Origin of the sequence: Grimontia sp. AD028 (genome assembly GCF_000973155.1) — a bacterium.
Classification (GTDB): domain Bacteria; phylum Pseudomonadota; class Gammaproteobacteria; order Enterobacterales; family Vibrionaceae; genus Enterovibrio; species Enterovibrio indicus.
This window is the reverse complement of the sequence record NZ_LASY01000008.1, coordinates 1-56,751: the sequence shown is the minus strand read 5'-3', so window position 1 is coordinate 56,751 and position 56,751 is coordinate 1. Positions and strand designations below refer to the sequence as shown.

Below are 56,751 nucleotides of genomic sequence, written 5' to 3'. Positions count from 1 at the left end.
CGGCGAATACAGCGTAAGCGCCAAACTTATATGCGTCCTGAGATGCTTTTGTCTGCGCGTTGTCTTCCGGATCAACTTCACCAGTTACGTATGCAGTGTGGAAACCAAAACCATCAAAGTCAAAGTTTGCACCTAAAACATATGCTGTTGCGTCACCGCGGCCTTTAGTTGCGCTGATTTCTCGGTCATCAACTTGTTCTAGACCAGCTTTACCGGTAAAGAAACCTGCTGTGTACTGAAGGCTACCACCATAAACGTTTGAGCCTTTTACACTCTCCTCACCACGGCCAGCTGCCAGAGAGAAAGAGAAGCCAGACAGGTTTGCAGAGTCGTATCGAGCCATATTTGGCTGGCGATCGTAGTTGATTGAACCTGGGTTAGAAATGCTAAAACCAGCACCTGAAGATTGACCAGTGTAACCATCAACAACTTCGAAGAAAGGCGTCAAGAGTCGACCAAAACGAACTTTACCTGCTTCTTCAAGATCCAGTCCTAGGTATGTATCGCGAACACCCAAACCGCTACCTGAACCATCATCACCTACGTTACCACCTTCCATTTGCCAGAAGATTTTTGGTCCACGCTCGAAATCTTTTGTACCACGAACACCGATTCGAGAATCGTTATCAAATTCGATCTTACCAGCGTTTTCGTCAGTTGTGTCTGTAACAGCGTTTTGAGCGACAGACACAGCAACTTGACCGTATATATCAAATGCTGCTTCAGCCAGTACTGAAGTTGAACCAAATGCAGCAGCAGTTACTGCAGCAGCTACGATAGAACGCTTAAACATCTTTTCCATGGAAAATAACTCCTAAAGGGATTTTTCAGAATTCCAAGTCATCGCCGTTATGGTTGGCCGCCGTAGCAATGACTCGTTTATTCAATTTTCTAAAACGACTCAATTTCATTGCTTTAGATTTTTTGTCACCGATTGAACTCTCCCTCAACCGATGAGTCTCAGACTACTTTCACCTGAAAAAACATCAACGAGAACTTTATTTGTTATTAAAAAAATATGACTCGGTGCAAAGTTCCATCCATGTTCGTGATCGAGATCCCTTATTTAGATAAACACATAAAAATAAAAACATAAAACATTAAGAAACAATCACTTGTGATCATTTCACAGTCTGTAAAAACACTAAAAACACTGTATTGAGATCGTTATCACATATTCATTTTCGAGACATAAAAACGAATTTCCAGTCGTTTTAATGGTCAAATTTCACCTCGTAAAATATCTGAATTGGATCGCAAAAGCGCTAGGGGCGGGGCATAAAAAAACGCCAGCATGATGCTGGCGTTTGTGGAGGATTGGTATTTAATGAAATTAACGTGACAGCAATCTCACCATTCCGTCTTCATCCAGAATTTCAATGCCAAGTTGCTGGGCTTTAGCCAACTTAGAGCCGGCGGCTTCACCAGCAATCAAGAGATCGGTTTTTGCAGACACGCTGCCCGTCACTTTCGCACCTAACGCTTGAAGGGCTGCCTTTGCATCATTGCGGGACATTTGTGAGAGGGTTCCTGTCAGAACAACAATTTTACCCGCCAATGGTTGAGGTTCATTTTCGTCTCGCTGTTCAATGGCAGGCCAGGTAATGCCACTTTCCAGCAAGGCATCAATCACTTCTTTGTTGTGCTCTTCATTAAAGAAATTCACCACATGTTTAGCGACAATGACGCCCACATCCTGCACTTCGACTAACTGTTCTTCTGTCGCGTCTCGAATCGCGTCGAAGGTGAAGAAGTGATTAGCCAGGTTTGCTGCTGTTGCCTCTCCCACTTCCCTGATGCCTAGAGAGTAAATAAAGCGCGGCAGTGTGGTTTCTTTAGCTTTTGCCAGTGCATCCACAAGGTTTTGTGCAGATTTTGGTCCCATACGGTCGAGCATGGTCACTTGACCCGCTGTGAGCTTGAACAAATCCGCGGGTGTGGTGATCAGTTCTTTTTCAATTAACTGCTCAACAATTTTGTCGCCAAGCCCATCGATATCCAAGGCTTTACGCGAAGAGAAATGCTTAATGGCCTCCTTGCGTTGTGCACGGCAAATCAAACCACCTGTACATCGAGCAACTGCCTCTCCTTCGACGCGTTCAACGTGAGATTGGCAAACCGGACAAGCATCTGGGAAAACCACATCTTTTGCATCATCAGGGCGACGGCTATCCACGACGCTAACGATTTGTGGGATCACATCGCCTGCACGGCGAATAATGACGGTATCGCCAATTTTTACGCCAAGACGCGCAATCTCATCCGCATTATGCAATGTAGCGTTCGAAACCGTTACGCCGCCGACAAACACAGGTTCCAGTTTAGCAACCGGCGTAATAGCACCGGTACGGCCAACCTGAAACTCAACATCTTGTAATACAGTGATTTCTTCCTGAGCAGGGAACTTATAGGCAATGGCCCAGCGTGGTGCCCGGGCGACGAAACCTAAACGCTCTTGAGTATCAATGGCGTCAACTTTTATCACCACACCGTCAATTTCATACGGCAAGTCATTGCGACGCGCGCCAATATCCTGATAGTAGGCTTTGACGTTTTCGATGCCTTCAACTTTTTTGACTTCCGGACTGAGTGGGATGCCCCAGGTTTTCAGTTGTTCTAAACGACCAATATGGGAATCACCAAACGCTTCGGACATCACACCCACTGAGTAGGCATAGAAACGAAGAGGACGGGTTGCGGTAATTTTGGGGTCTAGCTGACGAAGGCTTCCAGCCGCGGCATTGCGCGGGTTCGCAAATGCTTTTTCACCTTTTTTGATGTTTTTTTCGTTAAGTTTTTCAAAGCCTTCCTTAGGCATGAAGACTTCGCCACGCACTTCCAATCGCTGAGGCCAGCCTTCCCCTTGAAGCTGCAAGGGAACATTGCGGATGGTACGGACATTGTGAGTGATGTTCTCACCTGTCGCACCGTCACCACGGGTAGCGGCTTGTACCAGAACACCATTCTCATACATCAAGCTCACTGCCAGACCATCCAGCTTAGGCTCACAGCTAAAGATGAAGTCACCTGAGATGTTCAGTCTGTCCTTCATGCGCTTTTCAAATGCTTCAAGCTCTTCATCACCGAAGGCATTGTCGAGAGACAGCATTGGAATTTCGTGACGAACCTGTTCAAAGGCACCTAACGGGGCACCGCCAACACGCTGGCTTGGCGAATCTGCCGTCATCAACTCTGGATACTCGGCTTCTATCGCCAGCAGTTCTTGCATCATGCGGTCATATTCCGCATCCGGAAGTTCGGGTTTGTCTTCGACGTAGTAAAGGTGGCCGTGATAGTTAAGCTGCGTTTTCAGCGACTGCAGTTTTTGTTGAATTTCCGTGGTCATCAATGCTGCCTAGTTTGCTTCACCACTTTTTGTGGCTTGGATATTGAGAATGTGGGCCAGTATACCCGAACTCCCATAGGGCGCGAAAATACCGCTTGTTGATAATGCATCCAAGCGATTATGATGCTGGCAGATTTATCATTGAGTGACACCATGAAGGGTAACGCATTAAGACACAACGGCTGTTGGGGCACTTTGCTCGCGTTGCTGCTTGTCTTTTTTTCGCTGCCATCATTCGCGGCAGACTCTGTCGACACTAACAGCGATCACTCAAACTGTCTGGTGGTCACTCAGCATGAAGCCCAGACATCAGCACAAGATGCGCTCACTTCGTTAAATGCTGAGCACAGGGCTCCTGCTAAATCGCTCACACCAAACCTATCCACCTTACTCAGAAACGGTTCCTGGCTGCCAGAAAGGCTCGCCAACACTGAACCTGAATATGAACTGGTTATCGAGCTGGCAAACGTTGCCACTTTGCTTGATTACTATCATTACGATGACACTTTCAGCCACTGGCACGACTGGACTCGCTCTCCCCCTGCGACCAGGCACCGTATCGCGGGCTGGAAAGATTCCAATCTGCAATACCGGTTCATTTCTCAAGCTCAAGCCTGAACTTCAAATCCCAGCTGATTTCCATCGGCGAACTAAACACGTCCACGCAGTGGACTAAAGATTTGACGTATTTGCCGTAAATGTTTAGCGGTGACGAGCGAGAGCTATGCAAAAAAACACTCAAAATACTAAGCCAAAAAGAACAGGTCGAACGACTCTGTTAAATCACTATCCTGCATGGAAATACGTGGTGCTTATCACCACCATCATCATTATGTTGTTCAGCGCTCTGCCGTCTTGGTTTGGCGAAAGCCCAGCCATCATGATTTCCCACAAAGGGAATACACCATCGGCTGTCGCGATCAAAAGCATTCTGGATAACAAAGATGTCGACGTGACGCGTATTGACCAACAAGGCAACAAAACCACCGTGGTGCTGGGCAATGCATCCCAACAAAATGCGGCTAAGCAGATTTTGGCAAAACGTATGCCGGGAGATGACACCGTGACACTGGCCATGGTGCCAGCAGCACCAGCTTGGCTACTGGAGATGGGTTTCAAGCCAATCAAGCTTGGTCTTGACCTTCGCGGCGGCGTGCAATTCCTGCTGGATGTCGACATGCAGCAAGTTTTCCATACTCATGCAACACAAGCCGCTGATGCGGTCCGCGAGCACGCGCGCGAGCTTCGAGTCCGTGGTGTGCGCGTTCAGGTTAATGCCGATGGTGATTTAAAAATCGTTGCACCATCCAGTACTTCTGAAGGCGAGCTGCGTCAATTCCTCCGCGAGCAATATCCTCAATGGGAAGTAAAAGGTAACGGTGACAACACCCTGACAATGAGTTTGAAAGAAGCGGAAAAGCAAACACTCACTAACCTGACTGTGCAACAGAACCTGCAAACCATGCGTTCTCGTATTGAGGAGCTAGGCATTACAGAAGCAGCGGTTCAGCGCCAGGGCGAACACCGTATCCGTATCGAACTGCCAGGCGTTCAAGACCCTGCCGCCGCCAAAAACGTGATTGGCGCAACTGCAAGTCTTGCATTCTATGAAGTGGTGAGTGATTACAAACCTGGCTCCATGGTGATCCCAGAGCAAAACGGTCGCCCGGTGCATGTTAACCGCAAGCCGGTTCTGTCAGGTGAGCACATTGTCGACGCGCGCGCCAGCATGGGTGAAATGGGCATGCCAGAAGTGAACATTTCGCTGGATTCAACCGGCGGTAAGAAAATGTCTGACTTCTCAGCGCAGCATATCGGCAAACCTATGGCGACGGCTTACAGCGAATACAGCCGCAATGCAGAAGGTAAAACTGAGCAAGAAACGTCTATCATCAGCGTGGCGACCATTCAGTCCCAACTGGGTAACCGTTTCCGCATTACCGGCGTCGGTACCCTGCCTGAAGCGCAGGATTTAGCGCTATTGCTGCGTGCTGGCTCTCTCACTGCACCAGTAACCATCGTTGAAGAGCGCACCATTGGCCCTTCGTTAGGTGCAGAGAATATTCAAAACGGCTTTGCAGCGCTCGCAATGGGGATGGGGTTAACCCTGCTGTTTATGGCGGTGTGGTACCGCAAGCTTGGCTGGGTGGCGAACCTCGCCCTTGTCGTCAATATGGTGATGCTACTGGGTCTGATTGCCCTGCTTCCTGGCGCAGTACTCACGCTGCCAGGTATCGCAGGCCTGGTGCTTACCGTCGGTATGGCGGTAGATACCAATGTGCTGATCTTCGAACGAATAAAAGAAAAAGTCCGTGAAGGAAGAATCCTGGCTCAATCGATTGATTTGGGTTTCAGCAGTGCGTTTGCCACTATCCTCGACTCCAACATCACCACACTTATCTCAGCTGCAACCTTGTATGCCATTGGTAATGGCCCTATCCAAGGTTTTGCTCTGACATTGGGCTTAGGTTTGTTGACCAGTATGTTTACCGGAATCTTTGCGTCACGCGCAGTGATCAATCTGGTTTGGGGTAGAGATTCACGTCGCGGTGTGAGGGTATAACGATGATTACGATGAAAAACGCAACAAAACTTCGCCGTATTGGCAGCCTGATTTCCTGTGTACTCATGGTGCTTTCTATCTTTACCTTGAGCACCAAGGGCCTCAATTTCGGTCTCGATTTTACCGGCGGTATGATCAGTGAAGTTCAACTGGACTCAACGCTAACTGCCAACCAAATTCAGGACAAACTGGAAGCTGCGCTCAAACAGCCTGTGACCGTGGTGTCAGCCGGAGAAGCTGGTGATTGGGTACTTCGTTACGCCGCGCCGGAGAAATTGAGTGAGCAGCCTGAGCTCAAGCCTATACTCGAATCTTTCTCACAAACTGTTGAGATGATTAACGTCAGTCTGGTCGGCCCACAAGTTGGTCAAGAACTGGCAGAGCAAGGTGGGTTGGCCGTGCTTATTACTCTGTTGGTGATTCTGGGTTACCTGAGTTTCCGCTTCGAGTGGCGACTGGCATCCGGCGCACTGCTGGCGCTGGTACATGATGTCGTTCTCCTGCTGGGCTTTTTCTCTATCACAGGAATGGAGTTCAACCTGACAGTGTTGGCAGCACTCTTGGCCGTGCTGGGTTACTCGCTGAATGATTCCATCATCATCTCTGACCGGATAAGGGAACTGCTGAAAGCAAACGTAACCTTGCCAATTGCAGAGCTCAACAACCGCGCAATTGCTTCTACTATGTCCCGCACGCTCATCACCTCAGGAACCACACTGATTTCTGTCGGATCTCTTTGGCTGTTGGGAGGAGAGCCGCTATATGGTTTCTCCATCACCATGTTTATCGGTATTGTCGCCGGTACCTGGTCAACCATGACGGTCGCGACCATTATTCCGGAAATGACAAACTTGCGTCCCGAACATTACATGCCAACGCCTGTATCCGACGCGCCTTAATACTGTTCTTCCCAAGCCCGCTTCTGCGGGCTTTTTTATACCCACTCCGACATCCTGTAAGCAATGTCTAACAAACACGGTCACTTACATATTAGGTATGACTGCCGCTTGCAATCAGTCAGCGCGCTCAACAGAATGCTGTGCAAAATTGGATCAAATTTTTAGGCCATGTATCACCACACTTCAATAAAAAGCACTCGAGTAATCATCGCTTTACTTGCTTTGATGTTTTTTGCGACGCTACCAGTGAAAGCCCAGGCACCGGATACCGGATGGCTGACAAACCCTGCTCACCCACCGGTCAAAGCCCGCGTTGTGCTGACTGGCAATGCCAATGAATCAACCAACGCCGTTGAAGGCTTTCTGGAAATCAACCTCTCCGGTGACTGGAAAACCTACTGGCGCTCCCCCGGAGAAGGCGGCGTAGCGCCGAGTCTAAATTGGCAAGCATCAGACAACATCAAAGATGTGGACTGGCAATGGCCTGCTCCACAACGCTTCGATTTGTTGGGTATTGATACGCTGGGCTACACAGGCGATATCATTTTTCCCATCACGCTATACGTTGAGGACATCAACAAACCAGCAAACTTTGCAGGTACCTTAACGGTCTCTTCCTGTACCACAGTGTGTGTGCTCACGGACTACGAGTTTGAACTGGCATTTACACCAAACAATCTAAAACCCAATGCAGAGTTGCTGCACACGCATGCGCAGGCCGCTAGCCAAGTCCCTAAAGCATCACCTCAACTGAAAAATATCAGCGCCGTATGGGATGATACAAAACAGCAACTGCAAGTTTCCGCAAGTAAGATCATCGATTGGCAATCACCCGATATCATTGTTGATGGCAGTTCGGACGCACTAACCGATGTGGCTTTTTCTGTGCCGACAATCTCAGTGAATGGCGAGACCGTCACCGCTACCTACTCCGCCAGCAGTTGGATGAAACAGCCTGCGTTAGCCGATGAAATGGTGACCATCACATTTATTGACAAAGATTTTCTGGCTGAACAGAAAATCACGGCAAAGGCGGGAACCATTGTTGAGGTAGTACCGGATTTTTCCTTTACATCTGCCATTGCCTTCGCGCTGTTAGGTGGGCTTATTCTTAATATCATGCCTTGTGTGTTGCCGGTGCTTGGCCTAAAACTAAGCAGCGTGATCACCGCTCAGGGTCTGGCGAAAGTACAAATACGTAAACAATTTCTTGCCTCAGCGGCGGGGATCTTGTTTTCATTTTGGCTACTCGCTGCCTTCCTGCTCACCCTAAAACTCACTGGTAACGCGATCGGTTGGGGCATTCAATTCCAAAGCCCACTGTTTATCGGTGTGATGGTGGCGATTACGACACTGTTTGCTGCCAACATGTTGGGATTACTCGAGATCAGACTGCCCTCTTCAGCAAATACCTGGCTGGCAACCCGGGGGGATAACTCCTATGTCGGGCACTTTACCCAAGGCATGTTTGCCACATTACTTGCTACCCCGTGCTCTGCGCCGTTTCTTGGTACCGCGGTTGCATTTGCTCTAACCGCATCAACGCCAACCCTGTTTGCGATTTTCTCCGCGCTAGCTGTCGGTATGGCGCTGCCTTGGTTACTCGTAGCCGCCATGCCTTCCCTAGCAATGAAATTGCCAAAACCAGGCGCTTGGATGAACCGAGTGAAGTGGTTATTTGGCTTTATGATGCTCACAACCAGCGTCTGGCTGCTGACATTGCTGGCCAATCATTTATCGCTGCTTTGGCTTATCATCCTGAGCTTCATCGTCATTGCCTTTTTCATCACCAGAACCCACAAAGTTCACGGTAAAAAAACAGCAGTAATCATCAGTGGCGTGTGCATTTTTCTGACGGCTGTGACGCTTGTAATTGCAAGCCTTACAGCCTCTAAATGGGTGACGCCTCTCCCACCTGATTTGGCGTGGCAAAAGCTCGATGAATCGCGGATAGCGCAAGAAGTGAATGCAGGAAACACCGTGTTTGTGGATGTTACTGCAGATTGGTGTATCACCTGTAAAGCAAACAAAATCGGTGTTTTACTGCAAGAGCCCGTCTACTCCAGACTTCAAGCCGAAGATATGGCGATATTTCAGGGTGATTGGACTTCTCCCAACGGTTATGTGACCGACTATCTGCGTAAATACGGCCGCTATGGTGTGCCTTTCAATATTGTTTATGGCCCAGCCGCGCCAGAAGGCATCCCGCTTCCTGTCGTGCTGTCGAGTGAAGATGTCATTCGTGCCATCAATCATGCTAAAGGAGGTTGAAACCATGGACACTCCAAGAGACAAGAGTAAATGGAAAAAGCCCGGATTCTGGATAAAGGAAATCCTTACACTAGTGATCTTGTTTTCCGTTGTTTCATTCGCTGTGGATCTTTGGCGCAGTCAGGACATGCCGAACGAGCAGTTGCCAAATGTTGCCTTACAGGATCTGTCAGGTGAAACCATAGATATAGTCGCCCTAAGTGAAGAAAAGCCCGTGGTTTTGTACTTTTGGGCTACATGGTGTGGCGCATGCAAATTTGTGACGCCAACCGTGGATTGGTTAGCGAAAGATCATGAGGTCGTCTCTGTTGCGATCACTTCAGGCTCAAATGATCGTGTTGCGGCCTACCTTCAACATCGCGACCTAAAATTCGCCACCATCAATGATGAGCGAGGATCATTGTCAGGTATGTGGGGCGTGCGCGCGACGCCGACCATAGTGATTGTTAAAGGCGGCAAAATCGCATCTATCACCACCGGTATCACCACACCACCCGGTTTATTGGCTCGCCTTTGGTTGGCTTGACCCATCGCTTTCACAGGCACTTTTCAAACAAAATACCCGGCCATTGATTAGTGACATGAATTCCTAATCATGCCGGGCATTTTTCATATCTATGAAAATTTGGAAAACCTTTTTCGAGCCACCTTTAATTTGTAGAAACCGACAAAATCCCGCCGCCTAATTTTCAACCAAATCAGTGTGTAATAACAAAAAAGCAACAAAAACAACCAACACTGAGAGGAAACAACATGTTACGCACTCGACTACTCCCTTTGGTGGCAGTGGTATCGGCGACAATACCTCAACTCGCCTTTGCACACGGCTATATGGACTATCCACCCGCACGTCAGGAAATTTGTGACAGCGACGGTGGCTACTGGGAATCAACTGACGGCTCAACCATTCCTAACGCGGCTTGTCGCGCTGCTTTTAAAGAGTCCGGCTGGTATCCGTTTGTGCAAAAGCCGGAGTTTGCAAAACTCGTTTCTAATTTCACTAATCAAGCTGCTGTTGAAGCCGGAGTACCAGATGGCGCACTGTGTTCGGCAGGTGACCCGAAAAAAGCCGGTATCGACATTCCTTCTTCTGAATGGCAAGCCACACCGATTGACCCAAGCTTGAACGGGAAGCTAACCCTTCTATACCGTGCATCAACGCCTCACAACCCGAGCTTCTGGAAATTCTACCTCTCAAACGCCGCCTACAATTCGGCAACTGATGCATTGAAATGGTCAGATCTGGATTTGATTGCGGAATTTGGCAATGTACCCGTTGTGATAATCAACGAGAAAAAGTACTACCAAATGACTATCACCCTGCCAACAGACCGCACCGGCAACGCAGTGCTTTATTCACGCTGGCAGCGCGATGACCCAGCAGGCGAAGGCTTCTACAACTGTTCAGACATCAGCTTTGGTGGCGACATCGTTGTTCCGACATGGCAAAGCCTTGGTGCAGCAGTCAAAGCAACTGACGACGCCAATAATGGAGATACCGTCTGGTTCCGCGTTTTCGATGGAAGTGGGACAGAAACCGTGTTCGAAAAGGTCGCTATTGACGTGACAAACCAAGACGAATCGGTTTGGGCTTCTCAGCTAGCAGATATCATCAACAATGGTTCGACCGGTGTTCGCCTCGGTAAACTCTCACAAGACGGTTTGGTATCTTGGGACAGCGCCGACCTATACGGCAATCTGGTTTACGTGAAAGACCAAAGCGCTACCTTCCAGCTCGATATCAAACGGGAAGTCGTGAACAACGTACCGGCTCTCAACGCCCCGCTGGCAGTGAGTGTAGAAAGCGGTCAATCTACTCAAATTGCTGTTTCAGCAACAGATGCTGACAACGATGTACTGACATTCAGTGCTAGCCAAGGCACTGTGACCGTCACTGGCAATGATGCAACCATCAGTTACACTGCGCCAGCAACCACCACTGACCTTAACGACACGATTACTGTGACAGTCACTGACGGCACGGCCAGTGCTGAGGCTGTGATCAGCGTAAACGTGAAAGGTAGCGGCAGCACAGGCGGTGAAACAAACTGGGATGCGAATGCGACCTACCTGGCTGGCGATAAAGTGACACACTTTGGCGTAACTTATACGGCGCAGTGGTGGAACAAAGGTGAGGAGCCGGGAACGTCTTCCGTATGGGTAGCGGACAAAGGTGCTGGCGACCAAGCCTGGAGTAAAGATATTGCCTACAGCGGCGGCGATACTGTGGTTTATGAGACGAAGACCTACAAAGCGAAGTGGTGGACCAAAGGCGATCTACCAACGAATGGCGGGCCTTGGGCGGAAGTTAAATAACACACTCTTCCTTAATGCTGCTGATACAAAAAACGCCCCTGAAGGGGCGTTTTTCTTTGTTCTGTCAGATTCAATCAGGCGTGGGCGTGAAACTGCTTAATTTTATCGCGATAACCATCAAGACGCTGTGGTGTCATCATATTGCGGTTATCGTCTGTCACTAAACCACCAAGCTGATCAGCAACTTGTTGGGCAGTTTGAAGCATGAGCTTAAAGTTCTGCTCGGCTTCACCGTAACAAGGCAGCGTCATAAACAGAGTAATGCCCGGTGTGGTGAACTGATGAATCGTTGCCAGCGGGAAGCTACCAGGGTTAAACATGTTTGCCGCGCTAAACAAAACTTTACCTGTACCAGCTAAATCTGCATGACGGTGGAAAATTTCCATCTCACCAAAAATCATACCGTGTTGCTCAAGGCAGTTAATCAGCTCTTCGCCATCAAACTCACTGTTATTTGCAGCCTGAACGTTCATGATCAGTACCTGCTGCTCTGGCTCTTTTGGTGTTTCTTCTTCAACTTGTGGTACATCATCAACAACAGTTTCTGAAGCGTCTTTATCTTCCGCAAAAGAAACGTTTTCTGGTGCTTCAATCACTGGCTCTGCGACTGCGTCAACAACAGGGGCTTCTTCCTGAGGCGTTTGAATCGACTGCACAGGCACATCAGTCGCTTTATCTGCATCGCTGTCGTCAGCAGAAAATGTCGGCAAAGGAACATCGTCATCCTTCTCTTTTGCTGACATGTCTTCACTCTGTCCAGCAAAAAGAGGATCGATATCAGGTTTATCACCAAAATTCAGACCTGGCTCTTTGCGCTCAGTTTTAGGCTTGTCGCTACTACCGGACTTGATCACTCGAACTGAACCAATACCGTCCTGATCAAATCCTGTCTCATCTTTTTCTCTTAATTTACCAATTGGCTTTTCGCCAAACTTCGCGGGCTTTTCCTTACGGCTTGTCCACAAGCCATGAAGCAACAACGCGGCGATAGCCACCGCACCCAAAATGATTAAAACAAGGCGCAATTCCTGCATCATTTAATCTCAGCATTTATCCAATTAACGACGAGAGTCCGCAAGCGGTTGTGACCTATCTAAACACCTTGGTACAACCTTTGGCAATGTCGCACATACAAATTGCTGACTACTGTACCAAAAAGCGTATGAAAGTTAACGTCCATACCGCGAGAACACTGAAAAAGTCACTGTTCTGACAGTGAAAACGCGCCCAATGCGCATTTTCACTCACTTCACTATGCTGTTTGACAATGGCGCGGTTCAATAATTCACCAGTGGCGTAAATTGCCATTATCTGGTCTTAGACGTTAACATTCTCTCATCACGAGGCTTCGATAGCGTTGCTGCATCGCTAGCTGGAACATCAAGATTGCGTTTTAAATCCCCGAAAATCCAAGGTTTCACAGCAATACGCCATCGCCTGTAAAATGAAGTCAAAGTTGGCTTAGTTCCTGCTTTAGCAATAAAAACATTCAATTTTTGCCTTTGGGATAGGCACAGAAAGGAGATTCTATGAACCCAACTCAAATGGCTAAGCAGCCGGTATCTGGTGCGAGCTATTTTCTCCGCGGATTTTCGCTCATGTTTACGCCCGGGATCCGTCGCTTTGTGATTATTCCGTTGGTCGTAAACCTGCTTTTGATGGGTACCCTAATTGGTGTCGTGCTTTCTCAGCTCAGTGATTGGATTAATGGTTGGTTATCCTATTTACCTGAAATGCTGAATTGGCTCTCGTATGTCTTGTGGCCTCTGCTGGCAATAGCAAAATTGGTTATCTGTTCTTACTTTTTCAGTACCGTTGCCAACTGGATTGCGGCCCCTTTTAACGGCCTACTGGCTGAACATCTGGAAGCTAAGTTGACAGGCAAGCGTCCACCCGACGATGGCATTACCGGCATCATCAAAGATTTACCCCGTGTGTTTAAACGCGAATGGCAGAAACTTGCTTACTACTTGCCGAAAGCTTTGGGTTTGTTGTTACTAATGTGGATTCCAGCGATTGGCCAAACACTCGGCCCGGTGCTGTGGTTCTTGTTCAGTGCCTGGATGATGGGTATCCAGTATTGTGACTACCCGTTTGATAACCACCGTGTCTCTTTCCCGAACATGAAAGCCACGCTGCGTGACAATAAAGGCTCCACCATGAGTTTTGGCGCTTTGGTGATGTTGTTCACCATGACACCGATTCTCAACCTTTTTGTTATGCCGGCCGCTGTCTGCGGAGCAACGGCGATGTGGGTTGAAAAGTATCGCGGCGATCTCGCCCGCTATTAAACTCACTTCAATATTTCGGAAAAACACCTTTGCTCAACAGAACAAAGGTGTTTTCTGCTTCCAAATACACTATTTAGTGTTACCCGCATCTGAAACCATGCTGATAACAATAAGATATAACTAACGATTACTTTGCTTTCAGCCAAATCAGGATATTCTGAAACTCGTATATCCCCTGCAAACCGAAGGAACGAAGAAGATGGGTAAAATTTACGAAGATAATTCAACCACTATCGGCAACACGCCGCTTGTACGTCTTAACCGTGTATCAAACGGCAAAGTGCTGGTAAAAATTGAAGCTCGCAACCCTAGCTTTAGCGTTAAATGCCGTATCGGTGCAAACATGATTTGGGATGCAGAGAAAAGCGGCAAGCTGAAGCCTGGTGTTGAACTGGTTGAGCCAACCAGTGGTAACACAGGTATCGCGCTGGCTTATGTTGCTGCAGCCCGTGGTTACAAACTGACTCTGACCATGCCTGAGTCAATGAGCCTTGAGCGTCGTAAACTGCTGAAAGCACTCGGTGCAAACTTGGTACTGACCGAAGCAGCGAAAGGCATGAAAGGTGCGATTGCTAAAGCAGAAGAAATTGTTGCTGCTGACCCAGCGAAATTCCTGATGCTGCAACAGTTTAACAACCCTGCTAACCCGGAGATCCACGAGAAGACCACAGGTCCTGAGATTTGGGAAGATACTGAAGGCGAAATCGACGTATTCGTATCTGGTGTAGGTACGGGTGGTACGTTGACTGGTGTTAGCCGTTACATCAAAAACACCAAAGGCAAAGCAATCACCACTGTTGCAGTAGAGCCTGCGGAGTCTCCAGTTATCACCCAAACTGTGAATGGTGACGACGTACAACCAGCACCTCACAAAATCCAAGGTATCGGTGCAGGCTTCGTACCTGGCAACCTGGATTTGTCTCTGGTCGACAAAACTGTACTGGTTACCTCTGACGAAGCGATTGCGATGGCACGCCGTCTGATGGAAGAAGAAGGTATCCTGGCAGGTATTTCTTCAGGTGCTGCTGTTGTTGCTGCCAACAAAATTGCAGAATTGCCTGAGTTCGCAGGCAAAAACATCGTAACGATTCTGCCAAGTTCTGGTGAGCGTTACCTGAGTTCTGCACTGTTCGCTGGCATCTTCACAGAGCTTGAAAACCAGCAATAACAGGCCTCGAGCTTCCAAATCCAATCGCATGATTGGCAACAAAAAAGCCCCGTTGGGGCTTTTTTGTTTGATTTTTTAATCCTGCTCTAGTAAAAATTCCCCGCCTTTTATTTTCGGCCTCGAAATTAATCATCGCCTCGAGTGTGAGTCAGGTGTTGTTTTGAGCGAAAATGTCACAAAAGTTTGACTTGGATTAAGCTAGGGCACTCAAATCTTGGTTAGTTTACCGTCCATCGATAGCCAAAACTGGTCAATCAGTTTAAGCTAACCGAAGATTTAATACATAAACCTAAATAAATAATGTATCGGGGTAAAACATGTATCAAAAGCAAGTAGAAATCACTGCTGAAAACGGTCTGCACACTCGTCCTGCGGCTCAGTTCGTAAAAGAAGCGAAAGGCTTCGATGCAAAAATCACCGTAGAGTCTGGCGGTAAAGAAGCAAGCGCAACTAGCCTGTTCAAGCTACAAACTCTGGGTCTGACCAAGGGTACTGTTGTAACTATCAAAGCTGACGGTGCACAAGCTCAAGAAGCAGTTGATCACCTGGTTAAGCTGATGGACGAGCTGGAATAATCCAGCTCTTTTTCTATCCATTAGTATTTCAATTTGATCAATGTAGGGTAAAGCTATGATTTCAGGTATCCTGGCATCTCCTGGTATTGCTTTTGGTAAAGCGCTGCTACTCCAAGAAGACGACATCGTCATCAACAAAAATCCAGTTCCAGCTGACCAGCTAGACGCAGAAATCGCTCGTCTTTACGACGCACGCGAAAAATCTAAACAGCAACTTGAAGTGATTAAAGACAAGGCGCGCGAAACTTTCGGTGAAGAGAAAGAAGCGATCTTTGAAGGTCACATCATGCTGCTTGAAGATGAAGAGCTAGAAGAAGAAATCATAGCTTTCATTAAAGACAACAATGCTTCTACCGAGTACGCGATCTACAGCGTTATCGAAGAGCAAGCAGTCACCCTAGAATCTCTGGACGACGAATACCTGAAAGAGCGTGCAACTGACATTCGTGACATCGGCTCACGTTTTGTTAAGAACGCACTGGGTATCAACATCGTGTCCCTGAGCGCAATCAACGAAGAAGTGATTCTGGTGGCGAACGACCTGACTCCTTCTGAAACTGCGCAAATCAACCTGGACTACGTGCTGGGTTTCATCACCGACATCGGTGGTCGCACGTCTCACACTTCTATCATGGCGCGTTCTCTGGAACTGCCTGCGATCGTTGGCACCAACGACATCACCAAGCGTGTGAACAACGGCGACATGCTGGTTCTTGATGCAATCAACAACACGATTGTTATCAACCCAAGCGAAGAAGAACTGACTAAATTCAAAGCGATCCGTGATGAGTTCATCGCAGAGAAAGAAGAGCTGGCAAAACTGAAAGACCTGCCAGCTGTGACTCTGGATGGCCACCAAGTAGAAGTTTGCGGCAACATCGGTACAGTGAAAGACTGTGATGGCGTTAACCGCAACGGTGGCGAAGGTGTAGGCCTGTACCGCACCGAATTCCTGTTCATGGACCGCGATGCGCTGCCAACTGAAGAAATTCAGTACAAAGCGTACAAAGAAGTTGCAGAAGCAATGCATGGCCACCCAGTGATCATCCGTACTATGGATATCGGTGGTGACAAAGATCTGCCATACATGGATCTGCCAAAAGAAATGAACCCGTTCCTGGGTTGGCGTGCAGTTCGCATCAGCCTGGACCGTCGTGAAATCCTTCGCGACCAGCTGCGTGCTATCCTGCGTGCTTCTGCACACGGTAAACTTCGCGTGATGTTCCCAATGATCATCTCTGTTGAAGAAATCCGTGAGCTGAAAAAAGCGATTGAAGAGTACAAAGCAGAATTGCGAGCTGGAGGTCTGGCATTTGACGAGAACATCGAAATTGGTGTCATGGTTGAAACGCCTGCTGCAGCTGCAATTGCTCACCACCTTGCAAAAGAAGTTGAGTTCTTTAGCATTGGTACAAACGACTTAACCCAGTATACTCTTGCGGTTGACCGTGGTAACGAGCTGATCTCTCACCTATACAACCCACTGTCTCCAGCAGTACTGACCGTAATCAAGCAAGTCATCGACGCTTCTCACAAAGAAGGTAAGTGGACTGGCATGTGTGGTGAGTTGGCAGGCGATGAGCGTGCAACACTGCTTCTGATGGGTATGGGTCTTGATGAGTTCAGCATGAGTGGTATCTCTATTCCACGAATCAAGAAGATCATCCGTAATGCTAACTTTGCTGATGTTAAGGCAATGGCGGAAGAAGCACTGGCAATGCCTACTGCTGCAGAAATTACTGCGCACGTAGATAAATTCATTGCAGAGAAAACTGTCTGCTAAGATACAGCAGCAAAGAATTGATAACGCTTAGGAGCAAACACTATGGGTCTGTTTGACAAACTGAAGAAGCTGGTTTCTGACGACAGCAACGACGCAGGCGCGATCGAAATCATCGCACCACTGTCTGGTGAAATCGTAAATATCGAAGACGTGCCAGACGTTGTTTTCGCTGAGAAAATCGTGGGCGACGGCATCGCGATCAAACCAGCTGGCGACAAAATGGTTGCACCAGTAAACGGTACCATTGGTAAGATTTTCGAAACTAACCACGCGTTCTCTATCGAATCTGAAGACGGCATCGAGCTGTTCGTTCACTTCGGTATTGATACCGTTGAACTGAAAGGTGAAGGCTTCAAGCGCATCGCTGAAGAAGGTCAGACTGTTAAAGTTGGCGACCCAATCATCGAATTCGATCTGGCTATGCTGGAAGAGAAAGCGAAGTCTACCCTGACTCCTGTTGTTATCTCTAACATGGACGAAATCAAAGAGCTGAACAAGCTGTCTGGTGCCGTTTCTGTTGGTGAAACGCCAGTACTGCGCATCAAGAAGTAATTCTTGAATCGCAAGAAAAAGCGCAGCTTCGGCTGCGCTTTTTTGTGTCTGTTAAAAAGTGAAAGGGAGGCAATCGCCTCCCTTGTTGTTTAAAACGTCTCTGACAGTTGGTAAACACGAAGCCCTGCTTTCATTGCCTCTACATCAGCACAGCCTTCGAAGTTTACTGTGACCGGAGAGCAAGGCATCAGCGTGAAACTGCTGTCACTGAAGCGTCCCTCGCCTTCAAACTCAAGATGAACAAAGAATGCTGGCAGATCTGACTTCAATACCAGCTGCAAGCCATCCCTCCCTTCCATGATTTCAACATCCACTGAAGCCTTAGGTAGTGGTAGGCGTTTATAAACATCATCAAACCAGGTATTGGTGATCTCCTTGCCATCGCATTCCATGACTACATGGAAGAAGCCTTGATGCTTACGCTCATCAATCACTTGTCTGTCGCATTGCCAAACTGTTTGGTTGTCATCTTCACCCAACTTAGTTTCAAACGGCCAGGTGTCGATCACTTCGCCTTGCCAGTCATACCAAGTCACCTGCCCTTTAGCATCCACATTCCGGTGTTCATCATTGATCAGACGAAGTGCCAACGCATCCTGCTCTTCCACAAATACCGCGGCCTTAACGTCAAAGAAGCGCTTGGCATGATAGTGGAGTTGCTTCCAGCGTCCTGTGTACTCAATGCTTGACCACGAGCTCACTGGCCAACAATCATTAAGTTGCCAGTAAAGAATCCCTCGGCACAGTGGTTTGTTGGCACGCCAGTATTCACTCGCCGTTTTAATTGCCAATGCCTGCTGAACCTGGCTCAGATATAACATCTGTGCGAAATCTTTCGGGAAGCGGAAGTAACGGGTGAACATCTCCGTCATGATGCTGTTGCCACGCCCATTCTTCTGGTGTTGCTCAAAAGTCGGTGATGTGACGTTCCAGTCATCTTCCGATGCGAAGGTTTTCACTGTCGGCAGAGACGGCCAGGACTGATAGCCAAACTCACTACAAAAACGCGGCTTCACTGTGTGGTAGGCATCAAAGGACTTTCCTGAATGCCATACATCCCAGAAGTGCATGTCACCCTTGTTGTCATCATGCCAGGCATCGCCAAAGTCCAACTCACCATTACAAGGCGAACTCGCCCAGAAACGACGATATGGATCTTCACGTTCAACCACTTCCTGCAGCACCCGATTAAGACGGTCATAATTCACCACGTACTTTTCGCGGTTGGTACGCGACTCTGGATACCAGCCGATCGCACCAATAACTTCGTTGTCGCCACACCACAAAGCGATGGATGAGTGATCGCTAAGACGGCGAACCTGATATGCGACTTCCTGTTCGACGTCTTTCAGGAATTCAGGCGTTGACGGATAAAGCGCGCAGGCGAACATGAGATCTTGCCACACCATCAGACCAAGCTCATCACATAGCTCGTAGAAGCAGTCACGCTCATACATGCCGCCGCCCCAGACACGAATCATATTCATGTTCGCCGCTTTCGCATCTTCTAAAAGTTGGCGGTAGCGGTCTGGTGTTTGCAATCCCGGCATGGCATCCAACGGAATCCAATTGGCCCCTTTGGACATGATCGCTTTACCATTGACGACAAAAGTCATTGCCGACCCTACTTCGTCTGGTGTGGTATCCAGGTGAAGCTCTCGCAGACCAATGCGTTTGGTAATATGTTGGCCTTCAACCGATACAGTCAGTGAGTAAAGCGGTTGACTGCCGTACCCTGCTGGCCACCAGCGCTCTGGGTGAGCGATTGTGAAACCACATGCCAAAGACTCAGCGTCCGCTGAAATGGTTGTGCTTTGCGACTCACCACAAGGGGATGTCAGCACGCATTCAATAGCCGCAGAATCAGTGCCGACGGTTTCTGCATCGATAGAAACGGTCAGATCACATTGGCCATTACTTTGCCATTGCTGTGCGGTGCGAACTCCTTTTAGCGCCACATTGTGGATTGGCTGTAACTTCACGCTGTCATAGATACCACTGGCTAGCAGACAAACTCCCCAGTCCCAGCCGGCGTGGCATTGGGTTTTACGAAGGGTATTCATATGAGGAATTTGATTGTTACCTACCGCCCAAGGCACAGGAAATGGCAAACGTTCAGCACGTGCTTTCGCTTCAATATCGGCACGCTTCAAGGTGACAGTCAGAATGTTCTCACCTTGCTGAAGGTAAGGACGCACATCAACACGATATTCTCGGAACATATTGGCGCACAGCAATACAACCTCGCCATTCACTGCCACAGATGCCATGGTATCGACCATGCTAAGCATTAGGTCAATACGAGGTGCTTCCAGCGTTGGTGAATCTACCTCGAACGATTTCGTCAGGAGCCAATCATGCTCACTGACCCATTGAACGTCAGTTTCATTGCAGCCGTAATAAGGGTCAGGGATTTTATCAGCGACCAACAAGGCGCTGTGAACATCACCAGGGATTTTGATCGGTGCGACAATGCTGTCATCAGTTAATGATGTCAGTGTCCATTCACCATCAAGTATTAATTGGGTCACGCAATTTCTCCGGATAGTGCGAGATGCCGCGAACCGCTAATTCCTTGATACTGCAAAGCGTCCTTATTGCCACGCCCATTCAACGACTCTCAAAACATAAAAACTGGGCTGAGAACACCACAGATACGAAAGGCCGTCGAGTAGAATAAGGGCGCATCAGACCGCCAATTGTCATTTCCAAAATCTGGCTCAAAAAACCGGAAAAGCCCTTTTAACCGTGCTCACAAATTGACATAAAAAAAGCACCAATCAACGGTGCTTTTAATGTTATCAATAAAATTCAAAGCATTGATAAGTCAGATACTTTCTAGCACTTCCATTGAAGGTGCATAGAAGTACGCGCCTGTGACCGGTGTGGTAAAGCGAAGCAACATGTCGGTCTTACCATCGCGCTCACCGAACATGCTTTCCAACATGGTTTTGTGAACATGTTGGGTATGGCAATAAGCCAAGAACAGCAGGCCGTGATCACCTGACACAGAGCCATATGGCAGGCTGTGGCGAACCATTTTCAGACCTTTACCGTCTTCTTTGATATCTACTCGGCCAACGTGCGAAGTTGGTGGTACATCTTCAAGTTCAATCGAGTCAGGCTTGGTACGGCCAATCACTTTCTCTTGTTGCTTGATGGTCAGCGGCTCCCATGCTGCCAGTTTGTGCACGTAACGCTGCATCATAACGACACTGCCACCAGCACATTCGCCATCAGCGATAATCGCCACATCACGACGCGCTTCTGCGCCTTCCGGGTTTTCAGTGCCATCGATAAACCCTGTCATGTCTCGGGAGTCGAGGTAACGATAACCGTAGGTTTCATCAACGACTTCAACCTCTGAAGCAATAGGTGACAAGAACTTGCGTAGCAGGAAGAAGTTCAGATCATGACGGGTTGAGTGAGCGTGAAGGAAAATGTCACACTCCGTTGCGGGCGCATGGGCATCACCTTCGCCCAGAGGGCGGAAAGCGGAGAAATCAGTCGGTGTTGCAATACCGTTTTCCGCGCAGAAAGCTGGGGAAAAAGACACAGCTGCTTTCAGATCAGCATCAGGTTGCTGGGCATTAATGTCATCAACAAGGGAGTGAAGTGCGCGACACTGAGCAAGCACTTCTGAAGCAGAACCATTGACTTTCAGAACTGTGTACAGTGCGAAAGGACCTGCATCTGCAACGATTGCCGGTTGAGAAACCGCCATGTATTACCTCCAAGTAAAACTGCTAGTTTTCATTTTAGTTTTAAGAAAACTAGCATATTACCTGTGAAGCGCCGAGACTTTGTCTCAGATCTGTAAAGTGGGCTTTCTGGCACTTATACCGACGTAATTTCCACTTTTAAAGATGCAAATTCATCCAGTTGCTCGTTGCTCTGATTAACAGAAGCCGGAGTATTTAGTCCCGCACTGACAACGGGCGACATGATGGTTCGCCAGCCGCCATCGTCGCACTGTTCTTGAACCAGAAGAGAAATTTTCACCTCATCAGCCGTCACTTCCAAAAGCTCAGCTTTGCCAATGAGTGCACCTGTCTCTTCACCGTTATCAAACAGAACAGTTTCTTCTCCAGGCACTAATGATACGGAGGTTTGTGCGCGGTGTTGCTTGCCGGCACGATCCATTTCGAAATTAACATCAACCTGCCAGTCAGCCATGGCTAAGGGGCTTAACATTGCGCTGAACAGGACAAGCCCTTTCTTCCACTCATTCATTTTTTTCTTCTCTTGTAATGGGGGCTTCAAATAAAAACCGAATGCGGCGGCTTCTTAATAGGTATAACGCAAGCCAAATCGCTATCAGTAACATTAACGCCCCACTCCAGTGGAACTCCCAACGCTGAACCATCAGGTGATTGACTTGCAGTATCAAATCACCACTCAACGCCGCTAGGAGGATGTACTTACCCAACCGCCAAATACGCTGAAAAAATGCTGGGAAACGATGAAGACTCCCAGCCATCAGCATCAAAGCCACTGCGGGAAATCCCAACGCCAGCCCGACATAAAGTGCATCATGGCTTGGGTAAATCAGCGAGAGCAAATCTTTGCCTTGCTCCCGGCTGACGCCTGCAATCACAAACACTATCCAAGAACGCGCCAGAAAGAGGCCTGTCAGCCAGAACATCAGGTTTGGCTTCGCGTTTCCGTGTTTGTCGTAATAGTCAGGAGATTGGTACAAAAGCGTATTCATCTATCTTGTTTCTTCAGGATTATGCGCAGCCACCAGCAAAGGGAAGCATGCAAAAAAACATTGTTCATAACCCTCCTTGGCACTTTGTCAGTAGTAATGGGGAGCACAAAGCTCGGGCTCATCATTTTGCGGTGTAGCGCAGTATATTTCAGCCCAAGCTTTTAGCTCGCTCACATTTATCCGACAGTGACTGCTGTTCCGCTAACACTCACCATCAACATTCCACCATTGGGGCCGACCACTTCATAATCAAGGTCGATACCCACCACTGCGTTTCCGCCTGCGGCGCGTGCACGCTCTCTGAGCTCCTCAAATGCAATTTCACGCGCTTTAGCGAGTTCTTGCTCGTAAGCGGCAGAACGCCCACCAACAATATCGCGAATACTCGCAAAGATATCCTTGAAGATATTCGCACCGAGAATAGCTTCTCCTACGACGACACCGTGGTAATGCGTGATTTCGCGTCCTTGGATAGTCGGGGTTGTGGTTAAGATCATTTGTCCTTTCTCCCTTTTATTGTCATTAGAGGTCTGACACGATTCTCAGAATTTGGTTTCGTGGCAGTCCCTTATCATCGGTATAATCGCTTACAACGTAATACGGTTAAAGATGAATAAATAATGAGTAATGCGACACCCTCACCGGAGACCCAACAAGAAGCGATGAAAATTGCCAAGGCAACCCAAAAGCCTGGGCAAACCAAAGAGCAGACAAAACTGATTGCTCAAGGCATTGAGAAAGGGATTGCGCTATACAAGAAACAGCAAAAAGCCAAAGCTCGGGATCGCGATAAAGAACGGAAAAAGCAACTCAAGCAAAAACACGTCGATACCGTATCCATAAACGATGTGACAGAAACCGTTGAACCAGTGTCTACGTCTCGCAATCTTTTGCCTTGGGGACTCCTGATAGTGAGTTGGGTGGGGTTTGCAGCCTATATACTGAGCAACCAATAACAGGGAATATACAATGAAAAAGACGCTCTCATTCGCCGCTGCCGGCGTAGCAATGATAGTCACACTCGGATGCGCACAAGGAGAAGACGCAGTGACCGATAAATCTCTTACCCCATGTGGCGACAAACCAAACTGTGTCTCAACACAGGACCCACGTGAAGATTTCAACGTTGCGCCATTCGAGTTGGCAGAAAGTGTTTCGATAGCACCTATTCTGGAAGTCGCGCTCAGCATGCCAGGCACTCGTATTGGCGATCAGGAGCCTGGCTATGTGCGTGTTGAGAGTGTCAGTAAAATCATGCGCTTTGTCGATGACCTGGAACTTCGTATCGATGGCGACCAGCTGATTGTCCGTTCTGAATCGCGCGTTGGATACTCAGACTTTGGCGTAAACCGAAAACGCGTTGAAGCATTAAGAACAGCGCTTCAGGAAAAAGGACTCATCAAGTAAATGGACATCCCGGCACTCAAAGCGCACTGCGCATCACTGGTGGGTATCCGTCATGATGTAAAGTGGGGCGGCGTTGATGTATACAGCGTGCACCAGACCAAGATGGTTTGCATTTTCTACGATGGAGAGAAGATGGCCTGTAAAGTGCCGGAAGATTTGTTCGTTATGATGGCGGAGATCCCGGATTGCCGTCCGGCACCGCACCTAGCTAGGGCTGGGTGGATAGAATTTGGCAAAAACTGCCCTCTGCCAACGGCGGAAATAGAGAATATCATTTCCCGTTCCTGGCATCTGGTGGTAGATAAACTGCCTAAATACGTTCAGAAGTCGCTAAGGCCTACTCACGCCGAAGCCTGAAAACAAAAAACGCAGACTCATTAGCTGCGTTTTTTGTTTTATACCGTAAGCGTTCCCATGATGTCCTGTTTACGGTCTTCAACCCACTCACGTTTGAACGGGCCCCAGTCAGTCAGGCGGTAATATCCGTCATTATGGCGGCGTCCATCCTGAATGAATGACAATTCAATACCAAGACCTGCCAGTGATTTGATCACGTCCTGAATCGTGCGACGTGGCCAGCCCGTGGCTTCAATTAAACGCGGAACGTTCGGACGTTCCATTTCTTCAACCAAAAAAGCGAGATACAGTCTTCTTGCAAAAACCGGATTCAGTTCCATTGAGACCTCCTAATATGACTGCTTTCCATTATTCAATGAATTGCAAAGGAGGTATTGCGCTTGATCAAATTGAACGCCTATTCATCAGCATGTCGTTTGATCGTTAGCACTCGCCACACCATGCGCCTTGAATTGCATTGATCAGGTTTTCCACTTTGCCATCTGCAATGCGGTAAAACACTGACTGCGACTCCTTGCGTGTCTCGACTAATCCCGCTTGTCGCAGTACGGTGAGATGTTGAGAGAAAGCAGACTGGCTCAAGGCACTGTTCTCAAGAAGGCGAGAGACATTTTTCTCCCCTTCCCGCAACTGACAGAGCACGATTAACCGTTCTGGGTGCGCGAGAATTCTCAGTACTTTTGCAGCATCTGTGGCTTGTTGTTGTAGTTCTTTACCCATGGCTAGCTGACACTCAATAAATTAGCTCTCTCTAATCAATTTACATCAGAAATCGCTAATATAGAAGTTTTGAATGAAATTGATTTATGAAGCTATTCGAATAGAAGTTAATTCAATGAAAGGGGAAGTCGCCTCACGCCTTGCTTTCAACACTTCGCAATGTCAATCTAGCACCCTCAACGTAGCACTATGAGGAAACAGTGAATGACCACAATGGTTTACGGGATTAAGAATTGCGACACCATCAAGAAAGCGCTGAAATGGCTTGATGCGGAAGGCAAACCGTACACGTTTCATGATTACCGTAAAGACGGTATCGATCAGGAAATGTTAAAGCAATTTGTGGAAAAGCTGGGCTGGGAAGCACTGGTCAACAAGCGCGGTACCACTTTCCGAGGACTTTCCGAAGAACAAAAGAACAACCTGGATGAATCCAACGCCGTTTCTTTGATGCTGGTTCACCCTGCCATGATTAAGCGCCCTCTTTTGATTCACAACGACACGTATCACCTCGGCTTCAAAGCTGCAGAGTACGAAACCATTTTTAGCAAATAACACCGATTTAAGAACAAGGACACACAACCCCATGACAGACAGTGCGGTATTGTCTCTGGCCAAGGAATTAATAGGCCGTCCATCCGTGACTCCAGAAGATGAAGGATGTCAGGAACTAATGATCGAGCGCCTCGAAGCGCTGGGATTCAAAATTGAACGTATGGTGTTTGAAGACACCACCAACCTTTGGGCTCGTCGCGGTACCGAAGGCCCGCTGTTTGCCTTTGCTGGTCATACCGATGTGGTACCAGCAGGCCCTTTAGAGCAGTGGAAAACGCCTCCTTTTGAACCGACGATCGTAGACGGTTACCTGCATGGCCGTGGCGCGGCAGACATGAAAGGCTCACTGGCTGCGATGGTCGTAGCAACTGAACGCTTTATCGCAGAAAACCCAGATCATAACGGTTCACTGGCATTTCTTATCACCTCAGATGAAGAAGGCCCATTTATCAACGGAACGACCCGTGTTGTCGATACCCTGATGGCACGTGATGAAATCATCGACATGTGCATTGTGGGTGAACCAAGCAGCACCGACGCGGTGGGTGATGTGGTGAAGAACGGTCGTCGCGGCTCACTGACTGGTGATGTCACCTTCAAAGGTATTCAGGGCCACGTTGCCTACCCACACCTTGCGAAAAACCCGGTTCATCTTGCTCTGCCTGCATTGGCAGAACTGACCAGCGTTCAGTGGGATGAAGGTAACGCCTACTTCCCGCCAACCAGCCTGCAAATTCCAAACGTCGCGGCAGGAACAGGTGCAAGTAATGTTGTTCCAGGTGAGTTCCACGTCCAGTTCAACTTGCGCTACAGCACCGAATTGACCGCGCAGGACATCGAAACCCGCACTCACGCCATCTTCGACGCGCATGGTCTGGACTACGATATCAAATGGACCTACAACGGCTTGCCGTTCCTGACAGATGCCGGTTCTTTACTTGATGCTGTCGTTGAAGCCGTGGACGAAGTGAACAGCGAGAAGCCTCAACTTCTTACTACGGGCGGTACTTCGGACGGTCGCTTTATCGCGCAAATGGGCGGTCAGGTGATTGAACTGGGTCCAGTCAACGCCACCATCCACAAAGTGAATGAGTGTGTAAAGATTGATGATCTCGAGAAACTGACTGACATGTACCAGAAGGTGCTGGAGAAAGTGCTGGCAAAATGAGTTGGACCCTTTCATCACTGACAGGACAATCACAAGACCATCTGTGTACTCTCGCAGAGGGTCTGATGCTGCATAAAGAGGTTCAAGCGGATTTCTTGGCCCTGCAAAGTTCGGCAGAAAAAGCGGGCTTTGAACTCACTATTGCCAGCAGCTTTCGTGATTTCAGCCGTCAGCAGATGATATGGGACAACAAGTTCAATGGCCTACGCCCCATGCTTGATGGCGACGGAACCCCTTTGGATGCCAGCCAGCTCAGTGATGACGACAAAGTCCGGGCTATTTTGCGCTGGTCAGCCTTGCCGGGAGCAAGCCGCCATCACTGGGGCACCGATATCGACATCTATGCCAGAAACCTCTTGCCTGAAGATATTTCCATCCAACTTGAACCTTGGGAATACCTTACCGGACACCAAAAGCCTTTCTTTGATTGGCTTTTGGTCAACATGAAAACGCACGGCTTTTACCTGCCTTATCGTGAAGATAAAGGCGGTGTGGCATTTGAGCCCTGGCATATCAGCCACATCCCAACCACGAAAGGGGCGCTGGATATACTCACGCCTGACACACTCCGCACCGCGATCGCATCTTCTAACATCGCTGGGCGGGAAACTGTCCTAAACCAGCTGGATTGGATATATTCTCAGTACGTCTCTAACGTTTGTGAGGTCTGAACATGGATATACTCACCAACCCTTATGTGATCATCTTTATTGTGGTCGCCGTTGTGGTCAGCAACATCATGGCACTGAAATACACGGCCAATGCCAAATTCGGTATGAAGCAAAAGCCTAAGCCAAAAGATGAAGACCGAAGCAACGAACAAAAGAAAGAGCGCAAACCATACGATGATGAGGATGACGACGACAAATCGTCTTTCTGGTGATCGATAGCGGCGACCACAGGGTCGCCTTTTTTCTGCCTGAAACTTTTTGCGCAAACGTTTGCGTTTTCGGTAACAGCCCCTGTTCAGTTCTGGTATCATGCAAGGCGTTTGGAGGGTGAGAGTCAGGAAATCGCCGCTCTCACCGCATAGAATGTTGTCTTGCCAGTGACGAAGCCTCGTCCGGCCACTTTTAGATAGGAATGTCTCAATGAGCCTTGCGGATCAAGTTCTCGCCGTTAACGACGATCTTCCCATTCGTACCCACCAACCTGTTCACAGCGGTAAAGTCCGCTCTGTCTACTGGCTGACAGAAGAAGACAGCAAACGTCTTATTCAGGAAAAAGGCTATGACGTTGCCCCTGATGCGCCACTGGCCATTATGGTGATCAGTGACCGTATCTCCGCGTTCGATTGTATCTGGCATGCCGAAGGCGGCCTGAAAGGCGTACCGGGCAAAGGTGCTGCACTGAATGCCATTTCCAACCACTGGTTTCGCCTGTTCCAGGAAAATGGCCTGGCTGACAGCCATATTCTTGATATTCCCCACCCATTCGTCTGGATTGTACAAAAAGCCAAACCCGTCATGATTGAGGCCATTTGCCGCAAATACATCACAGGTTCCATGTGGCGTGCCTACGCAAAAGGCGAGCGTGAATTCTGCGGCATTGAATTGCCTGAAGGACTAGAAAAAGACAAAGCCTTGCCAGAGCTTCTGATCACACCATCGACCAAAGGTATTCTGCGCGGCATTCCAGGTGTGCCTGAAGCGGATGACGTCAACATCACCCGCAAGAACATCGAAGACAGCTTCGCTGCATTTAACTTCTCATCTGCCGATGACATTGCGCGATACGAAACCTTGCTTAAAGAAGGTTTCAGTGTGATCAGCAATGCACTGAAAGCAATTGACCAAACCTTTGTCGACACCAAGTTTGAGTTTGGTTATGTCACTGATGCGGCAGGTAAAGAAAAGCTCATCTACATGGATGAAGTGGGTACCCCAGATTCTTCACGTATTTGGGATACCAAGGAATACGAGGCTGGCAATATCGTGGAAAACTCCAAAGAAGGCTTCCGCCAGTTCCTCCTGAACTACTTCCCAGATCCAGACATTCTGCTCAACAAAGAACGTATGCCAGAGCGTGAGGCTTTAGCACGCGATAACGATCTTCCAGTAGATGCACTGATGGACATCTCACGCACCTACATCGGCATTGCAGAAAAAATCACTGGCGCACCGATTCATCTGAGTGACAACCCAAAACAGGAAATCATTGATATCCTGAAGGAAGAATACGGTTTGATCGACTGATTCCTAACAAAGCGATAGACAAAAAAAGAGGACGCCAAGGCGTCCTCTTTCTCGTTCTGTACAGGCTTATTGGTTATTCAAACGCTCTACAGCCGCAGTGAATGCCGGCGCCATACCTGCCAACACATCTTCACTTACAGGCTTGCCAGAACTGTCCGTCACGTTAATTGACGTACGGTTACCCAAATCACCCAACAGGATGTTGTAGTTCTTCTTGCTAAGTTGTAGTGGCAACACACCAATTTCTTCCCAGAACTCGTCGTCCGGAGACTTGTATTCAACACTCAGCGTACCTTGTGAACGGTTTCGGTCTTCTATCGTGAAGCCAAGCTCACTCAGCATGTTCGGGAGACGCTCCCAGAACACTTCGTAAGGTGCACGGGCAATAATCACCGGTGAACCACCGCGGTCTTTACCCAGACTGATTGGAATGTTCTTCACCAACTCCAATGCTCGAAGGCGTGCTTCTTCACGCAGGTCGGCATCGTAACGGGCAGTGATCATGTTGGTCATCTGCGCGTTGTAACGGTCACGTGATGCCTGAGTCAGGTTATCTGGCGAGCCGTTGCGTTTCCATTCCACCATTTCGATGTGGAAGCCTTGGCGACCACGTTCTTGAGCCGGCGTCACTACGTAACGGCTTTCGATAACTTCTTCGTCTTCATCAATGGTCCAAACTAACCAGTCAGTCTCAATGCCATCCGGCGAGGAGGTACGAACCGGGATCTGGGAATTAGCGACCATATCTTCGATGGTTGACCAAAGACGCTGAGCTTGATCTTCACGAGGCATCCACACGGTGACGCCTTGTCGGTTACGCTCATAGCGCGCACCTGGGATCAATTCGAGAATTTGCTGAGGGGGACGGATATCAATATCACGACCTACCGGGCCTTGGAAATCATTAGCTGGAATGCGGTAGGCACCGGAAAACTCAGGCTGCTGATCGGGAAGGTTTTTCCAATCTGACAGCGGTGGTGTTTCAAGGTATTTAAAATCATCCGACGCCTGACGGCGCGAATCAGCGCTTGAGCAGGCCGCCAGCATGGCGACCATCACAGCACTCAAGCCGAACTTAAAAACAGGTTTCATTAAAACTCCAAAGAAGCGTTACAGCACGCCTGCATCTACAAGAGCCTGCTTCACTTTAGGCTGCAGTTTTGCATCCAAAGTGGTCAGCGGCAGACGCAGTGTTCCGTCCGCAATCAAGCCCATTTCATGCAATGCCCACTTCACTGGAATTGGGTTCGCTTCGACGAAAAGATCAGTGTGCAGAGGCATTATCTTCTCATTGATTGAACGGGCTTCGTCCATTTCTCCTGCCAGCGCCAGTTTGATCATTTTTGCCATTTGCGCAGCAGCAATGTTGTTGGTCACTGAAATCACGCCATGGCCGCCAGCGGCAACAAAATCCAGGCCAGTGAGATCATCACCACTCAGTAAGATAAAATCTTCGCCACAAAGTTCACGGTGAATACGAACACGGTCCAAATCACCCGTCGCATCTTTGATGCCAATAATGTTTTCAAACTCAGAAAGACGTGCGACAGTCTCAGGCAACATGTCAGCGACAGTGCGACCTGGTACGTTGTACAGAATCTGTGGAAGTTCGCTCGACTCAGAGATAGCTTTAAAATGCTGATACAGACCTTCCTGAGAAGGTTTGTTGTAGTAAGGCACTACGCTCAGGCAGCCTGCGATACCAGAACCCGCAAACATTTTGCTGAAGGTAATCGCTTCGTGGGTTGCATTTGCACCAGTACCTGCGATGACGGGAATGCGTCCATCGGCGAATTCGAGTGTCTTCAGAACAATCTTGATATGCTCTTCTACGGTGACAGTGGCAGATTCACCTGTCGTCCCGACAGAGACGATGGCGTCAGTGCCTGCATCAACATGAAAATCAACGAGATTTTTCAAACTGGCGTAATCAACTTCACCAGAGCTATCCATAGGCGTGACAAGTGCCACGATACTTCCTGAAAACATTTCCATCTCCAAAAACGCGTTTTGACCCATGGTACTTTTGGCGACAGGCAAAAACAAGCACGCAGAGGTGCCTTATACCCTGTGTTTGCGCGGTTGATCACCGAGAAAATGAACGATATTGTGCGCTTGGACGTATTGCCACTCGCGACAATGATTTACGTACGTATTCTAACGAGACGCATGCTCACTCGTTGCGACATGAAAATTAAGAAGGAAGAAACATGCAAACGCTCGAAGCCGGTGCAGCAGCACCAGAATTCTCGCTGCAAGACCAAAACGGAAACACTGTCTCTTTGAGTCAGTTCAAAGGCAAAAACAAGGTGTTGGTTTACTTCTACCCGAAGGCAATGACACCGGGTTGCACAACTCAAGCCTGCTCACTGCGAGACAGTAAAGCAGAACTGGATGCACTGAACACCGTCGTTCTCGGCCTAAGCCCAGATCCAGTGAAAAAGCTGAAGGGCTTTGAAGAAAAGAAAGAGCTGAACTTCACCTTGCTGAGTGATGAAGACCACGCTGTTGCCGACGCTTTCGGCGTTTGGGGCCTGAAAAAGTTCATGGGCAAAGAGTATGACGGCATTCACCGTCTGAGCTTCTTGGTCGATGAGAACGGTGTTATCGAACATGTGTTCAACAAGTTCAAAACCAAAGACCACCATGACGTAGTGATAAACTACCTGAAAGGCGAGTAAGCCCTACAGGAACGAAAAAGGCCGTCAATGACGGCCTTTATTGTTTCTGCGACTAACGCAACTATGGTCGCTATTTTTCTGGAAACGGAATGGCCAATGCTTCCGGGTAGCCTCTCAGCGCCGTCAACGTTTTCGCTTTCTTTACTACCTGCGCTTCGGTCAATGACTCGGTCAGCGACAGTGTTGGAATATTCCACCCAGCAGGCAATTTCACACCGTGAAGCGCTTCTAACTGCTCAAGGATGCGGTCAGCTGCTTGCAGTGCGGATGAGGCTTTAACCAACTCGACACGTGCGTAGCGCTCACCTTCAAAGGAGGCGTCAGCCGCACGCAAACTCGGGTCGTCTCCCGGAATTTGCTGAGCGCCACAAAGCGGCTTTCCACCCACTTCGGCTTGCTCGAATGCAGGCAGCCAATTGGCGAAATGGAAAATGGCACGGGAAGTACGCTCACGAATTTCAGACCATTCCCAGCCACCATCAGCTTTCACCACCATGCTTTCAGGCAGAGGCGGATAAGCGGTTCCTGCATCACTTTTCACCAAACCACCTTCAAACAAGGTGATCTCTTGCGTCATACCATGAAGCTGGATGAATCCTTGAGGATATGGCGTGAGTTGCGCCATGCCTTGCGGTGTACCACGCTCTCCGTGAATAATCACTTCCGGCCACTGCCCAGGTTTTGATGGCCAGTGGGCGACGTAGGCGGCTTTGTACTCGACCCAACGCTTTCTCGGCGAGGAGACCATATCGTCCAGCTTGCCTGTTCGGAAGCCGGCAGCATTGATGAGGTAATCGACACGTTGCGATACCACTTCGCCGTCTACGTCTTGTGCGTAGATAGTCCAGCCTTCATGCTCTTTAACCAAATCAATCACTTTATGACCAAGTTTCATCTCACAATGTGGTGAGTTTTCAAGCCCCAAAGCAGCAGTGGCAGCCAAACGGAAAACGCTTAGGCCGTATTCCTGCACAACAACAATCGGATATTTGAAGTTGTCATGCGGCATGTGGTGCGCAACAGGAATCATCCACTCTTGTGGGGTTTGAGGTGACTCGGGTAGCGGAAGATCTGACAATGCCACCATGTCTTCACGGGAAAATAGCGTGTAGTAATCCTCAGGGGGGCCCAATACGGCATTATTCTGGTCTTGCTCAACCAACGTTTTGTAATGCGCAGTAAGTACATCAAGACGATTCAAAATCGCTTCAGGTTCGCCCGGATCTGAGGTCGGGATGGCAATAACTGTTGGACGCCGGTTAACAGAGTGCGGGTAAGCTCGAACGGTGGCAATAGATTGCTCCAAAAGTGTCACACACTGCTGTTCAGAAATCTCGCGGTACAGGTTTCCCCCTGCGTGCAGGTGACAAATCGGTGGCCCACTGACGAGGCTTTCCCCTGCTTCAAACAGCACGGTATTGATGCCTAAACCCGACAGCTTCAACGCTGCAGTCGAACCGGCAACACCACCACCCACAATGCCAACAGTAAACGGTTTGTTTGACGTCAACACACTACCCTCAACACACAATTTGGTCTTTTTGTTCAATCTAATCGCAGCCAGTCCTTGAGCACTGGCAAAAATAAAGAGAGACCCAAATTCAGGTCCCTACTTTTGTGTACTCACTTTATCACGGTGAAGATCATTTTAGTTGTTAGTTTCTGCTATTGCTTCTTCCGGTTCGTTAGAAGGCAGCGCATTCCATACCGCTTTCACCAGGGTTGCCAGTGGGATAGCGAAGAAAACCCCCCAGAAACCCCAGAGCCCTCCAAATACCAGTACCGCCACGATGATTGCTACAGGGTGGAGATTCACGGCTTCGGAGAAAAGAACTGGCACCAACACATTACCGTCAAGCGCCTGAATAATACCGTATGCAAGCATCAGGTAACCCAGCTCAGGGCTGATGCCCCATTGGAACAGTGCGACCATAAAGATTGGCAGGGTAACCGCTGCCGCCCCGATATAGGGGATCAGTACCGACAAGCCGGTAGCCACACTCAAAAGCGCTGCATAACGAAGATCTAAAACAGCGAAGGTAATGTAGCTGGTGACACCCACAATGATGATTTCCGTCACCTTGCCACGGATATAATTTGAGATTTGCTCGTTCATCTCCATCCCAACTTTGTTGGTCAACTTACGATTGCGCGGCAACAAGGAAGTGAACGAACGCATCATCTCTTCTTTGTCTTTCAGGAGGAAGAATACCAAGAGTGGTACCAGAATCAGGTAAACCGCCAATGCGGCCAAACTCACTAGCGACGACAGTGAACTTTTCACCACAGTTTCTCCCATACCCAGCACACGGCTTTGCAGTGTATCGATAAATGCATTCACCATATGTGGCTGAATAAGCTCTGGATATTCATCGGGCAAGTGAGACAGGTAACTTTGGAAGTCGTTGAACATTTTCGGAATGTCAGCGATGAGGTTGATGATCTGGTTCCAGATCGTTGGCATCAACCCAAAAAAAGCGAGGATCATAAAACCCACAAAAAGCAAGAGAACCAGTATCACCGATAGCGTCCGGTTCAAGCCCAGTCCTACCATTTTGGCGACAGGCCATTCCAGCAAGTAGGCCAATACGATAGCGACGAGAAGTGGGGCAATCAGGTTGCCCAAAAAGTAGATGACCACAAAGCCCATGATGAGCAATGCAATCAAGCTTACGGCGTGCGGATCTGAGAACCGTCGTTGATACCAACGGTTAAGCATTTCTAGCATGTAGTTTCCTGTTTATAGTTTGGTGACGTTAATCTCCGTCGCTCCTTGAACAGGCTGGCACTCAAATTCAAAACCACTCTTCTCCAAGTAGCGGGGAATATCCTTCAAGGCGCCACTGTCCGTAATGTATAGCGCTATTTGCTGTCCTTGCTTCAGTGATGCACAGGCTCTTTTCGCCAAAAGCAGCGCCATAGGGCAACGCTGCTCACGCAAATCAAGGGATTGAATTTCCATTCTTTCTCGCTGACCGCTATTATCGTCGGCATTGTATACTCAAACAACGCGGATAAGTAGTTTGGGTATTCTGACAACCTCGCCGCGAAAGCCAGAACCTCTCGCCAGCCTCGTTGTCTATCTATATCAACACCCCAAAGATTTCGCGTGCTGGAGGCACCAACGTCAGTCATGCAGCTTTTCAAAAAAGCCACAACGAGCCTTCTTATTGCATCACTTGCCCTCACATCACCTGTGATGGCGACGTCGTATAACGATCTCCCCGAAATCGGCACTGCCGCTGCGGGCACTTTGACTGTTCAGAAAGAAATCGAATACGGCGACGCTTACATGCGTATGCTTCGTGGCAGCCAGCCTATCGTGAATGACCCGGTTTTATCGGAATACATTTCCGCTTTGGGGGCATCTCTGGTTGCCAATGCTAATGATGTTAAAACACCTTTTGAGTTTTTTCTGATACGGAATCGTGACATTAATGCTTTCGCCTTTTTTGGTGGTCACGTTGCCTTACACACAGGTCTGTTTCTCCATGCGCAGAGCGAAAGTGAACTCGCCTCTGTGGTCGCGCACGAAATCGCACACTTAACACAGCGCCATCTGGCCCGTGCCATGGAAGAGCAAGCAAGACAAACACCGCTAACCATGGCGGCACTGGTTGGTTCATTGATGCTGGCGATTGCAGCGCCCCAAGCGGGCATTGCTGCGGCTCAAGCCACCACAGCAGCTTCTATTCAGAGCCAAATCAACTACACCCGAAGCAACGAGAAAGAAGCCGACCGTATCGGTCTGGAGACCCTTTCCCGTTCAGGGTTTGATGTAAACGCCATGCCTGTGTTCTTCACCCGCATGGCTGACCAATACCGCTTTGCTTCGAAACCGCCACAGTTCTTGTTGACTCACCCGTTGCCAGACTCGCGTATCACCGACTCTCGCTCCCGTGCACAGCAATATCCGCAACGTACTGTTCCGTTGTCGCCGGAATACCATCTTGCCCGTGCCCGTGTGATCGCGCGTTTTGCCGGTATCGACAGTGCTGCCGCCATCGACTGGTTCGATCGCCAACTTAAAAAAGCCTCCCCTGCCCGCGCTCAATCGCTTAACTACGGTAAAGCACTGGTATATATCGACAGCAGGCAGTTTGATAAAGCTGGAAAGCTTTTAGCACCACTGTACAAGGCGCAGCCAAATAACCGCTTCTATTTGGATGCGATGACAGATTTAGATGTCGCACAGAAACACTATGATGCAGCCCTGAAACGTCTTGAAAAAGCGCTCGCTACCCAACCAAACAATGCCGTATTGCTTTTGAACCATGATTACGTGTTGGTAAAAGCAGGGCGTTATGAAGAGGCGATTAAAGGTTTAGTGAAAGTGACACACCGTTTCCCAACCAATACCAACGGTTGGTCGTTGCTTCAGGAAGCTTACGACAGCGATGGTATCCGCCATGGGGCCCTTGCAGCCCAGGCAGAGCTTTATGCCCTTCAGGGACGTTGGCACAAAGCCATTAACAATTACACACAAGCTAGTCAGCTTGTGGAGCTTGGCAGCCTTGATCAGGCTCGCTACGATGCACGTATAGATCAGCTCAGGGTGCAGGAAGCGCGCTTCGCTGAGTTGCAACGCTAAGTCATCGCCCGAACAACAAAATAAAACGAGAAAGGAACAGTCATGTCAGTCACTATTTACCACAATTCCCGTTGCTCCAAGAGCCGCCAAACTCTGGCGCTGCTGGAAGAAAAAGGCATTCAACCAGACGTTGTGGCTTATCTGGAAACGCCGCCATCTGCAGACACACTCAAAACCCTGCTAGAGCAACTGGGCTTCGACTCCCCACGCCAAATGATGCGCACCAAAGAAGCGATCTACAAAGAGCTACAACTGGCTGACGCGACAGACGAGCAACTGATTCAAGCTATGGTTGAAAATCCAAAACTGATTGAACGCCCAATTGTCGTCGCAAATGGTAAAGCAGCGATGGGTCGACCACCAGAAAATGTATTGACCATTCTGTAATGACTGAGGTTCTGGTTCTCTATTACAGCCGACATGGCGGGACAAGAAGCGTTGCCCGCCTGATTGCCCGTGGCATCGAAGCGTCAGGCGCGGTGGCAAGATTACGCACCGTCCCCGACATTGCCTCCGTTGGCGAAACATCATCTGCTGAGATCCCGGAAGATCCGTACGTGTCGATAGAGGATTTGAAAGCTTGTCATGGTTTGGCGCTCGGAAGCCCTGTTCGCTTTGGCAACATGGCCGCACCGCTCAAACACTTTATCGACAGCACAGCCAAAGAGTGGCTCGCGGGCACCCTGATCGGAAAGCCAGCCATGGTGTTTACCTCAGGTTCAATGCTGCATGGCGGTCAGGAAACCACACTGAACACTATGATGCTGCCACTGCTTCACCACGGTATGGTGATTGTCGGACTGCCTCACTCAGAGCCCGCCCTGCACACAACACAAGGCGGCGGTTCCCCCTACGGCCCTTCACACATCACGGGCGAAGGTCGGCGCCAGCCTGATGCTGAAGAGAAAAACCTCGCCATTGCAGGCGGTAAACGCCTGGCTGAGATAGCCGCGCGCCTCAAAGATTGATAAAAGGAGTTATCCCGTTGTTTTCTTCCAGTTCAACACTGAGGCCTCTGGCTCTCGGCGCATATTTGGCACTGATTGGTTGGGTCGCTTTGTGGCATGGTGTGATTTCACCGCACCCACATGTGGACCCAATCGGCGTAGCTATCGCTTGGATACTCCCACTGCTCTTGCCACTAATTGGCATTATGAAAGGCAAAGCGTACACCCACGCCTGGGCGAACTTCATTTTGATGTTTTACTTCCTGCATGCGCTGACCATTCTGTGGGTCGATGTAGGTGAACGCTGGCTGGCTGCTATAGAACTGGTGCTGACTTCGTTTTCTTTTGTCTGCAACGTGTATTACGCCAAGCGCAAAGGACAGGAAGAAGGGCTGGGACTGAAGAAACTTTCCCAAGTCGAGAAAGAAGAAAAAGCGCGTTTCGAGCAGTAAGCCTCAAATCGCAAGTGATAAAAAAAGCAGGTTTCTCAACCTGCTTTTTTTGACTCCAGCGTATGAAACTTAGCTGTTGCTTAGCCAATCCACTCATACTGAATCGCAGCCTCTACGGACTCTGCAACGGGTGTTGGCTCAACAGGCACAATCACACCATCAACACTTTCAGTCACAACAGGAGCTTCTTCCACCAGAGGTTGAGACAGTACTTCCACACGGCGCAGACGACGGTCTACCATCATCTCATTGTGAAAGATATCTTCAGACGCTAGCAGGCTGATACGGAAAGTCGCTGTACCATCAACAATCGACTCCAATCGCAACGAAGCCACTGAGTTTAAGCCTTTCAATGTACGTTCGATAACAAAGAAATCTTCTGCATCATCAAGCCCTGACACTTCCAACGCTTTCGCACCGCTGTCAGCAACACCAAGATTCACAGCAAGGCGACCTGCATAAAAATCAGCCATCTCATCAATCATGGTGGCGAATGCTTGATCTGGCGAACCGGAAGCGCGACCTTCAACAGGTGCATCCTGACCGATACTTGCTGCATTTGGGAAAAGTTGCCAGCTAATGCGGTTATTGTGCACTTTGACAACGGCAACACCTGCCGGGTTGTATCTCGCACTTGCCTGAGCGATAGGTCCTGCGAATCCCCCCCAAAGATCAGGAATAGACACAGCAACCACATCGTCAAAGTCACCTACAGGCATCAAAACAGGTAAACCGCGGCGTTCGCCTTCCGCTTTCAGCTCATTGATGAGTGGAGATGCAGATTGTTCCCACACTACATTGCGCTGAGAAGCATTATCTTCCACCAGCCAGAACAGGACTTCCGGACGCGGAGTGCCCCAGTAAGTCGCTTGCGCTTGCGTTAACAGTGTGCGGATCTTCCGGTCATCAAAACCAAGCACCAAAGAACGTTGACCTTCGACATCGCCATAGCCGAGCTGGGTAATGTATTGGTTCACCGTTGGGAGTGCTTTTTGAATAACCGGATTGTTACCCACTTCAGACTGGCCAGACGCGCGGATCAATACATCAACAAATGCCGTCTCTTTCGCAGCCTGCTCCGTTGCTGCATCGCTGTCATCCAACACCACTTCAGCACTGAACAGTGAAGCGGCCATTGCACTGGTTTGCCCCAGTACGAGTGCCAAAACGAAAATGAAGGTTCGTAACATATATTTGCCAGATAACTCGATTTTTAAACGTTGATCATAAAGTGAAGCCCTACTGTCAGCAATGGCTAAACACCGAAATTGAGCGTTATACCAGTTGCGTACCCTTCAATACTCAAGCTTCCTGCTATTTCATTGACAATTTTTCCGACAGAAAGTTTGTCTATCAGTGTGAAGTATACTGACAGTATGCAATAGCTCACTTAATTGCCCCTATAAATCATGATAGTATCCCGCGATTTTTTTAAACTTCAGGAAGGTGCGTCATGATGCAAGTGTTACAAGGGGCACAAATGCTATTTGTTGCCTTTGGCGCGTTGGTGCTGGTTCCACTCCTTACGGGACTTGACCCTAACGTCGCTCTTTTCGGTGCCGGTATTGGTACCCTTCTCTTCCAAATCATCACCAAACGTTCTGTCCCCATTTTCCTCGCTTCCTCTTTTGCCTTTATTGCACCCATCTTGTTCGGTGTTCAGACCTGGGGTATTCCAGCAACCATGGGTGGCCTAATGGCAGCAGGCTTGGTGTACGTGTGCATGGGCGGGTTTATCAAAGTGCGTGGTGTTGGTTTCATCCACAAGCTACTTCCACCAGTGGTGGTTGGCCCGGTGATCATGGTGATTGGTTTGGGTCTGGCACCTGCAGCCGTCAACATGGCGGTAGGTAAATCCGGCGACGGTGCCATTCAGCTAGTTGATGGCTCAGTAGCACTTTGGATTTCAGCGGTTTCGCTCATCACGACTATCGCTGTGTCGGTGTTCGCCAAAGGCTTCTTTAAGCTGGTGCCGATTCTCGCAGGTATTGTGTCAGGCTATGTGGTTGCGCTTTTCTTTGGCGTGGTTGATTTTTCTCCAGTCCAAAATGCAGCGTGGCTGGCGATGCCAAACTTCACTGCACCGGAATTCAACATCAACGCGATTCTGTTCATGATTCCGGTAGCGATTGCACCTGCCGTTGAGCATGTTGGCGACATGCTGGCGATTTCAAATGTGACCAACAAAGACTACCTGAAAAAGCCGGGACTTCATCGCACCATGGCGGGCGATGGTGTTGCCACCATGGCCGCTTCGATGTTTGGTGCACCACCGAACACCACTTACAGTGAAGTCACAGGCGCCGTGATGCTCACCCGCGCTTTCAACCCAGCCATCATGACTTGGGGCGCTATCACTGCGATTGTGCTGGCCTTCGTTGGCAAGTTGGGCGCGATTCTACAGACCATTCCCGTTCCTGTGATGGGTGGCATCATGATTTTGCTGTTTGGCTCTATCGCAACCGTCGGTCTGAACACCCTGATCAAAAATCAGGTCGACCTACACAAAGCGCGTAACCTGGCTATTGTTGCAGTGACACTGGTCTTCGGTATCGGCGGTATGGCCTTTGGTATTGGCGAATTCAGCCTGCAGGGTATTAGCCTTTGCGGCATTGTTGCGATTTTGCTGAACCTCATCCTGCCGCATGACATGGGCGAAACCCACGTTGTCGACAACGCGCAGATGGAAGATTAATTCTCCACACCAAACGAAAAGAGGCTTCCAAACGGAAGCCTCTTTCATATCTCGATTTCGTGCTATTTACTTAGTACCGAAGATCTTATCACCTGCATCGCCCAGACCAGGCACGATGTAGCCTTTGTCATTCAGTTTCTGGTCGATTGCTGCAGTGTAAAGCTCTACATCCGGGTGTGCTTTTTCCAGCGCTTCAATACCTTCCGGTGCCGCTACCAGAACAAGCACTTTGATGTTGTCACAACCGTGCTCTTTCAGTAGATCGATGGTTGCGATCATAGAACCACCGGTTGCCAGCATTGGGTCAACCACCAGCGCCATACGCTCGTTGATATTGCTCGCAAGCTTGTGGAAATAAGGAACCGGTTCCAGCGTTTCTTCATCACGGTAAATTCCGACTACGCTGATACGTGCGCTTGGAATGTGCTCTAAAACACCATCCATCATGCCCAGACCAGCACGAAGGATTGGCACAACAGTCACTTTCTTGCCCTTGATGCGGTCGATTTCAACCGGGCCATTCCAGCCTTCAATGGTCACTTTTTCAGTTTCGAAATCTGAAGTCGCTTCATAGGTCAGCAGGCTGCCTACTTCTGTCGCCAACTCACGGAAACGCTTGGTGCTGATATCACCCTCGCGCATCAGACCGATTTTGTGTTTTACCAGCGGGTGCTTAACTTCGACGACTTTCATGACAGACTCCTGCAAAAAACAAATTCCACGAATTATACACAAGAAAATTCGGTGTAATAGTTACATACAACTGGTTGCGCTTTTTTAAGCCGAATTCGCTGCATTGAACCTGACGCAAACGTTTTCCTTTTTGAAATACCGCTGTTAAAATGGCGCCGCTTTTTAGTCCATAACTCGGTAAGGATCCCCAGTGAGCGATAATAAGTCTTCTCTAAGCTACAAAGATGCAGGTGTAGATATCGATGCAGGTAACGCCCTGGTCGACAGAATTAAAGGCGTTGTTAAGCGCACTCGCCGTCCTGAAGTCATGGGTGGCATCGGTGGTTTCGGTGCACTTTGTGAACTGCCTACAAAATACAAACAGCCAGTCCTGGTTTCAGGTACTGACGGTGTAGGTACCAAACTTCGCCTGGCGATGGATCTGAAAAAACACGACACCATTGGTATCGACCTGGTGGCAATGTGTGTGAATGACCTGATTGTTCAGGGTGCTGAGCCACTGTTCTTCCTTGATTACTACGCAACAGGCAAGCTGGACGTTGATACAGCTGCTGACGTGGTAACCGGTATTGGCGAAGGCTGTTTGCAAGCTGGCTGTGCACTTATCGGCGGTGAAACCGCTGAAATGCCAGGCATGTACCACGGTGAAGATTATGACGTGGCAGGTTTCTGTGTTGGTGTCGTTGAGAAAGAAGAAGTGATCGACGGCACTAAAGTCGCTCAAGGTGATGCGATCATTGCTGTCGCTTCATCAGGTCCGCACTCTAACGGCTACAGCCTTGTTCGCAAGATCATCGAGGTTTCAGGCGCAGACGTTAACGCGGAGCTTGACGGAAAAACACTGGCTGACCACCTGCTGGAACCGACCCGCATTTATGTAAAACCTGCCCTGAAGATGCTTGAAAGCTGTGATGTTCACGCCATTTCGCACATCACTGGTGGCGGTTTCTGGGAAAACATTCCTCGCGTGCTGCCTGAAGGCACCAAAGCCGTGATCGATGGAAACAGCTGGGAATGGCCTGTTATTTTCAACTGGCTGCAAGAAAACGGTAACGTGACCGAGCACGAAATGTACCGTACCTTCAACTGTGGCGTGGGTCTTGTGATTGCACTGCCTGCTGACCAAGCACAGAAAGCGATCGACATCCTGAATCAGGAAGGTGAAAGCGCATGGCTGCTAGGCACCATCGAGAACGCTGCGGCTGGCGAAGAACAGGTTGAGATCAAGGGGTAACCATGAAAAAGCTGGTTGTTCTGGTTTCTGGAAACGGCTCAAATCTTCAGGCGGTCATTGATCGCTGCCATGGCAATAACGGCATTGAAATTTCGGCTGTCATTGCAAACAAAGAAGACGCATACGGCCTCACCCGTGCTAAAGACGCCGGGATTGAAGCGGTTGTGGTTGCCAGCAAAGGGATTTCAGATCGAAGCCAATATGACAGCCAGCTGATGGCTACTATCGATGAATACTCGCCAGACCTCATTGTGTTGGCGGGTTTCATGCGTATCCTGACGCCAGAGTTTGTCCGTCATTATCAGGGCAAGATGCTGAACATTCACCCTTCCCTATTGCCGAAATACACCGGCCTCAACACCCACCAGCGTGCCATTGACGCAGGGGATGACGAGCACGGTACTTCAGTACATTTCGTAACAGAAGAGCTCGACGGTGGCCCCGTTATTCTTCAGGCCAGAGTGCCGATTTTTGAAGATGACGATGCGGAAAGTGTATTCGAACGTGTTCAGGAGCAAGAACACCGTATCTATCCATTAGTGGTGGAATGGTTTTGTCAGGGCAGACTCAACATGGCGGATGAAAAAGCCGTGATGGATGGCGAAGTGCTGGGACAGTCTGGCTACGCAGCTGATTAACTCCGTTTACCGGACACAAAAAACGCGCCCTTACGGCGCGTTTTTTATCGTCTGAAGGTGGCACTACGAATCGGATTCGCTAGCCACTTCTTCTGCCTGTGCTGCAATATCAGCGCGGTTGCAGGTAATCACTTCACCCAAATGGAACACACAATACTCACCCGGCTGCATCTTGTGCCAAGTTTCATTGTTGGTCAGTGGCTGAGTCGCAATCACTGTCACCACGTCATTCGGCGTCGTCTCTTCCTGAAAGTCGACCGTCACCTCTTCATCGATCAGGCTGGCTTTACCAAACGGTGCACGACGGGTTATCCAGTGAAGGTTATTGGAGCAATACGCCATCACATAGTCACCGTCACTGAACAACATGTTAAACACGCCCAGTTCACGAAGTTTGTCACAGCGGCTGGCGATAAAACGGAACACTTCCGTCATATCGTCCGGCTTGTCGGGGTAATGCTTTTCAATTTCGTGCAATAAATAGCAGAAGGCTTTTTCACTGTCCGTTTCTCCAACAGGCTTGAAGTGTCCTGTCGGCAAATCTTCGTAATCTGACAATTGCCCATTGTGAGCATAGGTCCAGTAACGTCCCCAAATTTCGCGGGTAAACGGATGAGTATTCTCCAGATTGACTTCACCGCGGTTCGCCTGACGAATATGGCTTATCACGGCGCAGCTTTTGATCGGATAACTCTGAACAAGCTCAGCAATTTTAGAGTCGCAGCTTGGGTTAGGGTCTTTGAAGGTCCTAAACCCTTTGCCTTCATAAAAGACAATGCCCCAGCCATCGCGGTGAGGGCCTGTATTTCCCCCACGCTGGATTAAGCCGGTAAAGCTAAAACAAATGTCCGTTGGTACATTGGCACTCATGCCAAGCAGTTCACACATTCCTTTACGTTATCCTTATTTTTCCATTTCTTTTTCGACAAGCTGGATCAGGATGTGAATGATCTTGATGTGCACTTCCTGAATACGATCCGCGTAGCCGAAATGCGGGACACGGATTTCAATGTCTGCCAAACCTGCCATTTTACCGCCATCTTTACCAGTCAGCATAATGCTCTTCATGCCTTTCTCTTTCGCCGCATCAATCGCTTTCAGCACGTTACCAGAATTACCTGACGTCGATAGACCAAACAATACGTCACCTTTTGCGCCTACCGCCTGAACATAACGAGAGAAAACGTACTCATAGCCAAAGTCATTCGATACACAAGAAAGGTGGCTTGGATCAGAGATTGCGATGGCCGGATAACCAGGGCGGTTTTCACGGTAACGACCCGTCAGCTCTTCAGCAAAGTGCATCGCGTCACAATGCGAACCGCCATTACCGCATGACAGTACTTTACCGCCTGCTTTAAAGGAATCAGCCAGCAGTTTCGCTGCCGCTTCGATGTCTGCAATGTTCTTGTCGTCACTTAGAAACGCGTTAAGCACCTGAGCTGCTTCGTTAAGCTCTGAGCGAATGAGATCTTGGTACATGGGCAATTCTCTATTTATTGGTTTAGTCGTCCATTACCAGCCGCGCTATTGATAGCGACCAGAAGGATTTATTAGCAGGGCAAGCGCCCGAAGATATGAGAAGCAGTGTACCCGCAAAAAGATGAAGCTGTCGATAATCTGCCTCACCTTATGCATCTCTCGTAAAAACAATCGTCTGAAAACTGAACACTGTTTCATTGTACTTCTCTGTGAAGTGAGGTGCACATTTTTACCGGTCACTGTTTTACATTTTCTTAAAAACCTGCTTACAATTAAGTGGTATGACCTCTTACCATTATAAGATTGGGTTGAAGGATAAGGAGAACCGAAAATGGCGACAACCCTGTACCTGATAACGTTTCTGGCACTGATGGCGATACTGGCGTATCACCGCGCTGGCTTGAAACTATTCACCGCCGCAGCAGCGGGAATGTTAATTGTTGGCTCTGTGATGGGCATTGTTGGCCAAATCAGCTGGCTGGTATTCATCGCAATCGCCATTCCTTTGAACGTCCGCTCATTCCGTGAGTCATGGCTGAGCAAACCTGCACTGAAGATGTTTAAAGGCGTGATGCCAGAAATGTCTCAGACCGAAAAAGAAGCTATTGATGCAGGCACCGTCTGGTGGGAAGCCGATCTTTTCCGCGGCGCGCCAGATTGGAACAAGCTGCATGACATTCCTGCACCTCGCCTGAGTGCTGAAGAGCGAGCATTCCTCGACGGCCCAGTCAACGAAGTGTGCCGCATGGTCAATGACTATCAGGTCACCCATGAACTGGCAGACCTGCCACCGGAAGTCTGGCAATACCTGAAGGACAACAAGTTTTTCGCCATGATAATCAAAAAGGAATACGGTGGTCTGGAGTTTTCTGCTTACGCACAATCATTGGTCCTGCAAAAACTGACCGGCGTTTCAGGCGTGCTATCTTCCACCGTTGGTGTGCCAAACAGCCTAGGTCCTGGTGAGCTACTGCAACACTATGGCACCACAGACCAGAAAGATTACTACCTGCCACGCCTAGCGAATGGCCTTGAAATCCCATGTTTCGCACTGACAAGCCCTGAAGCAGGCTCTGATGCAGGCTCTATCCCGGATGAAGGTGTTGTCACTAAAGGCATGTGGCAAGGCAAAGAAGTGCTGGGTATGTCCATCACCTGGAACAAGCGTTACATCACACTGGCGCCAGTCGCGACCGTTCTTGGTCTGGCATTCAAGCTGAAAGATCCGGAAGGTCTGCTGGGTGATCAGGAGGATATGGGGATCACCTGTGCGCTGATCCCTACGGATATTGAAGGCGTGGACATTGGCCGCCGTCATTTCCCGCTGAACCTGCCGTTCCAAAACGGTCCTACCCGTGGTGAGAATATTTTTGTTCCACTTGATTTCATCATCGGTGGTCCAGAAATGGCAGGCCAGGGTTGGCGCATGCTGGTTGAATGTCTGTCAGTTGGGCGTGGTATTACCCTGCCTTCAAACTCGACAGGCGGCCTCAAAACAGCTGCGCTGGCGACTGGCGCTTATGCCCGCATTCGCCGTCAGTTCAAATTGCCTATCGGTAAAATGGAAGGTATTGAAGAGCCATTGGCACGCATCGGTGGTAACGCCTATGTCATGGATGCCGCCAGTGCGTTGACCGTGGCTGGCATCGACTTGGGTGAGAAGCCGTCAGTCATCTCTGCTATTGTGAAATACCACTGTACCCATCGTGGTCAACGTGGCGTGATTGACGCTATGGACGTCGTCGGTGGTAAGGGTATCTGTATGGGCCCGAAAAACTTCCTGGCCCGCGGTTATCAAGGTGCACCGATTGCCATTACAGTAGAGGGTGCGAACATTCTGACCCGCTCGATGATCATCTTTGGTCAAGGTGCTATCCGTTGTCATCCATTCGTTCTGGAAGAAATGAACGCCGCTTACAAAGAAGACGAGCGCGAAGCTTTGGCTGGTTTTGACCAGGCACTGTTTGGCCATGTTGGCTTTGTGATAAGCAATCTGGTTCGTTCGGTTTGGTTAGGCCTGACTGACGGCCGCACTTCCAGCGTGCCACGTAAAGACGAAACGGCGCGCTACTACCAACAGATGAACCGATACGCGTCTAACCTGGCGCTTTTATCTGACATATCAATGGCAGTGCTGGGTGGTAACCTGAAACGTAAAGAGCGTCTTTCCGCGCGTCTGGGTGATGTTCTTAGCCAATTGTACCTAGCTTCAGCAACCATGAAACGCTATGCCGACGAAGGTTACCAAAAAGCGGATCTGCCTTTGGTTCACTGGGGCATGCAAGATGCTATGTACCAAACTGAAGAAGCTCTGGATGATTTCCTTGCCAACTTCCCTGCCCGTTGGGTAGCTGCGCCGCTGCGTGTTCTGTTATTCCCATTCGGCACCCGCCGCACCAAACCAAGCGATTCGCTGGACGGTAAAGTGGCAGCAATTCTGCAAACCCCAGGTGAAACCCGCAGCCGTATCGGCCGTGGTCAGTTCCTGGAAGCCTCTGAGCACAATGCGGTAGGTAAGATTGAAAAAGCTCTGCTGGATATCCTTGCCGCAGAGCCTATCTACCAGAAAGTGTGTGACTCGACGGGTCAAAAACTGCCATTTATGTTCCTCGACAAAGTGGCGGAGATTGGTCTTCGTGAGGGCGCAATTTCAGAGAAAGAAGCAGACATCCTGCGTATTGCAGAGGAAGGTCGCCTCGAAACTATCAACGTTGATGACTTTGATCCTGCAGAGCTCGCAGCAGCGAGCAAAACGTTGGATAAAGTGGTACACGCTGCTTAACATCAAACCCGATAACGACAAAAGGAGAAGCTTAGCTTCTCCTTTTTCTTTGCACTGAATAAACGGATTAAGCCGCTTTGTCCGGCTCTTCCGGTGGCGGTGCTTCCAGCTCCTCTTCCGTCTCTGCAGCAAGCTTCTTACGCTTGATCATACGAACGACAAACCAGCCACCGACTGCCAAGATAAGCAGCAAGATGTTGCCACCAATAATAGTGATCATTGCCATCTTTCTATCTGCTTCACGTTTCTCAGCCGCAATGCGCTCATCTTCTATACGCTTACGCTCCGCTTCTCGTTCTTCACGCTCGATCTTCGCCTGCTCGATCGCCTCATAATCTGCCACGGCAAACGTCTGCTCAGGAAGATGGAACATCAAAGGGCGTCCAGAAAGTTTATCCGTGCCATATAGCCATGCATGCCATTTATGACGCCCCGGCTCTTCGAAGTTATCGATATCGACGGTGAGCGCCGTGTAATCTTCGCCCGCAACGCCCTGATAGACAGATAACTTGCCATTGGGATCCGTAAACTCCGAATGAGCAGCAATTGAACCAGGCTCTATGCTTGCGGTATCAGACTCCACCAGAAGATGGTGAGGCAGCGCTTTTTTACGGCTTTGTTTAAAGGTCGCCATCAGTGGTGTTGGATACACCAAGACTTCCTGCTCCAGAGTGCGGAAAAACACGCCATTACCTGAAGTGACTCGTGCGCGATATTTTCCAGGATGAGCATTCACAGGAAGCTCGACGGTAAACACGCCGTCACCTGCGTATTCATCCAACCCCGCACCATCATCTTTGAAGCGGCCAAGAGACATTTCCTGCGGGCGCTGATCCACCGGAATATCATCCACACTTTCCAGATACTCTGTAAAGGTGACGGTTAACTCAACGCGGTCGAGAAAGTCCCTGAGATTCAGTGGCACATCACCTTGCATTAACCGGGCGGTAAACTTAAGTGTCTCTCCTTGGTAAAGACGGCTTGGGAAGGTGTCTACCTTCATACTGAGTTCGGAGAGAATACGGATTTTATTTTCAGGAGTGACTTTACCAATCGCCTGCCACGGGCCAGGCATTGGGTTTAGAATCGAAATAATGTCCATGTCCGGCTCTTTATGCCATGAAACATTATCGGGATGACGGAATTCATATAGCTTGGAGCCATCCGGCTGCACAAGCACAACCGGCTGACTGGGTTTTTGGCGATAGATAACAAAGGCAACCTGAGTAATGGTGGAATCGATACGGAAACGATTATTCAGTAACCGTATGTCACGATCCGATGTCTGCTCCGCTGCGACGTTGAACGCCATCAGCAGAGTGAGCAGCAACCCAGCCCACCTTGTTTTCATACACTCTCCTGTTGCCTCCACAAACAGCTGCCATTCTTTTCGATGATATCGAGCTGCTTTTCATGTTCACTTAGTTCATCGGCAGAGGCACTGATAATCTTTAGTTTTTTCGTACCGGCTTCGACACGTCGAATGGCTTCACCTTCACCGCCTTCTTCGTTTGAATCACTACCACTGAACTTGAGCGTTGTCTGGCCACCTGTCATCAACAGGTATACATCAGCCAGAATCTCGGCATCGAGCAATGCGCCGTGTAGGGTACGGTGCGAGTTGTCTATGCCGTAACGTTCACAGAGAATATCAAGGTTGTTCCGCTTGCCCGGGAAGATCTTCTTCGCCATGGCAAGGGTATCGGTCACCTTGCAGAAGTCGTCCGTCTTACCAATCGACGGATCCAGCATCTGGAATTCATAGTCCATGAAGCCGGTATCAAAGGGCGCGTTGTGGGCAACAAGTTCCGCGCCTTTGATAAATTCGAGGAATTCGGCATGAATATCGCCGTATTCCGGCTTGTCACGTAAAAACTGATCGGTAATACCGTGTACGGAAATCGCTTCCGGATCGATTTCTCGATCCGGTTTGATGTACACGTGGAAATGGCGACCGGTCAGCTTGCGGTTGATGATTTCCACCGCGCCGATTTCAATAATGCGGTGTCCTTCATAATGGGGACCACCTTCACGGTTCATACCCGTGGTTTCGGTATCGAGAACGATAATTCTGTCGTAACTGGCTTTCATAGCGGCACTTGTGTCAGACTTGGCGATTAATTTCCACAGATACTAACAAATATGGTCAAGCAGGTAGAAATTTTCACGGACGGTTCTTGTCTCGGTAATCCAGGACCGGGTGGTTATGGCGTGGTCATGCGTTATAAACAACACGAGAAAGAGATGAGCGAAGGCTTTGCGCTCACCACCAATAACCGCATGGAACTGCTGGCGGCCATTGTGGGTCTGGCGAGCCTGAAAGAATCTTGCAACGTCACGCTGACTACCGACAGTCAATACGTGCGTCAGGGGATCACCCAGTGGATACACAATTGGAAGAAACGAGGTTGGAAAACTGCAGATAAAAAGCCAGTAAAAAATGCCGACCTATGGCAGCGTCTGGATACCGAAACCCAGCGCCATACTGTGGATTGGCAATGGGTGAAAGGTCATGCAGGTCATCCAGAAAATGAGCGCTGTGATGAACTGGCAAGAACCGCCGCAGAAAACCCGACAGGGCCAGATGAAGGTTACATCCCTTCCGAGTAAATATCTCAACCGCCGGTGCGATAGTTCACACTCACCGGCGACAGCGATTTTTTCAGCTTCCACTTCGGTTTGATAGGTTTCAGTGGATAGGTTCGCTTACGTGCAACAATGAAATAGAGCGAGCCAATAGCAGGCAGAAGCCCCGAACAGGCATTTTCAAACCATACGCCACAAGTTCGGTGGCGTGTTGCTGGAATCAGTCCGAAACACGACATTTCAACGATTTCGTAGTTTAACACTCCCAACCAGTCCCTCACCCGCAATGGCGTAAACATTCGTCCATTCCAAGGCAGTCGATTCTTGCGCCAAGGTATCAATCGGCCGATCCCCATCAAACTACTGGGATTAACTCCTGAAAGGATCAGATAGCCATCGTCTATCATGACTCTGTCGATCTCACGCAGCAATCGGTGAGGGTCATCCGTGTAGTCAAGTTGGTTGGCGAGAATGCAAACGTCAAAGGCTTTGTCTAGGAAAGGCAGGTCGTAGTTTTCCGCTTCCATGTTTCGTAACGGATTTAGCTTATCAATACAGACCTGATGCTGGATGTTACAATGCCCGGTCACCATTTCACAGCTAAGGCCACCAAGCTTTAGCATGTGATAACCGAACAGTCTGGGCAACCATTCGTCCAGCCGCGTTTGCACGTGCGTGCACGCCCATTCGCCGTGCGCGAATTGGTCCCAAGTGTACGGGTATTCCAGTGGACGTTGGCTGCGTGCTGGTTTCATAGTGTTTTAGAGTTATAGCTGGAGAGATTCAATGCTATCTGTAACAAGCATACCTGCATTCAATGACAATTACATCTGGCTGCTAAAAAATGATGACAATCATTGTGTTGTCGTCGATCCCGGTGATGCCAAGCCAGTACTTGAAACCCTTAACAATGAAGGGCTGACGCTGAATGGGGTACTGGTCACTCATCATCACAATGACCATATTGGCGGTATCCGCACCTTACTGGAACACTTCCCAGCCCTCTCCATTTATGGCCCAGCGACCGCTCGTTTCCCTATGGTCAACCATCCTCTGAAATACGGTCAGAGTTTTACACTGTTCAACACTGACTTTACAGTTTTCCACGTTCCGGGACATACACTCGACCACATTGCTTATTATGCTGAGGGAATGCTTTTTTGCGGGGATACGCTATTTTCTGCAGGTTGTGGTCGGCTGTTTGAGGGCACCCCAAAACAAATGCACCAATCCCTGACACATCTGGCGTCTTTACCGGATGACACACTGGTGTTTTGTGCGCATGAATACACGCTTTCAAACCTGAAATTTGCTCTCGCGGTCGAACCGAACAATACTGCGCTTAACGAATATGTTGTTGAAGCTAAGGCACTTCGGGAGAAAAACACCCCCACTTTGCCGAGTTCGATTGGGAAAGAAAAGTGTATCAACCCTTTCCTACGCGCCCATATCGACAGTGTCAAAGCGGCTGTAAGTCAAGGTGCGACTGACTCTACGGATACCGAAACTTTTGCGGCGCTCAGACGTTGGAAAGATGAATTTTGACACAAGTCACTTGTAAGCAAGAGTTCCGGCCGAGTATCATCATCGGCCATTTTTTGAAAGGTCAGAGATTAATGAAGTTCCGTTATGTGTTAGTGGGATCGATGTTCCTCGCAGGATGCCAGATTACCGGCCAAAGTGATGTCGCGACCACGACTAACACGCCAGAGCAACAGGAAGAAGCACTCCTAAAGACTGACATCGCTCAGACGCCAGTTGAAACCGAAAAGGTCGAGGAGACCACTCCTGTCATCACGCCTCAAACACAGGACGATGTCTGGGAACGGATTGCCATGCAACTCGAGATGCCCGTACCTGAAAACAAGCGCGTTAATTACTACCGCAACTGGTACTTAAAGCACCCGCAACACCTCAAAACAGTCGCCGAACGCGCTGAACCTTTCCTGTATCTCATCACTGAAAAAGTTGAAGAGCGCGGCATTCCACTCGAGATCGCGCTTCTGCCAGTCGTAGAAAGCTCATTTGATCAATTTGCGTACTCCCATGGCCGCGCAGCGGGTTTATGGCAATTTGTGCCAGACACAGGCCGCCGCTTTGGTCTGGAACAAAACTGGTGGTATGACGGCCGTCGTGATGTCGTCGCTTCAACGGATGCTGCATTAGATTTGCTGGAATACCTTCACAAGAAATTTGATGGCGACTGGTTACATGCACTGGCCGCCTACAACACAGGTGAGGGTCGTGTGTTCCGCGCGATTAGAAACAATAAAGCCAAAGGCCTTCCAACCGACTTCTGGCACCTTTCTCTGCCAAAAGAAACCAGTGGTTATGTGCCTAAGCTGATTGCTGTAGCAGATGTCGTTAAGAACAAAGAGCGTTATGGCTTAGACTTACCAGCTATTGCCAACAAGCCTGTTGTGGAGCAGGTAGAACCTGGCGTGCAGATGGATTTGGCACTGGCCGCCAACTACGCCGGCCTGTCTCTGTCTGAGCTCCAAAGCCTGAACCCTGCCTATAATCACTGGGCGACAGCACCAGACGGTGCAAACCATTTGCTGTTACCTAAAGAAAATGTGGCTCGCTTTAATAGCAACCTAACAGAAAACAATAATCAGGGCGTGAAAGTGACCCGCTATAAAGTAAAAAGCGGTGATTCTCTGGGCCTGATTGCAAAACGCCACAATACAACGGTAAAAGTGATTCAACGTGCCAATAGCTTAAAAGGCACCAATATCCGTGTGGGAGAGCACTTGCTCATTCCTGTATCGCTGAAAGACGAAAGCCAATACACACTGAGTGCTCCACAGCGTTTAGCAAAACTCACCAGTAAACAACGCGGTGACATTAAACTCACCCACACAGTGCAAAAAGGTGATAGCTTCTGGACGATCGCCCGTAAACACGGCGTGTCACATACTTCGCTGGCGCGCTGGAATGGTATGGCACCGAAAGATCCGCTGCGCATTGGTCAGGACTTGGTGATTTGGAAAAAAGCCGATGAAGGCGCACGTATCCGTACTATCTTCTACCAAATCCGTGAAGGCGATTCACTGAGTGGTATTGCTGCGCGCTACAAGGTGTCGGTGTCAGATCTGGTGAAATGGAACTCGCTGAAGAAGAACGCGTATATCCAGCCAGGACAAAAACTGAAGCTGTATATAGATGTCACCAAAGTAAGTGCTTAACTTCTAGTTAGTAAAAAAGCGCGCAGCGTTTTCGCTGCGCGCTTTTTGTATCAACAAAATTGATTACATCACCATAGGGTGTCGCTTCATCATCCTGATACCTTCCCGCTTAAAGCAATCCACCACGGGGTTTTCCGCCATATCAGCCCGCCATACAAAAGAAAGTGAACGTGAGATATCTAACTCTGGTACGTTCAGCGCCACCAACTTTCCGTCTTCAATATACTGCTCAACATCTAAGTAAGGTAAGCAGGTGACATAAGGCCCATTGGCAACAAGACTTCGGATAACTGGAATATGTTCATACTCGCGCCAAACATCAAGGTCAGCGATATGGCGAGAAATCGCACTCTCAAATGCCATTCTTGTTCCCGAACCATGTTCACGCAAAATCCATTGCGCCTGCTCCAGCTGCGCCATACTTACGCGTTCACGTTTGGCAAAAGGATGATGGGCCGCTGCCACAATCGTTAGGTGATCCGTGCACCATGGCTCCTGATGCAGACGATTGTCATCTACACGACCTTCAATAATCCCCAGATCATAGCGGTAGTCCAACACACCCTGAATAATAGAGCTGGTACTTCGCACGCCTAAGGAAATTCGAATTTCTGGAAAGTCATTATCAATAATACTGATAAGGTCCGGAACCAGGTGTTCTGCTGGGGTTTGACTTGCCCCAAGGCGGATTTCGCCGCTCAACAGGTGCTGGTCATAGAAGCCCATTTCAATCTGCTTGGCGTCTCTCAACAACCGCTTGGCCTTTGGTCGAAGCCATGCTCCCCAATGCGTCAGGATAAGACGCTTCCCTTTCCTTTCAAAAAGCGGCCTGCCCAACATTTTCTCGAGCTGAGACAGCGACATACTAGTCGCAGACTGGGTCAAAGCCAGTAAATCTGCCGCCTGACTGACGCTGCCGCAATCCGCAACGGCATCGAAAACTGCCAGTTGTTTAAGTGAATAGCGCATGACTTCCCTCCCCAGAAAAGCAGCGAACGTTAAACCTCTTTATTTTTATGGATTTATTGTACTCACCCTAAAAAAATCATCAATAAAATTGAATACAAAACAAAGGATTATCAATTGTACTTGACCACTCAATCACACTTACTCTGAAAGGGAAGTCAGGTATACCGCCCGACTCGAAGAAAAAGGAAAACACCATGAAACAACACAGGAGGGGAAGAAATGACAACTGCGCATTCTGATCACGACTTCGTCTCAGTGAAAGGCTTCTCTGCGGCTGAAATGATGTCCGAGGCAGAGCGCTATGCACTGAAGAAAATCAGCAAAAGAAGTGGAGTCACCATCAGTCTCGCTGTGCTAGCTGGCGCCTTTATCGGCCTCGCGTTTCTTTTCTACATCACAGTCACCACAGGTAATGACAGCACAAGTTGGGGAATGACTAGGCTGATTGGCGGACTCGCATTCAGTATGGGCCTGATACTTATCGTCATCTTTGAAGGCGAGCTGTTTACCAGCACAGTACTTTCTAGTATCTCCTGGGCCAACAACCAGGTAGGCATCGGAAAGCTTTTCAGTACCTGGGGCAAGGTCTACCTAGGCAACTTTATCGGCGCGATGATTTTGTTAGCGCTGGTAACAGCAGCAGGGCTATACCAACTGGATGGCGGTCAATGGGGGCTGAATGCACTCAATATCGCACAGCATAAGCTCCATCACACTTGGCTTGAAGCGTTCACGCTCGGCGTGCTCTGTAACATTCTTGTCTGCACAGCGATTTGGCTAACCTTTTGCTCTGCAAATCCTGTTGTCAAAGCTGTAATGACTATGCTGCCTGTCGCCATGTTCGTGTCCAGTGGTTTCGAGCACAGTATCGCCAACATGTTTATGGTTCCGCTGGGTATCGTCATTTCTCACTTTTCACCGGACGCTTTCTGGACGCAATTAGGTGTATCAGCATCAAGTTACGCTGACTTAACTGTTTCCCACTTTATCGTTAATAACCTTATCCCAGTGACGCTTGGCAACGTTGTCGGTGGTGCTGTACTGGTTGGCCTTGCCAACTGGGGGATTTATACAAAGCAAATGCAACAACCTGAAATGCTGGCCGTCAACTCGCCAGTGACACTCAATAAAGCCAGTAAGGATTCTGCCATGATGAACAAAATGAAAGTTAAAGATCTGATGAATACCAGCCCTATCGTATTGAAAGCCACTGATCGCACTGCAGATGCTATTGATGTGCTGCTTTCAAACCAACTGACTGGTGCTCCGGTTTGCGACAATCAACTGCACGTGGTCGGCTTCTTCTCAGTGCACGATGTGATGGTCAACCTATGGTGTGAGGACTACCTACCAGATGCAGAACAATGCGTAGGCGACTTAATGAACGACGATGTGACAGCTCTTAGCGCCAACGAAAGCCTGATTGATGTCGCTGAATTTTTAGTCGTCGACAAAGAAAAAGCCTTTCCTGTTTCTGATATGGGTATTGCAACCAGCCTAAGCTATAAACCACTTAAAGACCGCGTTCGTGAAGCGAAAATGAGTAAACCTCATATCCTTCCAGTACTGGAAAACAATCGTCTTGTTGGCGTAATCTCTCGCTCAGATGTATTGAAAGCGATGCGCCCACTCTACAATGCGAATGAAACAATCAGTCAAATGTCGCAGGCAATCTGAAAAAGAAAGGCAGCGTTAATCGCTGCCTTTTTCTTTTGCCTCATCAAACACAAAGCTCGCTTCGAGCCTCGCGTGATCGGAGGCGGGAGTATCGATAGATTTAGCGTGCTGTAACGTGACCCCACGATAAAATACGTGGTCCAACGGATGGCTGAAAACCCGTAGCCTTTCATCTGGCTGAAAATTCGCTTCCTTTAGCCCAATTGAACTTAACTTATCTCTCACGACAGACAGTCGTTCATTACTCCAGGTGTTTAAGTCTCCGGCAATAATCAAAGGCCCCTTAAGTGGCTCTACCGCTTCTACCAACACATCCAGTTGCTCAGAATACTCAGTCACGCCATAAGTAAAATTGATACTGTGAAGGTTAATCACAGACAACACTTCCCCATTGGAAAGCGGAAAAGCACTGTACAACGCACTCTTTGGTAATCGTAAGTAGGGTTCAACCTTGGTATAAGCACAGACTTTCTCTGGAATAGCTTCAGACAACGTCATCACGCCTGCTATTTCCCCATTAATCGCAAAAGCATAAGCCTGATTACTATGCCAGCCACTTTGTTCTAGATAGCTAAGCATTTGTGGTTTGGTTTGCGCTTCCTGAAGCAAAATGATGGTGTTGTCCGCCGCCAGCGACTTAAGTTCAGTATCCCAACCTTCCAACTGCTGTTTATAGATATTCCATACAGCGATGTTCAAAGGCTTCGAGACATCAATCTCCGAAGAGCTTTCATACTCGCGGCATTTCACAGCACCTTGACCGGAAGCAAGCTGAGGTGAGTCAGGGACATCAACGAGAAAGTAGATGAGAGCAATGCCTAGTAGAAGAAATGCGGTAGAAAGAATAACCCAAAGGCTTCGAAGTTGATTCATAGTGCCGATTAGTGTTTGAGAACTAAACCAGCCTGAAGGATACACATAAACCACCACTCCCGCACAGGGATTTAAGAGCAAAGCCAACCCCAAAATGCAAAAAAGCCTCAGCTTTTCTACTGAGGCTTGAAGATGGCAGGGTGGAGGAATTCGACGGGGCTTGCCATCAAGCGGACTGGCGTTACAGCCCCCAAAAATTAGCTCACAGAGCCAAATTCTGTATATGAAAAAGCCCCAGCATTTCTGCTGAGGCTTGAAGATGGCAGGGGTGGAGGGATTCGAACCCCCAACACGCGGATTTGGAATCCGCTGCTCTGCCAATTGGAGCTACACCCCTGTTGCTGTTTTTAAGAGTTAGCTTCTCTTTAAGAAGTGGCGGAGCGGAC

Annotated in this window: 56 protein-coding genes and 1 tRNA gene (1 of these 57 only partly in view); 32 read left to right on the top strand and 25 right to left on the bottom strand. The window is 49.0% G+C overall.

Annotated elements, in window-relative coordinates:
* Both RN22_RS02010 and ligA read right to left on the bottom strand, forming a co-directional pair.
* Positions 1-802, bottom strand: partial view of a porin gene (locus RN22_RS02010; RefSeq protein ID WP_046302890.1) — the 5' portion only. Its footprint begins 218 nt before the window's first position; only the first 802 of its 1,020 coding nucleotides appear in the window; its start codon is at positions 800-802; its stop codon lies beyond the left edge, outside the window.
* 531 nt (positions 803-1,333) lie between these two features.
* Positions 1,334-3,346, bottom strand: a complete 2,013-nt coding sequence (gene ligA / locus RN22_RS02005) for an NAD-dependent DNA ligase LigA (RefSeq protein ID WP_046302889.1) — start codon at positions 3,344-3,346, stop codon at positions 1,334-1,336.
* 153 nt (positions 3,347-3,499) lie between these two features.
* On the opposite strand from ligA, the gene RN22_RS02000 reads away from it, so the two are divergent.
* The 6 genes from RN22_RS02000 to RN22_RS01975 all read left to right on the top strand — a co-directional run bounded on the left by RN22_RS02000 (position 3,500) and on the right by RN22_RS01975 (position 11,395).
* Complete coding sequence (locus RN22_RS02000; protein WP_052737480.1) at positions 3,500-3,964, top strand: hypothetical protein; 465 nt, start codon at positions 3,500-3,502, stop codon at positions 3,962-3,964.
* 106 nt (positions 3,965-4,070) lie between these two features.
* Positions 4,071-5,909, top strand: a complete 1,839-nt coding sequence (gene secD, locus RN22_RS01995; protein WP_082111339.1) for a protein translocase subunit SecD — start codon at positions 4,071-4,073, stop codon at positions 5,907-5,909.
* 2 nt (positions 5,910-5,911) lie between these two features.
* Positions 5,912-6,808 (top strand): protein translocase subunit SecF, encoded by an 897-nt coding sequence (gene secF, locus RN22_RS01990; RefSeq protein ID WP_002537927.1) that lies wholly within the window; start codon positions 5,912-5,914, stop codon positions 6,806-6,808.
* 225 nt (positions 6,809-7,033) lie between these two features.
* On the top strand, positions 7,034-9,079 hold the full coding sequence (locus tag RN22_RS01985) for a protein-disulfide reductase DsbD (protein ID WP_231590830.1): 2,046 nt from the start codon (positions 7,034-7,036) through the stop codon (positions 9,077-9,079).
* 4 nt (positions 9,080-9,083) lie between these two features.
* Positions 9,084-9,605: a protein disulfide oxidoreductase gene (locus RN22_RS01980; RefSeq protein ID WP_082111338.1), complete on the top strand. Its 522-nt coding sequence runs from the start codon at positions 9,084-9,086 to the stop codon at positions 9,603-9,605.
* A 227-nt stretch (positions 9,606-9,832) separates the two neighbouring features.
* Positions 9,833-11,395 carry a lytic polysaccharide monooxygenase gene (locus RN22_RS01975; protein WP_046302884.1) on the top strand — a complete coding sequence of 521 codons (1,563 nt, stop codon included), beginning with the start codon at positions 9,833-9,835 and terminating at the stop codon, positions 11,393-11,395.
* A gap of 74 nt (positions 11,396-11,469) precedes the next feature.
* Here RN22_RS01975 and zipA read toward each other — a convergent pair whose 3' ends face one another.
* On the bottom strand, positions 11,470-12,432 hold the full coding sequence (gene zipA, locus RN22_RS01970; protein WP_046302883.1) for a cell division protein ZipA: 963 nt from the start codon (positions 12,430-12,432) through the stop codon (positions 11,470-11,472).
* A 492-nt stretch (positions 12,433-12,924) separates the two neighbouring features.
* On the opposite strand from zipA, the gene cysZ reads away from it, so the two are divergent.
* From cysZ to crr, 5 genes are all read left to right on the top strand, one after another.
* Positions 12,925-13,686, top strand: coding sequence for a sulfate transporter CysZ (cysZ, locus tag RN22_RS01965; RefSeq protein WP_046302882.1), 762 nt, complete (start codon positions 12,925-12,927; stop codon positions 13,684-13,686).
* 199 nt (positions 13,687-13,885) lie between these two features.
* A complete protein-coding gene (gene cysK, locus RN22_RS01960) occupies positions 13,886-14,854 on the top strand; it encodes a cysteine synthase A (protein ID WP_002537933.1) in 969 nt (322 codons plus the stop codon).
* A gap of 317 nt (positions 14,855-15,171) precedes the next feature.
* On the top strand, positions 15,172-15,429 hold the full coding sequence (locus tag RN22_RS01955; protein ID WP_002537934.1) for an HPr family phosphocarrier protein: 258 nt from the start codon (positions 15,172-15,174) through the stop codon (positions 15,427-15,429).
* A 55-nt stretch (positions 15,430-15,484) separates the two neighbouring features.
* Positions 15,485-17,212: a phosphoenolpyruvate-protein phosphotransferase PtsI gene (ptsI, locus tag RN22_RS01950; RefSeq protein ID WP_046302881.1), complete on the top strand. Its 1,728-nt coding sequence runs from the start codon at positions 15,485-15,487 to the stop codon at positions 17,210-17,212.
* A 42-nt stretch (positions 17,213-17,254) separates the two neighbouring features.
* Entirely contained in the window at positions 17,255-17,764 is a 510-nt protein-coding gene (gene crr / locus RN22_RS01945) for a PTS glucose transporter subunit IIA (protein WP_002537936.1), read from the top strand.
* A gap of 89 nt (positions 17,765-17,853) precedes the next feature.
* On the opposite strand, the gene RN22_RS01940 is transcribed toward crr, so the two are convergent.
* The 5 genes from RN22_RS01940 to RN22_RS01920 form a co-directional block, all read right to left on the bottom strand.
* Positions 17,854-20,295: a glycoside hydrolase family 2 protein gene (locus tag RN22_RS01940; RefSeq protein ID WP_046302880.1), complete on the bottom strand. Its 2,442-nt coding sequence runs from the start codon at positions 20,293-20,295 to the stop codon at positions 17,854-17,856.
* 296 nt (positions 20,296-20,591) lie between these two features.
* Positions 20,592-21,488: a Dyp-type peroxidase gene (locus RN22_RS01935; protein WP_046302879.1), complete on the bottom strand. Its 897-nt coding sequence runs from the start codon at positions 21,486-21,488 to the stop codon at positions 20,592-20,594.
* A gap of 113 nt (positions 21,489-21,601) precedes the next feature.
* Positions 21,602-21,997: a hypothetical protein gene (locus RN22_RS01930; protein ID WP_002537939.1), complete on the bottom strand. Its 396-nt coding sequence runs from the start codon at positions 21,995-21,997 to the stop codon at positions 21,602-21,604.
* Positions 21,990-22,475 carry a DUF2919 domain-containing protein gene (locus tag RN22_RS01925; protein WP_046302878.1) on the bottom strand — a complete coding sequence of 162 codons (486 nt, stop codon included), beginning with the start codon at positions 22,473-22,475 and terminating at the stop codon, positions 21,990-21,992. Before RN22_RS01925 ends, RN22_RS01930 begins: the two co-directional genes overlap by 8 nt.
* A gap of 176 nt (positions 22,476-22,651) precedes the next feature.
* Positions 22,652-22,972, bottom strand: a complete 321-nt coding sequence (locus RN22_RS01920; protein WP_002537941.1) for a heavy metal-binding domain-containing protein — start codon at positions 22,970-22,972, stop codon at positions 22,652-22,654.
* A gap of 123 nt (positions 22,973-23,095) precedes the next feature.
* On the opposite strand from RN22_RS01920, the gene RN22_RS01915 reads away from it, so the two are divergent.
* The 3 genes from RN22_RS01915 to RN22_RS01905 are packed head-to-tail and all read left to right on the top strand — an operon-like array spanning position 23,096 to position 24,239.
* On the top strand, positions 23,096-23,431 hold the full coding sequence (locus RN22_RS01915) for a DUF2956 domain-containing protein (protein WP_046302877.1): 336 nt from the start codon (positions 23,096-23,098) through the stop codon (positions 23,429-23,431).
* Positions 23,432-23,444: 13 nt separating this feature from the next.
* Positions 23,445-23,882 carry a DUF1499 domain-containing protein gene (locus RN22_RS01910; RefSeq protein ID WP_002537943.1) on the top strand — a complete coding sequence of 146 codons (438 nt, stop codon included), beginning with the start codon at positions 23,445-23,447 and terminating at the stop codon, positions 23,880-23,882.
* Complete coding sequence (locus RN22_RS01905) at positions 23,883-24,239, top strand: MmcQ/YjbR family DNA-binding protein (protein WP_046302876.1); 357 nt, start codon at positions 23,883-23,885, stop codon at positions 24,237-24,239. It abuts the gene before it with no gap.
* A 38-nt stretch (positions 24,240-24,277) separates the two neighbouring features.
* On the opposite strand, the gene RN22_RS01900 is transcribed toward RN22_RS01905, so the two are convergent.
* A complete protein-coding gene (locus RN22_RS01900; protein ID WP_002537945.1) occupies positions 24,278-24,559 on the bottom strand; it encodes a helix-turn-helix domain-containing protein in 282 nt (93 codons plus the stop codon).
* A gap of 103 nt (positions 24,560-24,662) precedes the next feature.
* The gene (locus tag RN22_RS01895; protein ID WP_046302875.1) at positions 24,663-24,959 is read right to left on the bottom strand and encodes a helix-turn-helix transcriptional regulator; all 297 of its coding nucleotides are present in this window, start codon (positions 24,957-24,959) and stop codon (positions 24,663-24,665) included.
* A gap of 204 nt (positions 24,960-25,163) precedes the next feature.
* Between RN22_RS01895 and RN22_RS01890 the strand changes: the two genes are divergently transcribed.
* From RN22_RS01890 to RN22_RS01870, 5 genes are all read left to right on the top strand, one after another.
* Positions 25,164-25,514 carry an ArsC family reductase gene (locus RN22_RS01890; RefSeq protein ID WP_046302874.1) on the top strand — a complete coding sequence of 117 codons (351 nt, stop codon included), beginning with the start codon at positions 25,164-25,166 and terminating at the stop codon, positions 25,512-25,514.
* Between the two features lie 31 nt (positions 25,515-25,545).
* The gene (dapE, locus tag RN22_RS01885) at positions 25,546-26,682 is read left to right on the top strand and encodes a succinyl-diaminopimelate desuccinylase (RefSeq protein WP_046302873.1); all 1,137 of its coding nucleotides are present in this window, start codon (positions 25,546-25,548) and stop codon (positions 26,680-26,682) included.
* Complete coding sequence (locus tag RN22_RS01880) at positions 26,679-27,353, top strand: M15 family metallopeptidase (protein WP_046302872.1); 675 nt, start codon at positions 26,679-26,681, stop codon at positions 27,351-27,353. The genes dapE and RN22_RS01880 overlap by 4 nt, the downstream gene beginning before the upstream one ends.
* 2 nt (positions 27,354-27,355) lie before the next feature.
* Positions 27,356-27,565 (top strand): DUF2897 family protein, encoded by a 210-nt coding sequence (locus RN22_RS01875; protein ID WP_046302871.1) that lies wholly within the window; start codon positions 27,356-27,358, stop codon positions 27,563-27,565.
* A gap of 208 nt (positions 27,566-27,773) precedes the next feature.
* Complete coding sequence (locus tag RN22_RS01870; RefSeq protein WP_046302870.1) at positions 27,774-28,877, top strand: phosphoribosylaminoimidazolesuccinocarboxamide synthase; 1,104 nt, start codon at positions 27,774-27,776, stop codon at positions 28,875-28,877.
* Between the two features lie 66 nt (positions 28,878-28,943).
* Here RN22_RS01870 and bamC read toward each other — a convergent pair whose 3' ends face one another.
* Positions 28,944-29,969 carry an outer membrane protein assembly factor BamC gene (gene bamC, locus RN22_RS01865; RefSeq protein ID WP_046302869.1) on the bottom strand — a complete coding sequence of 342 codons (1,026 nt, stop codon included), beginning with the start codon at positions 29,967-29,969 and terminating at the stop codon, positions 28,944-28,946.
* Between the two features lie 18 nt (positions 29,970-29,987).
* Positions 29,988-30,866: a 4-hydroxy-tetrahydrodipicolinate synthase gene (dapA, locus tag RN22_RS01860; protein ID WP_046302952.1), complete on the bottom strand. Its 879-nt coding sequence runs from the start codon at positions 30,864-30,866 to the stop codon at positions 29,988-29,990.
* Between the two features lie 221 nt (positions 30,867-31,087).
* On the opposite strand from dapA, the gene bcp reads away from it, so the two are divergent.
* The gene (gene bcp / locus RN22_RS01855) at positions 31,088-31,558 is read left to right on the top strand and encodes a thioredoxin-dependent thiol peroxidase (RefSeq protein ID WP_046302868.1); all 471 of its coding nucleotides are present in this window, start codon (positions 31,088-31,090) and stop codon (positions 31,556-31,558) included.
* A gap of 70 nt (positions 31,559-31,628) precedes the next feature.
* Here bcp and RN22_RS01850 read toward each other — a convergent pair whose 3' ends face one another.
* The 3 genes from RN22_RS01850 to RN22_RS01840 form a co-directional block, all read right to left on the bottom strand.
* Positions 31,629-33,089 carry an FAD-dependent oxidoreductase gene (locus RN22_RS01850; RefSeq protein WP_046302951.1) on the bottom strand — a complete coding sequence of 487 codons (1,461 nt, stop codon included), beginning with the start codon at positions 33,087-33,089 and terminating at the stop codon, positions 31,629-31,631.
* 117 nt (positions 33,090-33,206) lie between these two features.
* Complete coding sequence (locus RN22_RS01845) at positions 33,207-34,286, bottom strand: AI-2E family transporter (RefSeq protein ID WP_046302867.1); 1,080 nt, start codon at positions 34,284-34,286, stop codon at positions 33,207-33,209.
* Between the two features lie 12 nt (positions 34,287-34,298).
* On the bottom strand, positions 34,299-34,520 hold the full coding sequence (locus RN22_RS01840; RefSeq protein WP_046302866.1) for a sulfurtransferase TusA family protein: 222 nt from the start codon (positions 34,518-34,520) through the stop codon (positions 34,299-34,301).
* Between the two features lie 171 nt (positions 34,521-34,691).
* On the opposite strand from RN22_RS01840, the gene RN22_RS01835 reads away from it, so the two are divergent.
* Genes RN22_RS01835 through RN22_RS01820 form a run of 4 tightly spaced genes read left to right on the top strand, consistent with a single transcriptional unit; the run spans position 34,692 to position 37,548 of the window.
* Positions 34,692-36,149 (top strand): M48 family metalloprotease, encoded by a 1,458-nt coding sequence (locus RN22_RS01835; RefSeq protein ID WP_046302865.1) that lies wholly within the window; start codon positions 34,692-34,694, stop codon positions 36,147-36,149.
* A gap of 42 nt (positions 36,150-36,191) precedes the next feature.
* Entirely contained in the window at positions 36,192-36,536 is a 345-nt protein-coding gene (gene arsC / locus RN22_RS01830; protein WP_046302864.1) for an arsenate reductase (glutaredoxin), read from the top strand.
* Positions 36,536-37,117, top strand: coding sequence for an NAD(P)H:quinone oxidoreductase (wrbA, locus tag RN22_RS01825; protein ID WP_046302863.1), 582 nt, complete (start codon positions 36,536-36,538; stop codon positions 37,115-37,117). Before arsC ends, wrbA begins: the two co-directional genes overlap by 1 nt.
* A gap of 17 nt (positions 37,118-37,134) precedes the next feature.
* On the top strand, positions 37,135-37,548 hold the full coding sequence (locus RN22_RS01820; RefSeq protein ID WP_046302862.1) for a DUF2069 domain-containing protein: 414 nt from the start codon (positions 37,135-37,137) through the stop codon (positions 37,546-37,548).
* An 80-nt stretch (positions 37,549-37,628) separates the two neighbouring features.
* Here RN22_RS01820 and RN22_RS01815 read toward each other — a convergent pair whose 3' ends face one another.
* On the bottom strand, positions 37,629-38,738 hold the full coding sequence (locus tag RN22_RS01815) for a DUF2066 domain-containing protein (RefSeq protein WP_046302861.1): 1,110 nt from the start codon (positions 38,736-38,738) through the stop codon (positions 37,629-37,631).
* Between the two features lie 263 nt (positions 38,739-39,001).
* On the opposite strand from RN22_RS01815, the gene RN22_RS01810 reads away from it, so the two are divergent.
* Positions 39,002-40,243 (top strand): uracil-xanthine permease family protein, encoded by a 1,242-nt coding sequence (locus tag RN22_RS01810; protein WP_046302860.1) that lies wholly within the window; start codon positions 39,002-39,004, stop codon positions 40,241-40,243.
* Positions 40,244-40,309: 66 nt separating this feature from the next.
* Here the strand turns inward: RN22_RS01810 and upp are convergent, their stop codons facing one another.
* A complete protein-coding gene (upp, locus tag RN22_RS01805) occupies positions 40,310-40,936 on the bottom strand; it encodes a uracil phosphoribosyltransferase (RefSeq protein ID WP_002537967.1) in 627 nt (208 codons plus the stop codon).
* 190 nt (positions 40,937-41,126) lie between these two features.
* Between upp and purM the strand changes: the two genes are divergently transcribed.
* Together purM and purN are read left to right on the top strand one after the other, a co-directional pair.
* Positions 41,127-42,170: a phosphoribosylformylglycinamidine cyclo-ligase gene (gene purM / locus RN22_RS01800; RefSeq protein WP_046302859.1), complete on the top strand. Its 1,044-nt coding sequence runs from the start codon at positions 41,127-41,129 to the stop codon at positions 42,168-42,170.
* Positions 42,171-42,172: 2 nt separating this feature from the next.
* Entirely contained in the window at positions 42,173-42,808 is a 636-nt protein-coding gene (gene purN, locus RN22_RS01795; protein ID WP_046302858.1) for a phosphoribosylglycinamide formyltransferase, read from the top strand.
* A 63-nt stretch (positions 42,809-42,871) separates the two neighbouring features.
* Here purN and RN22_RS01790 read toward each other — a convergent pair whose 3' ends face one another.
* Positions 42,872-43,696, bottom strand: a complete 825-nt coding sequence (locus RN22_RS01790) for a class II glutamine amidotransferase (protein ID WP_046302857.1) — start codon at positions 43,694-43,696, stop codon at positions 42,872-42,874.
* Between the two features lie 15 nt (positions 43,697-43,711).
* On the bottom strand, positions 43,712-44,290 hold the full coding sequence (gene lpcA / locus RN22_RS01785; RefSeq protein ID WP_002537972.1) for a D-sedoheptulose 7-phosphate isomerase: 579 nt from the start codon (positions 44,288-44,290) through the stop codon (positions 43,712-43,714).
* Positions 44,291-44,621: 331 nt separating this feature from the next.
* On the opposite strand from lpcA, the gene fadE reads away from it, so the two are divergent.
* Positions 44,622-47,072, top strand: a complete 2,451-nt coding sequence (gene fadE / locus RN22_RS01780) for an acyl-CoA dehydrogenase FadE (RefSeq protein WP_046302856.1) — start codon at positions 44,622-44,624, stop codon at positions 47,070-47,072.
* Between the two features lie 67 nt (positions 47,073-47,139).
* On the opposite strand, the gene RN22_RS01775 is transcribed toward fadE, so the two are convergent.
* Positions 47,140-48,423 (bottom strand): TIGR03503 family protein, encoded by a 1,284-nt coding sequence (locus RN22_RS01775; RefSeq protein WP_046302855.1) that lies wholly within the window; start codon positions 48,421-48,423, stop codon positions 47,140-47,142.
* Positions 48,420-49,163, bottom strand: coding sequence for a DNA polymerase III subunit epsilon (dnaQ, locus tag RN22_RS01770; protein ID WP_046302854.1), 744 nt, complete (start codon positions 49,161-49,163; stop codon positions 48,420-48,422). Before dnaQ ends, RN22_RS01775 begins: the two co-directional genes overlap by 4 nt.
* 51 nt (positions 49,164-49,214) lie before the next feature.
* Between dnaQ and rnhA the strand changes: the two genes are divergently transcribed.
* On the top strand, positions 49,215-49,682 hold the full coding sequence (rnhA, locus tag RN22_RS01765) for a ribonuclease HI (protein ID WP_046302853.1): 468 nt from the start codon (positions 49,215-49,217) through the stop codon (positions 49,680-49,682).
* Positions 49,683-49,687: 5 nt separating this feature from the next.
* On the opposite strand, the gene RN22_RS01760 is transcribed toward rnhA, so the two are convergent.
* A complete protein-coding gene (locus RN22_RS01760; protein ID WP_046302852.1) occupies positions 49,688-50,413 on the bottom strand; it encodes a methyltransferase domain-containing protein in 726 nt (241 codons plus the stop codon).
* A 31-nt stretch (positions 50,414-50,444) separates the two neighbouring features.
* Here RN22_RS01760 and gloB point away from each other — a divergent pair, with 31 nt between their 5' ends.
* Both gloB and RN22_RS01750 read left to right on the top strand, forming a co-directional pair.
* On the top strand, positions 50,445-51,203 hold the full coding sequence (gene gloB, locus RN22_RS01755) for a hydroxyacylglutathione hydrolase (RefSeq protein ID WP_046302851.1): 759 nt from the start codon (positions 50,445-50,447) through the stop codon (positions 51,201-51,203).
* Between the two features lie 71 nt (positions 51,204-51,274).
* Positions 51,275-52,846: a LysM peptidoglycan-binding domain-containing protein gene (locus RN22_RS01750; protein WP_197076238.1), complete on the top strand. Its 1,572-nt coding sequence runs from the start codon at positions 51,275-51,277 to the stop codon at positions 52,844-52,846.
* A 63-nt stretch (positions 52,847-52,909) separates the two neighbouring features.
* On the opposite strand, the gene RN22_RS01745 is transcribed toward RN22_RS01750, so the two are convergent.
* The gene (locus RN22_RS01745) at positions 52,910-53,815 is read right to left on the bottom strand and encodes a LysR substrate-binding domain-containing protein (RefSeq protein ID WP_002537981.1); all 906 of its coding nucleotides are present in this window, start codon (positions 53,813-53,815) and stop codon (positions 52,910-52,912) included.
* Between the two features lie 219 nt (positions 53,816-54,034).
* Here RN22_RS01745 and focA point away from each other — a divergent pair, with 219 nt between their 5' ends.
* Positions 54,035-55,492, top strand: a complete 1,458-nt coding sequence (focA, locus tag RN22_RS01740) for a formate transporter FocA (protein ID WP_046302850.1) — start codon at positions 54,035-54,037, stop codon at positions 55,490-55,492.
* 15 nt (positions 55,493-55,507) lie between these two features.
* Here the strand turns inward: focA and RN22_RS01735 are convergent, their stop codons facing one another.
* Both RN22_RS01735 and RN22_RS01730 read right to left on the bottom strand, forming a co-directional pair.
* Positions 55,508-56,365, bottom strand: a complete 858-nt coding sequence (locus RN22_RS01735; protein ID WP_046302849.1) for an endonuclease/exonuclease/phosphatase family protein — start codon at positions 56,363-56,365, stop codon at positions 55,508-55,510.
* Between the two features lie 260 nt (positions 56,366-56,625).
* Positions 56,626-56,702, bottom strand: a tRNA-Trp gene (locus RN22_RS01730).
* Between the last annotated feature and the right edge of the window lie 49 nt (positions 56,703-56,751).

What these genes read in the sequence shown, in the direction of transcription:
- RN22_RS01975 (WP_046302884.1), top strand. Translation starts at nt 9,833, where the DNA reads ATGTTACGCACTCGACTACTCCCTTTGGTGGCAGTGGTATCGGCGACA.
- dapE (WP_046302873.1), top strand. Translation starts at nt 25,546, where the DNA reads ATGACAGACAGTGCGGTATTGTCTCTGGCCAAGGAATTAATAGGCCGT.
- RN22_RS01845 (WP_046302867.1), bottom strand. Translation starts at nt 34,286, where the DNA reads ATGCTAGAAATGCTTAACCGTTGGTATCAACGACGGTTCTCAGATCCG.
- rnhA (WP_046302853.1), top strand. Translation starts at nt 49,215, where the DNA reads ATGGTCAAGCAGGTAGAAATTTTCACGGACGGTTCTTGTCTCGGTAAT.
- ptsI (WP_046302881.1), top strand. Translation starts at nt 15,485, where the DNA reads ATGATTTCAGGTATCCTGGCATCTCCTGGTATTGCTTTTGGTAAAGCG.
- RN22_RS01955 (WP_002537934.1), top strand. Translation starts at nt 15,172, where the DNA reads ATGTATCAAAAGCAAGTAGAAATCACTGCTGAAAACGGTCTGCACACT.
- RN22_RS01790 (WP_046302857.1), bottom strand. Translation starts at nt 43,696, where the DNA reads ATGTGTGAACTGCTTGGCATGAGTGCCAATGTACCAACGGACATTTGT.
- dapA (WP_046302952.1), bottom strand. Translation starts at nt 30,866, where the DNA reads ATGTTTTCAGGAAGTATCGTGGCACTTGTCACGCCTATGGATAGCTCT.
- RN22_RS01890 (WP_046302874.1), top strand. Translation starts at nt 25,164, where the DNA reads ATGACCACAATGGTTTACGGGATTAAGAATTGCGACACCATCAAGAAA.
- RN22_RS01930 (WP_002537939.1), bottom strand. Translation starts at nt 21,997, where the DNA reads ATGAATGAGTGGAAGAAAGGGCTTGTCCTGTTCAGCGCAATGTTAAGC.
- RN22_RS01980 (WP_082111338.1), top strand. Translation starts at nt 9,084, where the DNA reads ATGGACACTCCAAGAGACAAGAGTAAATGGAAAAAGCCCGGATTCTGG.
- RN22_RS01985 (WP_231590830.1), top strand. Translation starts at nt 7,034, where the DNA reads ATGTTTTTTGCGACGCTACCAGTGAAAGCCCAGGCACCGGATACCGGA.
- wrbA (WP_046302863.1), top strand. Translation starts at nt 36,536, where the DNA reads ATGACTGAGGTTCTGGTTCTCTATTACAGCCGACATGGCGGGACAAGA.
- RN22_RS01760 (WP_046302852.1), bottom strand. Translation starts at nt 50,413, where the DNA reads ATGAAACCAGCACGCAGCCAACGTCCACTGGAATACCCGTACACTTGG.
- RN22_RS01810 (WP_046302860.1), top strand. Translation starts at nt 39,002, where the DNA reads ATGATGCAAGTGTTACAAGGGGCACAAATGCTATTTGTTGCCTTTGGC.
- RN22_RS02000 (WP_052737480.1), top strand. Translation starts at nt 3,500, where the DNA reads ATGAAGGGTAACGCATTAAGACACAACGGCTGTTGGGGCACTTTGCTC.
- fadE (WP_046302856.1), top strand. Translation starts at nt 44,622, where the DNA reads ATGGCGACAACCCTGTACCTGATAACGTTTCTGGCACTGATGGCGATA.
- RN22_RS01925 (WP_046302878.1), bottom strand. Translation starts at nt 22,475, where the DNA reads ATGAATACGCTTTTGTACCAATCTCCTGACTATTACGACAAACACGGA.
- RN22_RS01815 (WP_046302861.1), bottom strand. Translation starts at nt 38,738, where the DNA reads ATGTTACGAACCTTCATTTTCGTTTTGGCACTCGTACTGGGGCAAACC.
- RN22_RS01880 (WP_046302872.1), top strand. Translation starts at nt 26,679, where the DNA reads ATGAGTTGGACCCTTTCATCACTGACAGGACAATCACAAGACCATCTG.
- RN22_RS01840 (WP_046302866.1), bottom strand. Translation starts at nt 34,520, where the DNA reads ATGGAAATTCAATCCCTTGATTTGCGTGAGCAGCGTTGCCCTATGGCG.
- dnaQ (WP_046302854.1), bottom strand. Translation starts at nt 49,163, where the DNA reads ATGAAAGCCAGTTACGACAGAATTATCGTTCTCGATACCGAAACCACG.
- RN22_RS01735 (WP_046302849.1), bottom strand. Translation starts at nt 56,365, where the DNA reads ATGAATCAACTTCGAAGCCTTTGGGTTATTCTTTCTACCGCATTTCTT.
- RN22_RS01935 (WP_046302879.1), bottom strand. Translation starts at nt 21,488, where the DNA reads ATGGCGGTTTCTCAACCGGCAATCGTTGCAGATGCAGGTCCTTTCGCA.
- ligA (WP_046302889.1), bottom strand. Translation starts at nt 3,346, where the DNA reads ATGACCACGGAAATTCAACAAAAACTGCAGTCGCTGAAAACGCAGCTT.
- cysK (WP_002537933.1), top strand. Translation starts at nt 13,886, where the DNA reads ATGGGTAAAATTTACGAAGATAATTCAACCACTATCGGCAACACGCCG.
- bamC (WP_046302869.1), bottom strand. Translation starts at nt 29,969, where the DNA reads ATGAAACCTGTTTTTAAGTTCGGCTTGAGTGCTGTGATGGTCGCCATG.
- zipA (WP_046302883.1), bottom strand. Translation starts at nt 12,432, where the DNA reads ATGATGCAGGAATTGCGCCTTGTTTTAATCATTTTGGGTGCGGTGGCT.
- gloB (WP_046302851.1), top strand. Translation starts at nt 50,445, where the DNA reads ATGCTATCTGTAACAAGCATACCTGCATTCAATGACAATTACATCTGG.
- arsC (WP_046302864.1), top strand. Translation starts at nt 36,192, where the DNA reads ATGTCAGTCACTATTTACCACAATTCCCGTTGCTCCAAGAGCCGCCAA.
- RN22_RS01900 (WP_002537945.1), bottom strand. Translation starts at nt 24,559, where the DNA reads ATGGAACTGAATCCGGTTTTTGCAAGAAGACTGTATCTCGCTTTTTTG.
- focA (WP_046302850.1), top strand. Translation starts at nt 54,035, where the DNA reads ATGACAACTGCGCATTCTGATCACGACTTCGTCTCAGTGAAAGGCTTC.
- cysZ (WP_046302882.1), top strand. Translation starts at nt 12,925, where the DNA reads ATGAACCCAACTCAAATGGCTAAGCAGCCGGTATCTGGTGCGAGCTAT.
- RN22_RS01910 (WP_002537943.1), top strand. Translation starts at nt 23,445, where the DNA reads ATGAAAAAGACGCTCTCATTCGCCGCTGCCGGCGTAGCAATGATAGTC.
- lpcA (WP_002537972.1), bottom strand. Translation starts at nt 44,290, where the DNA reads ATGTACCAAGATCTCATTCGCTCAGAGCTTAACGAAGCAGCTCAGGTG.
- RN22_RS01875 (WP_046302871.1), top strand. Translation starts at nt 27,356, where the DNA reads ATGGATATACTCACCAACCCTTATGTGATCATCTTTATTGTGGTCGCC.
- RN22_RS01870 (WP_046302870.1), top strand. Translation starts at nt 27,774, where the DNA reads ATGAGCCTTGCGGATCAAGTTCTCGCCGTTAACGACGATCTTCCCATT.
- purN (WP_046302858.1), top strand. Translation starts at nt 42,173, where the DNA reads ATGAAAAAGCTGGTTGTTCTGGTTTCTGGAAACGGCTCAAATCTTCAG.
- RN22_RS01920 (WP_002537941.1), bottom strand. Translation starts at nt 22,972, where the DNA reads ATGATCTTAACCACAACCCCGACTATCCAAGGACGCGAAATCACGCAT.
- RN22_RS01775 (WP_046302855.1), bottom strand. Translation starts at nt 48,423, where the DNA reads ATGAAAACAAGGTGGGCTGGGTTGCTGCTCACTCTGCTGATGGCGTTC.
- RN22_RS01750 (WP_197076238.1), top strand. Translation starts at nt 51,275, where the DNA reads ATGAAGTTCCGTTATGTGTTAGTGGGATCGATGTTCCTCGCAGGATGC.
- secD (WP_082111339.1), top strand. Translation starts at nt 4,071, where the DNA reads ATGCAAAAAAACACTCAAAATACTAAGCCAAAAAGAACAGGTCGAACG.
- RN22_RS01895 (WP_046302875.1), bottom strand. Translation starts at nt 24,959, where the DNA reads ATGGGTAAAGAACTACAACAACAAGCCACAGATGCTGCAAAAGTACTG.
- RN22_RS01835 (WP_046302865.1), top strand. Translation starts at nt 34,692, where the DNA reads ATGCAGCTTTTCAAAAAAGCCACAACGAGCCTTCTTATTGCATCACTT.
- RN22_RS01905 (WP_046302876.1), top strand. Translation starts at nt 23,883, where the DNA reads ATGGACATCCCGGCACTCAAAGCGCACTGCGCATCACTGGTGGGTATC.
- secF (WP_002537927.1), top strand. Translation starts at nt 5,912, where the DNA reads ATGATTACGATGAAAAACGCAACAAAACTTCGCCGTATTGGCAGCCTG.
- RN22_RS01915 (WP_046302877.1), top strand. Translation starts at nt 23,096, where the DNA reads ATGAGTAATGCGACACCCTCACCGGAGACCCAACAAGAAGCGATGAAA.
- bcp (WP_046302868.1), top strand. Translation starts at nt 31,088, where the DNA reads ATGCAAACGCTCGAAGCCGGTGCAGCAGCACCAGAATTCTCGCTGCAA.
- upp (WP_002537967.1), bottom strand. Translation starts at nt 40,936, where the DNA reads ATGAAAGTCGTCGAAGTTAAGCACCCGCTGGTAAAACACAAAATCGGT.
- crr (WP_002537936.1), top strand. Translation starts at nt 17,255, where the DNA reads ATGGGTCTGTTTGACAAACTGAAGAAGCTGGTTTCTGACGACAGCAAC.
- RN22_RS01745 (WP_002537981.1), bottom strand. Translation starts at nt 53,815, where the DNA reads ATGCGCTATTCACTTAAACAACTGGCAGTTTTCGATGCCGTTGCGGAT.